Annotated in this window: 61 protein-coding genes, 1 pseudogene and 1 other annotated feature (1 of these 63 running past the window's edge); of the genes and pseudogenes, 16 read left to right on the top strand and 46 right to left on the bottom strand. The window is 38.0% G+C overall.

What is annotated here, in order from left to right:
* The 14 genes from AC1DTM_RS02785 to AC1DTM_RS02720 form a co-directional block, all read right to left on the bottom strand.
* Positions 1–15: the beginning of a hypothetical protein gene (locus AC1DTM_RS02785; protein WP_016106369.1), read on the bottom strand. Its footprint begins 432 nt before the window's first position; 15 of the gene's 447 nt are visible here — the first part of the coding sequence; the start codon lies at positions 13–15; its stop codon lies beyond the left edge, outside the window.
* A gap of 182 nt (positions 16–197) precedes the next feature.
* Complete coding sequence (locus AC1DTM_RS02780; protein ID WP_016106370.1) at positions 198–602, bottom strand: PH domain-containing protein; 405 nt, start codon at positions 600–602, stop codon at positions 198–200.
* Positions 603–680: 78 nt separating this feature from the next.
* Positions 681–1,172 carry a GNAT family N-acetyltransferase gene (locus AC1DTM_RS02775; RefSeq protein WP_088099569.1) on the bottom strand — a complete coding sequence of 164 codons (492 nt, stop codon included), beginning with the start codon at positions 1,170–1,172 and terminating at the stop codon, positions 681–683.
* Complete coding sequence (locus AC1DTM_RS02770; protein ID WP_016106372.1) at positions 1,169–1,717, bottom strand: GNAT family N-acetyltransferase; 549 nt, start codon at positions 1,715–1,717, stop codon at positions 1,169–1,171. The genes AC1DTM_RS02775 and AC1DTM_RS02770 overlap by 4 nt, the downstream gene beginning before the upstream one ends.
* A gap of 173 nt (positions 1,718–1,890) precedes the next feature.
* Positions 1,891–3,201 carry a UDP-N-acetylmuramate--L-alanine ligase gene (murC, locus tag AC1DTM_RS02765; protein ID WP_002112319.1) on the bottom strand — a complete coding sequence of 437 codons (1,311 nt, stop codon included), beginning with the start codon at positions 3,199–3,201 and terminating at the stop codon, positions 1,891–1,893.
* 251 nt (positions 3,202–3,452) lie between these two features.
* On the bottom strand, positions 3,453–4,571 hold the full coding sequence (locus AC1DTM_RS02760) for a nicotinate phosphoribosyltransferase (protein WP_002112321.1): 1,119 nt from the start codon (positions 4,569–4,571) through the stop codon (positions 3,453–3,455).
* Between the two features lie 61 nt (positions 4,572–4,632).
* Positions 4,633–8,433 carry a DNA translocase FtsK gene (locus tag AC1DTM_RS02755; protein WP_477000034.1) on the bottom strand — a complete coding sequence of 1,267 codons (3,801 nt, stop codon included), beginning with the start codon at positions 8,431–8,433 and terminating at the stop codon, positions 4,633–4,635.
* A 157-nt stretch (positions 8,434–8,590) separates the two neighbouring features.
* Positions 8,591–9,547, bottom strand: a complete 957-nt coding sequence (locus tag AC1DTM_RS02750) for an N-acetylmuramoyl-L-alanine amidase (RefSeq protein WP_016106374.1) — start codon at positions 9,545–9,547, stop codon at positions 8,591–8,593.
* Between the two features lie 41 nt (positions 9,548–9,588).
* The gene (locus AC1DTM_RS02745) at positions 9,589–9,933 is read right to left on the bottom strand and encodes a hypothetical protein (protein ID WP_016106375.1); all 345 of its coding nucleotides are present in this window, start codon (positions 9,931–9,933) and stop codon (positions 9,589–9,591) included.
* Between the two features lie 143 nt (positions 9,934–10,076).
* Complete coding sequence (gene ytpR, locus AC1DTM_RS02740) at positions 10,077–10,691, bottom strand: YtpR family tRNA-binding protein (protein WP_002112328.1); 615 nt, start codon at positions 10,689–10,691, stop codon at positions 10,077–10,079.
* On the bottom strand, positions 10,688–11,500 hold the full coding sequence (locus AC1DTM_RS02735) for a DUF1444 domain-containing protein (RefSeq protein ID WP_088099571.1): 813 nt from the start codon (positions 11,498–11,500) through the stop codon (positions 10,688–10,690). Before AC1DTM_RS02735 ends, ytpR begins: the two co-directional genes overlap by 4 nt.
* A gap of 79 nt (positions 11,501–11,579) precedes the next feature.
* Entirely contained in the window at positions 11,580–11,894 is a 315-nt protein-coding gene (locus AC1DTM_RS02730; RefSeq protein ID WP_002015619.1) for a thioredoxin family protein, read from the bottom strand.
* A gap of 84 nt (positions 11,895–11,978) precedes the next feature.
* On the bottom strand, positions 11,979–12,488 hold the full coding sequence (locus tag AC1DTM_RS02725; protein WP_016106377.1) for a DUF84 family protein: 510 nt from the start codon (positions 12,486–12,488) through the stop codon (positions 11,979–11,981).
* 437 nt (positions 12,489–12,925) lie between these two features.
* Entirely contained in the window at positions 12,926–13,999 is a 1,074-nt protein-coding gene (locus AC1DTM_RS02720; RefSeq protein WP_002123132.1) for a M42 family metallopeptidase, read from the bottom strand.
* A 148-nt stretch (positions 14,000–14,147) separates the two neighbouring features.
* Here AC1DTM_RS02720 and AC1DTM_RS02715 point away from each other — a divergent pair, with 148 nt between their 5' ends.
* Positions 14,148–14,459: a PepSY domain-containing protein gene (locus AC1DTM_RS02715; RefSeq protein ID WP_002112333.1), complete on the top strand. Its 312-nt coding sequence runs from the start codon at positions 14,148–14,150 to the stop codon at positions 14,457–14,459.
* Positions 14,460–14,484: 25 nt separating this feature from the next.
* Here AC1DTM_RS02715 and AC1DTM_RS02710 read toward each other — a convergent pair whose 3' ends face one another.
* The gene (locus AC1DTM_RS02710; RefSeq protein ID WP_477000033.1) at positions 14,485–15,339 is read right to left on the bottom strand and encodes a YtnP family quorum-quenching lactonase; all 855 of its coding nucleotides are present in this window, start codon (positions 15,337–15,339) and stop codon (positions 14,485–14,487) included.
* 71 nt (positions 15,340–15,410) lie between these two features.
* The gene (gene trmB / locus AC1DTM_RS02705; protein ID WP_016106380.1) at positions 15,411–16,064 is read right to left on the bottom strand and encodes a tRNA (guanosine(46)-N7)-methyltransferase TrmB; all 654 of its coding nucleotides are present in this window, start codon (positions 16,062–16,064) and stop codon (positions 15,411–15,413) included.
* A gap of 232 nt (positions 16,065–16,296) precedes the next feature.
* Here trmB and AC1DTM_RS02700 point away from each other — a divergent pair, with 232 nt between their 5' ends.
* A complete protein-coding gene (locus AC1DTM_RS02700; protein ID WP_002160191.1) occupies positions 16,297–16,575 on the top strand; it encodes a YtzH-like family protein in 279 nt (92 codons plus the stop codon).
* A 3-nt stretch (positions 16,576–16,578) separates the two neighbouring features.
* Here the strand turns inward: AC1DTM_RS02700 and AC1DTM_RS02695 are convergent, their stop codons facing one another.
* From AC1DTM_RS02695 to pepV, 4 genes are all read right to left on the bottom strand, one after another.
* The gene (locus AC1DTM_RS02695) at positions 16,579–17,376 is read right to left on the bottom strand and encodes a phosphotransferase family protein (RefSeq protein WP_088099572.1); all 798 of its coding nucleotides are present in this window, start codon (positions 17,374–17,376) and stop codon (positions 16,579–16,581) included.
* Between the two features lie 245 nt (positions 17,377–17,621).
* A complete protein-coding gene (gene pulA, locus AC1DTM_RS02690) occupies positions 17,622–19,763 on the bottom strand; it encodes a type I pullulanase (RefSeq protein WP_088099573.1) in 2,142 nt (713 codons plus the stop codon).
* Positions 19,764–19,900: 137 nt separating this feature from the next.
* On the bottom strand, positions 19,901–20,446 hold the full coding sequence (thpR, locus tag AC1DTM_RS02685; protein ID WP_016106382.1) for an RNA 2',3'-cyclic phosphodiesterase: 546 nt from the start codon (positions 20,444–20,446) through the stop codon (positions 19,901–19,903).
* Between the two features lie 103 nt (positions 20,447–20,549).
* The gene (gene pepV / locus AC1DTM_RS02680) at positions 20,550–21,956 is read right to left on the bottom strand and encodes a dipeptidase PepV (protein WP_016106383.1); all 1,407 of its coding nucleotides are present in this window, start codon (positions 21,954–21,956) and stop codon (positions 20,550–20,552) included.
* Positions 21,957–22,313: 357 nt separating this feature from the next.
* Between pepV and AC1DTM_RS02675 the strand changes: the two genes are divergently transcribed.
* Positions 22,314–22,535, top strand: coding sequence for a DeoR family transcriptional regulator (locus AC1DTM_RS02675; RefSeq protein ID WP_000805512.1), 222 nt, complete (start codon positions 22,314–22,316; stop codon positions 22,533–22,535).
* Between the two features lie 82 nt (positions 22,536–22,617).
* Here the strand turns inward: AC1DTM_RS02675 and AC1DTM_RS02670 are convergent, their stop codons facing one another.
* Together AC1DTM_RS02670 and AC1DTM_RS02665 are read right to left on the bottom strand one after the other, a co-directional pair.
* Positions 22,618–23,346 carry a pseudouridine synthase gene (locus tag AC1DTM_RS02670; protein ID WP_016106384.1) on the bottom strand — a complete coding sequence of 243 codons (729 nt, stop codon included), beginning with the start codon at positions 23,344–23,346 and terminating at the stop codon, positions 22,618–22,620.
* 41 nt (positions 23,347–23,387) lie between these two features.
* Positions 23,388–25,040 (bottom strand): putative polysaccharide biosynthesis protein, encoded by a 1,653-nt coding sequence (locus AC1DTM_RS02665; protein WP_002112344.1) that lies wholly within the window; start codon positions 25,038–25,040, stop codon positions 23,388–23,390.
* 282 nt (positions 25,041–25,322) lie between these two features.
* Here AC1DTM_RS02665 and AC1DTM_RS02660 point away from each other — a divergent pair, with 282 nt between their 5' ends.
* Together AC1DTM_RS02660 and AC1DTM_RS02655 are read left to right on the top strand one after the other, a co-directional pair.
* Positions 25,323–26,594 carry a BaiN/RdsA family NAD(P)/FAD-dependent oxidoreductase gene (locus tag AC1DTM_RS02660; protein WP_002112345.1) on the top strand — a complete coding sequence of 424 codons (1,272 nt, stop codon included), beginning with the start codon at positions 25,323–25,325 and terminating at the stop codon, positions 26,592–26,594.
* Between the two features lie 195 nt (positions 26,595–26,789).
* Positions 26,790–28,232 carry an MDR family MFS transporter gene (locus tag AC1DTM_RS02655; RefSeq protein WP_016106385.1) on the top strand — a complete coding sequence of 481 codons (1,443 nt, stop codon included), beginning with the start codon at positions 26,790–26,792 and terminating at the stop codon, positions 28,230–28,232.
* 40 nt (positions 28,233–28,272) lie between these two features.
* Here the strand turns inward: AC1DTM_RS02655 and AC1DTM_RS02650 are convergent, their stop codons facing one another.
* Positions 28,273–28,596 carry an ArsR/SmtB family transcription factor gene (locus AC1DTM_RS02650; protein ID WP_002015665.1) on the bottom strand — a complete coding sequence of 108 codons (324 nt, stop codon included), beginning with the start codon at positions 28,594–28,596 and terminating at the stop codon, positions 28,273–28,275.
* On the bottom strand, positions 28,597–29,025 hold the full coding sequence (locus AC1DTM_RS02645; RefSeq protein WP_002160182.1) for an SRPBCC family protein: 429 nt from the start codon (positions 29,023–29,025) through the stop codon (positions 28,597–28,599).
* A 423-nt stretch (positions 29,026–29,448) separates the two neighbouring features.
* On the opposite strand from AC1DTM_RS02645, the gene AC1DTM_RS02640 reads away from it, so the two are divergent.
* A complete protein-coding gene (locus AC1DTM_RS02640; RefSeq protein ID WP_002160181.1) occupies positions 29,449–29,676 on the top strand; it encodes a DUF3973 domain-containing protein in 228 nt (75 codons plus the stop codon).
* Positions 29,677–29,709: 33 nt separating this feature from the next.
* On the opposite strand, the gene AC1DTM_RS02635 is transcribed toward AC1DTM_RS02640, so the two are convergent.
* Together AC1DTM_RS02635 and AC1DTM_RS02630 are read right to left on the bottom strand one after the other, a co-directional pair.
* A complete protein-coding gene (locus AC1DTM_RS02635) occupies positions 29,710–29,892 on the bottom strand; it encodes a sporulation protein Cse60 (RefSeq protein WP_002160180.1) in 183 nt (60 codons plus the stop codon).
* Between the two features lies 1 nt (position 29,893).
* Positions 29,894–30,130, bottom strand: coding sequence for a DUF2553 family protein (locus AC1DTM_RS02630; RefSeq protein WP_002089059.1), 237 nt, complete (start codon positions 30,128–30,130; stop codon positions 29,894–29,896).
* A gap of 266 nt (positions 30,131–30,396) precedes the next feature.
* Between AC1DTM_RS02630 and AC1DTM_RS02625 the strand changes: the two genes are divergently transcribed.
* Positions 30,397–30,891 (top strand): CarD family transcriptional regulator, encoded by a 495-nt coding sequence (locus AC1DTM_RS02625; protein WP_087947353.1) that lies wholly within the window; start codon positions 30,397–30,399, stop codon positions 30,889–30,891.
* Between the two features lie 73 nt (positions 30,892–30,964).
* On the opposite strand, the gene AC1DTM_RS02620 is transcribed toward AC1DTM_RS02625, so the two are convergent.
* The 7 genes from AC1DTM_RS02620 to AC1DTM_RS02590 all read right to left on the bottom strand — a co-directional run bounded on the left by AC1DTM_RS02620 (position 30,965) and on the right by AC1DTM_RS02590 (position 35,648).
* Entirely contained in the window at positions 30,965–31,750 is a 786-nt protein-coding gene (locus AC1DTM_RS02620; RefSeq protein WP_016106386.1) for a glucose 1-dehydrogenase, read from the bottom strand.
* 13 nt (positions 31,751–31,763) lie between these two features.
* The gene (glcU, locus tag AC1DTM_RS02615; RefSeq protein ID WP_002199106.1) at positions 31,764–32,621 is read right to left on the bottom strand and encodes a glucose uptake protein GlcU; all 858 of its coding nucleotides are present in this window, start codon (positions 32,619–32,621) and stop codon (positions 31,764–31,766) included.
* A 33-nt stretch (positions 32,622–32,654) separates the two neighbouring features.
* The gene (locus tag AC1DTM_RS02610) at positions 32,655–33,077 is read right to left on the bottom strand and encodes a DUF3888 domain-containing protein (RefSeq protein ID WP_088099575.1); all 423 of its coding nucleotides are present in this window, start codon (positions 33,075–33,077) and stop codon (positions 32,655–32,657) included.
* Between the two features lie 99 nt (positions 33,078–33,176).
* On the bottom strand, positions 33,177–33,410 hold the full coding sequence (gene moaD, locus AC1DTM_RS02605) for a molybdopterin converting factor subunit 1 (protein ID WP_088099576.1): 234 nt from the start codon (positions 33,408–33,410) through the stop codon (positions 33,177–33,179).
* A 2-nt stretch (positions 33,411–33,412) separates the two neighbouring features.
* Positions 33,413–33,877 (bottom strand): molybdopterin synthase catalytic subunit MoaE, encoded by a 465-nt coding sequence (gene moaE, locus AC1DTM_RS02600; protein ID WP_002112357.1) that lies wholly within the window; start codon positions 33,875–33,877, stop codon positions 33,413–33,415.
* Positions 33,874–34,395: a molybdopterin-guanine dinucleotide biosynthesis protein B gene (gene mobB, locus AC1DTM_RS02595; protein WP_016106389.1), complete on the bottom strand. Its 522-nt coding sequence runs from the start codon at positions 34,393–34,395 to the stop codon at positions 33,874–33,876. The genes moaE and mobB overlap by 4 nt, the downstream gene beginning before the upstream one ends.
* Positions 34,359–35,648, bottom strand: a complete 1,290-nt coding sequence (locus tag AC1DTM_RS02590; protein WP_016106390.1) for a molybdopterin molybdotransferase MoeA — start codon at positions 35,646–35,648, stop codon at positions 34,359–34,361. The genes mobB and AC1DTM_RS02590 overlap by 37 nt, the downstream gene beginning before the upstream one ends.
* Positions 35,649–35,731: 83 nt before the next feature.
* On the opposite strand from AC1DTM_RS02590, the gene moaC reads away from it, so the two are divergent.
* Positions 35,732–36,217, top strand: a complete 486-nt coding sequence (moaC, locus tag AC1DTM_RS02585; RefSeq protein ID WP_002112363.1) for a cyclic pyranopterin monophosphate synthase MoaC — start codon at positions 35,732–35,734, stop codon at positions 36,215–36,217.
* Between the two features lie 42 nt (positions 36,218–36,259).
* On the opposite strand, the gene AC1DTM_RS02580 is transcribed toward moaC, so the two are convergent.
* The 6 genes and pseudogenes from AC1DTM_RS02580 to AC1DTM_RS02555 all read right to left on the bottom strand — a co-directional run bounded on the left by AC1DTM_RS02580 (position 36,260) and on the right by AC1DTM_RS02555 (position 42,027).
* Positions 36,260–37,273 (bottom strand): molybdopterin-synthase adenylyltransferase MoeB, encoded by a 1,014-nt coding sequence (locus AC1DTM_RS02580; protein ID WP_088099580.1) that lies wholly within the window; start codon positions 37,271–37,273, stop codon positions 36,260–36,262.
* Between the two features lie 16 nt (positions 37,274–37,289).
* On the bottom strand, positions 37,290–38,303 hold the full coding sequence (moaA, locus tag AC1DTM_RS02575; RefSeq protein ID WP_088099581.1) for a GTP 3',8-cyclase MoaA: 1,014 nt from the start codon (positions 38,301–38,303) through the stop codon (positions 37,290–37,292).
* Between the two features lie 261 nt (positions 38,304–38,564).
* A pseudogene (locus AC1DTM_RS02570) lies at positions 38,565–40,956 on the bottom strand (BclA C-terminal domain-containing protein).
* A 119-nt stretch (positions 40,957–41,075) separates the two neighbouring features.
* Positions 41,076–41,399 carry a hypothetical protein gene (locus AC1DTM_RS02565; RefSeq protein ID WP_016106393.1) on the bottom strand — a complete coding sequence of 108 codons (324 nt, stop codon included), beginning with the start codon at positions 41,397–41,399 and terminating at the stop codon, positions 41,076–41,078.
* A gap of 20 nt (positions 41,400–41,419) precedes the next feature.
* Entirely contained in the window at positions 41,420–41,644 is a 225-nt protein-coding gene (locus AC1DTM_RS02560) for a spore germination protein (protein WP_016106394.1), read from the bottom strand.
* Between the two features lie 77 nt (positions 41,645–41,721).
* Positions 41,722–42,027: a rhodanese-like domain-containing protein gene (locus AC1DTM_RS02555; protein WP_002123173.1), complete on the bottom strand. Its 306-nt coding sequence runs from the start codon at positions 42,025–42,027 to the stop codon at positions 41,722–41,724.
* Positions 42,028–42,226: 199 nt separating this feature from the next.
* Here AC1DTM_RS02555 and AC1DTM_RS02550 point away from each other — a divergent pair, with 199 nt between their 5' ends.
* Complete coding sequence (locus AC1DTM_RS02550; RefSeq protein WP_016106395.1) at positions 42,227–42,409, top strand: hypothetical protein; 183 nt, start codon at positions 42,227–42,229, stop codon at positions 42,407–42,409.
* Between the two features lie 49 nt (positions 42,410–42,458).
* Here the strand turns inward: AC1DTM_RS02550 and AC1DTM_RS02545 are convergent, their stop codons facing one another.
* Positions 42,459–43,583 (bottom strand): homoserine O-acetyltransferase family protein, encoded by a 1,125-nt coding sequence (locus AC1DTM_RS02545; protein ID WP_002160170.1) that lies wholly within the window; start codon positions 43,581–43,583, stop codon positions 42,459–42,461.
* A gap of 152 nt (positions 43,584–43,735) precedes the next feature.
* On the opposite strand from AC1DTM_RS02545, the gene AC1DTM_RS02540 reads away from it, so the two are divergent.
* From AC1DTM_RS02540 to AC1DTM_RS02510, 7 genes are all read left to right on the top strand, one after another.
* Positions 43,736–45,940 (top strand): spore germination protein, encoded by a 2,205-nt coding sequence (locus AC1DTM_RS02540; protein ID WP_088099582.1) that lies wholly within the window; start codon positions 43,736–43,738, stop codon positions 45,938–45,940.
* Positions 45,941–45,956: 16 nt separating this feature from the next.
* Positions 45,957–47,051 (top strand): spore germination protein, encoded by a 1,095-nt coding sequence (locus AC1DTM_RS02535; RefSeq protein ID WP_016106398.1) that lies wholly within the window; start codon positions 45,957–45,959, stop codon positions 47,049–47,051.
* The gene (locus tag AC1DTM_RS02530) at positions 47,027–48,106 is read left to right on the top strand and encodes a Ger(x)C family spore germination protein (protein WP_477000032.1); all 1,080 of its coding nucleotides are present in this window, start codon (positions 47,027–47,029) and stop codon (positions 48,104–48,106) included. The genes AC1DTM_RS02535 and AC1DTM_RS02530 overlap by 25 nt, the downstream gene beginning before the upstream one ends.
* 92 nt (positions 48,107–48,198) lie before the next feature.
* Complete coding sequence (locus AC1DTM_RS02525) at positions 48,199–48,384, top strand: hypothetical protein (protein WP_016106400.1); 186 nt, start codon at positions 48,199–48,201, stop codon at positions 48,382–48,384.
* A 97-nt stretch (positions 48,385–48,481) separates the two neighbouring features.
* A complete protein-coding gene (locus AC1DTM_RS02520) occupies positions 48,482–48,904 on the top strand; it encodes a pyrophosphohydrolase domain-containing protein (RefSeq protein ID WP_016106401.1) in 423 nt (140 codons plus the stop codon).
* A gap of 22 nt (positions 48,905–48,926) precedes the next feature.
* The gene (locus AC1DTM_RS02515) at positions 48,927–49,640 is read left to right on the top strand and encodes a hypothetical protein (RefSeq protein WP_477000031.1); all 714 of its coding nucleotides are present in this window, start codon (positions 48,927–48,929) and stop codon (positions 49,638–49,640) included.
* 516 nt (positions 49,641–50,156) lie between these two features.
* Positions 50,157–50,585 carry a GNAT family N-acetyltransferase gene (locus AC1DTM_RS02510; RefSeq protein ID WP_016106404.1) on the top strand — a complete coding sequence of 143 codons (429 nt, stop codon included), beginning with the start codon at positions 50,157–50,159 and terminating at the stop codon, positions 50,583–50,585.
* Positions 50,586–50,612: 27 nt separating this feature from the next.
* On the opposite strand, the gene leuS is transcribed toward AC1DTM_RS02510, so the two are convergent.
* The 6 genes from leuS to AC1DTM_RS02480 all read right to left on the bottom strand — a co-directional run bounded on the left by leuS (position 50,613) and on the right by AC1DTM_RS02480 (position 57,522).
* Positions 50,613–53,021 (bottom strand): leucine--tRNA ligase, encoded by a 2,409-nt coding sequence (gene leuS, locus AC1DTM_RS02505; protein WP_016106405.1) that lies wholly within the window; start codon positions 53,019–53,021, stop codon positions 50,613–50,615.
* A gap of 65 nt (positions 53,022–53,086) precedes the next feature.
* Positions 53,087–53,305: a binding site (T-box leader), on the bottom strand.
* Positions 53,306–53,503: 198 nt separating this feature from the next.
* Positions 53,504–54,697: an MDR family MFS transporter gene (locus AC1DTM_RS02500; RefSeq protein ID WP_016106406.1), complete on the bottom strand. Its 1,194-nt coding sequence runs from the start codon at positions 54,695–54,697 to the stop codon at positions 53,504–53,506.
* 190 nt (positions 54,698–54,887) lie between these two features.
* The gene (locus AC1DTM_RS02495; protein ID WP_477000030.1) at positions 54,888–56,111 is read right to left on the bottom strand and encodes a cation:proton antiporter; all 1,224 of its coding nucleotides are present in this window, start codon (positions 56,109–56,111) and stop codon (positions 54,888–54,890) included.
* Positions 56,112–56,114: 3 nt separating this feature from the next.
* Positions 56,115–56,612, bottom strand: a complete 498-nt coding sequence (locus AC1DTM_RS02490; protein WP_016106408.1) for a cation:proton antiporter regulatory subunit — start codon at positions 56,610–56,612, stop codon at positions 56,115–56,117.
* A gap of 41 nt (positions 56,613–56,653) precedes the next feature.
* A complete protein-coding gene (locus AC1DTM_RS02485) occupies positions 56,654–57,220 on the bottom strand; it encodes a tyrosine-type recombinase/integrase (protein ID WP_002160158.1) in 567 nt (188 codons plus the stop codon).
* Between the two features lie 113 nt (positions 57,221–57,333).
* Positions 57,334–57,522, bottom strand: a complete 189-nt coding sequence (locus tag AC1DTM_RS02480; protein ID WP_002123196.1) for a hypothetical protein — start codon at positions 57,520–57,522, stop codon at positions 57,334–57,336.
* Positions 57,523–57,671: the final 149 nt, after the last annotated feature.

Raw genomic sequence — 57,671 nt, 5'->3', positions numbered from 1 at the left:
ATAAATTTTTTTCATTTCTAATCCCCCTACTTTATATGGAGCTACTTTTCTCGCTTTTTGTTTGCCGAAAATGAAAATAAAATAAAAGCGTCACTGCGATAGTACCTATTAATATTGGGACATATAAGGGTAGATCCCATTTAATATATACTCTAGTGCAACCAAAAAGCACAAACAAAACAAAAGTTTTACATATTTCATTTCTTACCTACCATTTCTATTTTCACATATGGATTTTCCTTCTCGATAAGCGCCAAAAATTCATCCGGATTTTGCGGCATCGCAATCATATGTACTTTATATGCATTCGTTGTAATCTCAAATGATTTTCCAACTTGACGAACAACCCTTATATCTTTTAATACAACGTCGTCATTTAAAATTCCGTATTTTAAAATACCATTTTCCACTTTATGTTTTTTAATGAACATTTCCCAAACGAGAGGGACATTTACAATAAAACATAATCCCATCCCAATTAGAGCTGAAGCCCAATCCCCTTTTCTTGTAAAGAACATAACTATTGGATATACCACCATAAAAGCTAACGTTATACTAACGAAAATTATTCCTAACTTACTTCTCTGAATTGGAAAGTTCATACCCACACCCCCCTTAACCAAATTATACCATGTTTTCCATTTTAGTTCATGAAAAAAGGCCATTTATGAATGACCTTTTTAAACAGTATACCTATAAAATTTCTTATCTACCTCTAGCACCGGAAAACTTTTTGGCAACTCTTCTATACTCACACTTTGGAAACCATTCTTCTCATAAAAGCGATGCGCCGCTAGAAATTTTACTGTTGTTCCTAAATAAATGTCTTCCAAATTCTTTTCCTTCGCCCAAGAAATTGCTGTTTGAAGTAGCATACTTGATGCACCCCATTCTTTTCCGCGGAACTCTTTCTTCACGAACATTTTTCTTAACGCTACTTGATGCTTCCCAATATCTAATAAAGCTACCGTTCCAGCTACTTTACCATCATAAGTTGCTACCCAAAAGTTTCCGCTGTCTCTTTGATAGAACGTTTCTATTTCTAGTAAGTCCGGCTGCTCTTCTTTCGTAATTGGGACATTGTATTCTTTTTGCTGAATATGAACAATGAGATCTACTACTTCATCTTGAAACTTACTTTCATATGGAATGATACAAATCTTCTCATTCATCGAATTTCTTTCCATTCTGAAGCTAGTAAACTATAAACAGCAATATCCTGAAAATGGTCATACAACCATTCTTCATCTCTTAAAATTCCATCTAACTTAAAGCCTAAGCGTTCTGGGATCGCACGGCTTTTCACATTTTCAACACCGCAACGGATTTCAATTTTATTCAGCTTTAAATTTTCAAATGCATATTGAAGTACAGCCTTCACACTACGTGTCATAACACCTTTTCCACCAGCATCTTCTGCAAGATAATATCCAAGACTCGTAGCTTTCTTACCCCAGCTCACTGGATGAATACCTACCATCCCAACGAGCTTTCCTTTGTAGCGGATACCACTTTCAAAACCGTCTCCCTCTGCAAATTTCTTTAACCACATCGGAAAAATATCATCATAAGCAGCAGCAGATTTCGTCCCATCCACCCAAGGAAGCCATCTTCTTAAATGATTACGGTTTTGATCTAATAATTGATATAATTCCTCTTTATGATGTTTTTCTAATAGTTGTAATTCGATTTCATCATCTACTCGGAGTGTGAACATGTTTTTTAGCCCCTTTTCATTTTTCTTATTATTCTAACATTTAAAACTAAAGAAATGCACCATAATATATCAACGTTTTTTGAAATATATCGGCTTATCGACTAGATTCGACAACGCTGTACACCCACAACAGCACAAAAAAGACGCACAGCCATAGCTATGCGTCTTTCTTCTTACTTCTCTGCAACTTGAACTTCTTTTACGTAAGCTGCTTCGAATTTTTGGATGTCACCTGCGCCCATGAAAATAAGAACGCCGTTTTTATGTTTCTTTAATACCTCTGTTGTTGTATCTGTAATTAGCTCTGCGCCATCGATACGTTTTTGCAGATCTTCAATTGTTAATTCACCTTTGTTTTCACGTGCTGATCCGAAAATATCACATAAGTATACTTGGTCAGCTTTACTTAGGCTTTCTGCGAACTCATCTAAAAATTTCTCTGTACGTGAGAATGTATGTGGCTGGAATACAGCGACAACTTCACGCTCTGGATGTTTTTGACGAGCTGCTTCAATCGTTGCATTAATTTCTGTCGGATGGTGTGCATAGTCATCAATGATAACTTGCTCTCCCATCGGTTTTTCATTAAAGCGACGTTTAACACCTTCAAATGTCGTTAGTTGATGTTTAACCGCTTCTACATCAACGTCTTCGTAATGGCAAAGCGCGATAACTGCTAATGCATTTAATACGCTGTGATCGCCGTATCCTGTAATTTTGAACGTGTCATAATACGTATTACGAACGAATACATCGAATATAGTACCATCAGTTCTCTTTTGAATGTTACGTGCTTGGAAATCATTATCTTCTCCAAATCCATAGAAAATAACAGGTACTTTCGCTTGAATTTTTTGAAGTTCTTCATCATCACCACATGCAATAATACCTTTTTTCACTTGCAATGCCATCTCTTGGAATGCATTAAATACATCATTGATGTCTGAAAAATAATCTGGATGATCGAAATCAATATTTGTCATAATTGCATAGTCTGGATAGTAAGACAAGAAATGACGACGATACTCACAAGCTTCAAATACAAAATACTTACTATTTTCTACCCCATGCCCAGTTCCATCTCCAATAAGGTAAGATGTTGGGTGTGCGCCTTGCATTACATGGGCTAACAAACCTGTAGTTGATGTTTTTCCATGTGCACCAGTTACTGCAACACTTGTGTACTGATTCATAAGGTCACCTAAGAAGTGATGATAACGATGTACTGGGATATTTAATTCTTTTGCTGCTACGATTTCTTCATGCGTATCAGGAAATGCGTTTCCCGCGATAATCACTTGTCCTTCTTTAATATTATTTTTATCAAAAGGAAGGATGGAAATACCACGCTTTTCCAATGCTATTTGTGTAAAGAAACGCTTTTCATAATCAGACCCTTGAACAGTATGCTTCATGTCATGAAGAATTTGTGCTAATGAACTCATTCCTGTTCCTTTAATTCCTACAAAATGGTAAACTGTCATCTTAAAGAACCTCCAACATTTCGAACTAATACAACGGCCTATCTATAAGACAGTATATGAATCTTTTCTTATTTTGGTAATCATCATACATTTCTGATGCAGTGAATTTCTTTTTATATTCACTTATCAGTGATAAACTCGTACGTACTTCTTTTATGTCCATAACACATTTATTATAGCAAAAAACAAGCTGCTATACTATGATAACAGAAAAACTGATAGGGTCAATCACCTATCAGTTTTTCTCGCTTTTACATATCTTCTTTTGTTTCTAATTGAACACGCTCTAGACGTGAATTTGGACGGTATTTACGACCAGCTTTTGCTTCTGGTTTTCCATTTAATTCTACGTTATCACCAGTAAAACCAATATTCATTTTTAATAAGCTACTTCCTACTCCGTATATATCGACAGGAACATTTTGAGCTTCAAATTCACGAATACGCTTCTCATCAAACCCACCAGTTACAACGATATCTACATGTTGGAACCCTTCCTCATCAAGAGCCTTACGAAGTGCAAATACAAGTGATGGATTTACACCACGCGGATCGAATGTTCCAAGTACTTCTGGGTGACGAATGAAGTATTGATCAATCATTGTACGAGACGTATCGACACGTACACCTTTTAATGTTGATCCAAATTCACGCGCTACGCGAAGTGCATCTGTAATGACATCATTGTTATAATCAATTAGTACGACTAATTCATCTTCTGGGAATTTTTTATGATATGCCTTTGCTGCTTCAACAACATCACCATTAAACATTTGAATTAAAGCGTGAGGCATCGTCCCCATACCACTTCTGCCCCACCATTCATTCATTGCATGCGTCGCTTGTGCGCTCATACCTCCGATGTATGCCGCATAACCGTCACCAGCTTGTTGCGTATAATGATCATCACGATCTCCCATGAAAATAACCGGTTTTTCTTTATCTACACTACGTGCAGCTTGGACAACGTTATATACGTTTGTCGCAACTGATGTACGACGAGCTAAAATCCCATCAATTACACCTTCTAAAAAGCCGAAGTATTCATAAGGACCATGAATTGTTAAAACTGTTTCAAACGGACTAATATTATCGCCATCCTTTAAAGAATGAATTTCTAATTCCTCAGGATTTTTGGCGAATGTTTGTAGCAATGCGATTACCTCATCTGCTCCGCAAAGAACTGAATGTTCTTTTTGGAAAAACTGCATTGTTACAACACTTTTCGGGCGAAATTCTTCAATGATTTCTCTAGTTTTTAAAAAGTAAACGGCAGAGAACCAGCCTTCTCCAACACGTTCATCAAATTTAAATGTTTTATTTGTTAGTCGATTTATTTCACCTTTTAATTTTAATTCAATTTCTTTCATGTCGCTTTACTCCCTACTTTACTATCCAACATTTTCTCTTAGTATACAGCAAAACCGTTTCCTATACATTCGTTTCCTGCATAGCGGCAAATTCATCCTCGGAAATAAGGACATCTCTCGGTTTCGTTCCTCTTGCTTCAGAAATAATCCCTTGCGATTCCATCTCTTCAATTAGACGTGCCGCGCGATTATAACCAATGCGGAATTTTCTCTGTACAGAAGATGTGGACGCTCCCCCTTGCTCTACAACAAATTGACATGCATCAAAAAATAGTTCATCTTCAGACTCACTCTGCTCTGATTTTGCTAATAAATCCTCTTGCTTAAATAAGTAGTTTGGCTTCATTTGCTTTTTCACATGATCAACGGTTCTTTCAATCTCATCATCTGATACGTATACACCTTGTACACGAACTGGTTTAGATGTGCCGTTTCCTAAAAATAGCATATCACCACGGCCAAGTAATTTCTCCGCGCCCCCAATATCGATAATCGTACGCGAATCAACTTGAGATGATACCGTAAACGAAATACGCGTTGGAATGTTTGATTTAATTAAACCTGTAATAACGTCTACAGATGGACGCTGCGTCGCAACTAATAAGTGAATACCACAAGCACGAGCTTTTTGTGCAATACGACAAATCGCTTCCTCAACATCACCAGGAGCAACCATCATTAAGTCCGCTAACTCGTCAATGACAATTACAATATAAGGTAATGTCTCACCTGGGATTTCTCTCCCACTTACAATCGTATTGTAACGAGTCAAATCACGAGCACCAGCATGAGCAAACAATTCATAACGACGTTCCATCTCTTCAACCGCCCACTTTAACGCGGCTGTAGCTGCTTTTACGTCAGTAATAACAGGTGCTACAAGATGTGGAACAGAATTGTATGGTGCCAGCTCAACCATCTTCGGATCAATTAGTATCAACTTCACTTCATGCGGCTTCGCTTTATATAAAATGCTCGTTAAAATCGCGTTAATGCACACACTTTTCCCTGAACCAGTTGCACCCGCAATAAGTCCATGTGGCATTTTTCGAATATCCGTTACAATTGGATCACCTGAAATATCAAGCCCCAGCGCAACTGTAAGCGGTGATTCACTCTTTGTAAATACAGGACTTCTTAAAATTTCACGAAGGAATACTGGCTTACTTTCCTTATTCGGAACTTCAATTCCAATTGCACTCTTCCCTGGAATTGGTGCTTCAATTCGAATATCTTTCGCAGCTAAACTTAACTTAATATCATCACTTAAATTTGTAATTTTATTTACTTTCACACCTGGGTCTGGTTGTACTTCAAAACGAGTTACCGCCGGCCCTTGTGACACATTAATAACATGTGCTCCAACATGGAAATTATTAAATGTCGTATTTAATAATTCTTCCTGTTCTTCTAGCCACTCCGTATTATCTAATGCTGCCTGCTGTGGAATCGACAACAACGTTAATGGCGGAAATTCATACTTCGGCGGCGTTTGTAGTACGTTGCGCATATCGTTCTCTTTTTGATTTACAACATATGCTTTCTCTTGTACTTGTTCAGCCACCACTACTTGTTGCATCGGTTTTTCTTCTACTTGTGGTTCCACTACCACTTGCTGCATTGGCTTTTCTTCCACTTGAGCTTCTACTACCACTTGCTGCATTGGTTTTTCTTCCACTTGAGCTTCTACTACCACTTGCTGCATCGGTTTTTCTTCCACTTGAGCTTCTACTACCACTTGCTGCATTGGTTTTTCTTCCACTTGAGCTTCTACTACCACTTGCTGCATCGGTTTTTCTTCCRCTTGGGYTTCTACTACCACTTGCTGCATCGGTTTTTCTTCTACTTGGGTTTCTACCACTACTTGCTGCATTGGTTTTTCCGTTACTCGTTCACCCACAGTAGATTGCGTTACGTTCGTTCGTACCGCATGTCTTTCCATTAACTTCTTTCTGTCTTGTTTTAACATGACAACGTTAAATGGAACATGACGCTTTTTCTCACGTTTCGGCTCTTCTTTTTGTGCAGCAGGCTGTTCTTCAACAACTTGTTTCTTTTCTTCAGCTTCTTCAATTAAAACATTCGCAAAGCTTTGAACATCTTTCTTCGTTTGCTCATCTGCTTCTGAAACTGGTACGAATACTTCACTTTCTTCCATGAACTCAATTGTTTCTTGCTGAGAAATCACTGGTTGCTCTTCAACTGCTATATTTTCTAACGACCCTGTATTCATCGTTTCTTCAATTACTTCTTCTTGCGGTGTTTCCTCTAATGCGAATTCCGTAACTGATTCTATTTCCTTAGATTCCTCTAATTCCACAGCTTCTTCTGCTTCCTCAGATTCTTCTAACTCCGCAACTTCTTCTGCTTCCTCAGATTCTTCTAATTCCACAACTTCTTCTGCTTCCTCAGACCCCTCTAATTCCACAACTTCTTCTGCTTCCTCAGACCCCTCTAATTCCACAACTTCTTCTGCTTCCTTAGGTTCTTCTAATTCCGCAACTTCTTCCGCTTCCTTAGRTTCTTCTAACTCCRCARCTTCTTCYGCTTCYTTAGATTCYTCTAAYTCCGCARCTTCTTCYGCTTCTTTAGATTCCTCTAATTCCRCAACTTCTTCTRCTTCCTCAGATTCTTCTAACTCCGCAACTTCTTCTGCTTCCTTAGATTCTTCTAATTCCACAACTTCTTCTGCTTCCTTAGATTCTTCTAACTCCGCAGCTTCTTCTGCTTCCTTAGATTCTTCTAACTCCGCAGCTTCTTCTAATTCCACTTCTTCTGCTTCCTTAGATTCTTCTTCAAAAGCATCTGGTATTTCTATAGTAATTGTTTCTTCAAGTTTTTCATCTGCTTTTACAATGACTACATCTTCTAAGGTTTCTTCTTCGACTTGATTTGCTGCAACTTCAGCAACAGTTTCTTCTATTTCTGTATTACATTCATTTTCTTCTGTTAATATCGAATACACATGCTCTACTTTAGAATCTATTGACTCTTCTTGTAAAGTTTCTTCGTTATCTTCTGTAGATGATAACTTCACTACATCTTGCTCCTGCTTCAAGGCTTGTACAATTGTAGCCTCTTCTTCCACATGCTGTCCTACTGTTTTATGAAGCAAATCATCACTTAGGCTTTCTTCTAATGAAGGGGCTTGACGTTCAACTTCGTAACCGTTTTTCTCTAACCATGTATCCACAACCGATTTTTCTTCTACTTTATTACTTCGTTCGTTCACTCCATTCTTAACAGATGAACTTCCTTGTAGAACTCCCGAAAAGTCAGATAATGTATATCCCTTTTTCTCTAACCATGCGTCAACAACAGCTTTTCCTTCAACAGATATTTCAAGATCTTCTCTTTCCTTTTCTTCCTCCTGCACAACCTTCGTTTCTACTGAAGGACGGTTATATCCATAAATCGGAGAAATCATTTCTGTTGGACGAAATGGTCTACGGTTACTTTCTTGCGACGGTACGAATGCTTTTTTTACGACAGGCTCTGGTTCCGGTTCATATTGCAATTCCGGTTCTTCATATGTAGGGGCTTCTGTTTCCACATACGATCGTCTACTTCTTTCCACTTTTATTCCTCTTTGAGTAGGCTGTTCTTCATATGTTCCTCTTTGAATAGTTTGTTCTTCAAAGTTAGGCAGTTCTCTTACATCCTCCTCATCGAAGCCATTATCTGGTATTAATGGAAAACGACATTTCCCTGCATTCCGATTTGCCATTTGTGCTTCTCTTGCTTCAGTGTAGTGGTTTACACGAGGAATTTTCGGCTGACTTGCAATTTGCTTTGGTACTTCTTTATTCATCGCTGTTTTTTCTTCCTCTTTGTTAAACAGCTTTTTCATCCAATCTAACATGCTTACCACTCTTTCTACTAAATAGTAACAACCTTTATTGTATCAGCATTCGGCAAAAAGTGCAGGTAAAATTAAGCATCTTAACTTTATCCATAATATTCTAATTTACGAGTGTTTTGTATATAGAAAAAAGCAGCCTTCCATATAAGACTGCAATTTAAGCTTTATTTTTCCGATATTCATCTACACTATCCGTCACGCTTTGTAATAAAACATTTACATACTGTGGGTCAGATAATTTTTTGTCTTCTTCTGGGTTTGACATAAATCCGAGTTCTAATAGTACTCCGGGTACTTTCGACCAATTAAATCCAGAAAGATCATCTCGAAATTTAATTCCATTTACTTTCACCTGATGATTTCCCCTCATTTTGTTTACAATTGTTTGAGAGACTTGAAAACTTTCAGCATAGATTTCTTTCGTATATTGATTTCCTTCCGCTGGCGTCAATACAGCGAACCCACTTTGGTTTGGATTTTCAGAACCATCCGCGTGAAGACGTAAAAATAAATTCGCCTTATGATCATTCGCGAATGCCGCTCGTTCCTTATTACTTATATCAACCTCATGTAACGTTCTTGTCATCAATACTTGTATACCTTTTGCTTCCAGTTTTTCTTTCAATATAAAAGCCATCTCTAATACAAGAACTGATTCCCTCTTTTTCGTTACAACTCCCGTTGTTCCGTCTGTTACTTTATATTTTTGCGTAGTTGCTCCTGGACCAATTGGCTCTAAATTTAAATTCGCTTTTTGTTGATGCCCCGGATCAATAACGACGAGAAACTTCTCTTGTTTCTCATTACTCTCTACTTTTTGTTCATTATTTTGTACGGGCTGTTCAGTCGTCTGTGCCGGCGGGATTTCCTCTGTCTTTTCTTTGGCCGACACTTCCTCCTGCTTAAGTTCAACTTGTTCATTCGTTTGAATTGCTTGCGGTTCTTCTTTCTTTTCTTGTTCTTCTTGCTGCTTTTCTACCGGTGCGTCTTCTTTTTTATCGCTGTTTTTTTCTTGTACAGAAGATGTTGTTTCTTTTTTCGGTTGTTCTTGTGAACAACCTCCCATATATATTCCAATGACTGCAATAGCGCACATTATTTTTATATGCTTCATTTTTCTCTCCTATCACTTTGCACCGGGCTCAAAGCATTTTCTTATAGTATTTTTATAATATCATCCATATTTCCAATATAAATCGGTTGCCACGTTTCCGTACCGCGCTCAGCTGTATAAACAGGGTAAGTATCTTCAGCTACATTAACGAAAACAGGATCTCCCATATCCGTTTCATATCCGATGACAATCCATCCTTCTTGCCATTTTCCACTTTCATTGCTTATTAATGAATTTTTATGTTTATCATATCGGTAACCGATTTGTCCTTTTTCTAATTCATCTTCGCTAAATAAATATATTTCATAGGAACCTAACTCGATATCTTGCTGTTTTGAAGTTTCAATTCGTTTCAGAAGTTCTACAATTTTTGGTTGTTGTTTCATACGTCTATCCCCTTCTTTTTTCTAAATTTTACCTAATCTATTTTTAAAATACAATATAGATTTTGAGAGGAAACGTTACAATGCTAGGAATTCCGCACAAAAAAAATAGCCTCACGTATGCGAGGCTACTTTTCTAATATCAATTAAAATTTAAACTCTTGTCCAACTTCAAAGCTATCTTCTAATACAAGAATACCTTTTTCTTCTGGAGCATCTGGAAGCTCTAATTCACGTGCAGAGCAAATCATTCCAGAAGAAGGAACACCGCGAAGTTCAGCTGGTTTAATTAACATACCACTTGGCATTACAGCACCGATTTTTGCAACAACAACTTTTTGTCCTGCATCAACGTTTGGTGCACCACATACGATTTGTAATGTTTCTGTACCGATTTCTACTGTACAGATGTTTAATTTATCAGCATTTGGATGCTTCTCTTTTTCAGCTACATAGCCTACAACAAATTTCGGCGTAAAGTCAGCTTCTACTTTTTCTTCAAAGCCGTTCTTTGCTAAAATGTCGTTAATTTTTTCAACAAACTCTTTCGTTAATGTAACGTTTCCGTTGTCTGTTACTTCTACATAAGAAGACGCATTAAAGATGTTGAATCCTCCTGTTACGTTGCTTTCACGATCATAAACGCGAGCAACATCTCCTTTGCGGTCAAATGTACGGTTTTCTAAAGTAATATCTTGTAAGGTAACAATTAAAGTGTCACCAATTCCTTCAAGGTTGTAAAAAACGTTCACTTCGTTCATCCTTTCTCTTTTCCATCTGTCTTCTTCCGATTCTTCGCTAAAATAAAGATTGGTTCGAAGTCCCCATCTTCATATACGAATGAAAGTGATGTAATCGGAACATGCCCTTCGGCAAAAAATTTCATTGTCATTTGTGCAATAATATCATAACCGATTTCGTTGACGATATCAGCAATAATTAATACATCTTGGTGAGGAACTGCAACAACCATATCACCAGAGATCTTTTCACGCATCGAGTGTAGTAACGATTCGTTTAAAATACGACTCGCATCGTATCCATCATTTGTGTTTAAAAAGTAGAATGTATTGCCTGCTACTGTGTCCTGCTTAAATTCATAGCCTAATGAGCGAGCATTAAATAATGCCATTTCACGTACTTGTTCCTCTGTAAGCTCTAATTTTTGCAATAAGCGCTCATCAATTAATCGATACGTTTTATTAGAATCTAGCGCATAGTAAATACGTGTTTCCGCCGTATGGTCCGTCATAAGAAACAGATTTCCTTCTTCTGATTGTTTCGGGAAAGAAGTAGAGCGAATAACAGGTAAAATTTTCGCCGTGCTATTTTCTTCTTTATGCATTGCAATTAGCGCTTCTTGTACGTAATAAGCGACCTCTTCAATCGCTTTTTCTTTGTTCACTTCCCATTTTGCCACTACTCCTGGAAGTGATACGTTAATACCTTTTTTCGAGTCTATTTGTTCAATACGAAGAACTTCTTTCTCACTATCATAATGAAAGTCCCATTCTGGTCGAGATAATTTCTTCATTAACTCGTCTTTCATCTTTTTACTTGTCATTTTCATCTCTTTTTCCTCCCTTCCAAAAAAATAACCTCCCCCGCGAAGGTAGAGGTTGTTTTTACAATTCAATTGGCTAATTGTCTTATTTTAAACCTTCAATAAACTCTTCGATTTGCTCTTGTGTTTTACGATCTTTATTTACATAGCGTCCAGTTTCTTCACCTTTATTGTACGCTACAAAGCTTGGAATGCCAAATACGTCTACTTTCACGCATAGATCAATAAACTCATCACGATCTACATAGTAAAATGAGAAATCACTATACTTCTCTTCTACTTCTGGCATAAATGGATCAACGAAACGGCAATCTGGGCACCATTCTGCTGAGAACATGAAGACTACATTCTCTTCATTTTTTAATTCTTGGAATTGTTCCATGCTTTCTAATGATTTCATCTATATTTCCTCCTCTAACGAGTGCACTTTTTTCACACTATAATCTTTTCTTTATACTACCATACATCGCGCATGGTGCAAGGTTTATGCTTGCTTTTCATCATACTTATATTGCCCAACAAGTAACTTAACAACGTGTACAAATAATTCCGTTCGGTCGACATAATCATCTGTAAAAATACCGATAGCACCTTCGTGACTACGAATATCTTTTCGCTCTACAAACTCTTCCATCACTTCACTTAGCTCTTTTCCTTCTTCAAGCGGTGCTAAAAAATCGTCTGGTAACTTAATACGTGCCCCGCCTGCTACAAATGTTTTACCGTCAATCGTCGCTAAAGCACCCCARTTACACATAAATAACCCATGCTCCGTTTTCATAACGCCRCCTTCTAGCCCAATGCCGATATGAGCTTCACCTTCCTGTAACGCTCTCTTCGCCCTATTTACTGCTCCTTGCATCGTCTCTTCATCTGAGAAAGGCTGGTTTGCCACTCCTGACGTAACAGAAAGAGATGTAATTTCAGCATCTTTCCAAACCTTCTCCACAGCCCCAACTTTCGTTTTATTCTTCGATCCAACTACTACCTTCATTTCACTCACCTCTATATAAATTCATTATTCTATCCTAATACTAGCCTCGAACACCAAATCGGTCTTCATGACTGAGGCTTATACGTAGTGCAACTGACCGCACACACGCATCGCTGGGTCATCTCTCCCATCAAAAAAAGAAAGTAGCTTTCCACAATATTTTCAGCTCCGAACACAAAAACAGTCTCCCGCTTTCTTCCTATCCGGGGTTTAAATGCATCGCTCGACCACCAATTAAGCACTAACCGCTACCACGCATCGCTGGGCCATCTCTCCTACCTAAAAAAAGAAAAGGTTTTCCCAAAACAGCCTTCCCCTCTTTTCCTATCCGCGGTCTTAATACATCATTCGACCACCAATTAAGCACTGACCGCCACCACTCATCGCTAGGCCATCTCTCCTACCTAAAAAAAGAAAGGCTCTTCAGCCCTTCCTTTCTACGCGTTATTCTTAATTGTCTCTAACGTCGTTTTGTCCGTCGCTCTCACAAGCTTCGTAATTAATTCCTTCGCTGCCGCATAATCATCAACATGTAAAATAGAAGCATGTGTATGAATGTAACGTGCACAAACACCAATTACTGCTGATGGGATACCAGAGTTACTTGTATGTACACGGCCCGCATCTGTACCACCTTGTGAAATAAAGTATTGGTACGGAATGTTATGTGTTTCTGCTGTATCCAAAATAAATTCGCGCATTCCTCTATGTGTTACCATTGTGCGGTCATAAATACGAAGAAGCGCTCCTTTTCCTAATTGACCGAACTGCGTCTTATCACCAGATGCATCATTTGCTGGACTTGCATCAAGCGCATAGAAAATATCTGGTTGAATCATATTTGCAGCAGTTTGTGCTCCGCGAAGACCTACTTCTTCTTGTACAGTCGCACCAGAGTATAATGTGTTTGGTAATGTTTCATCTTTTAATTCTTTTAGCAATTCGATAGCAAGGCCACATCCATAGCGGTTGTCCCAAGCTTTCGCCATAATTTTCTTCTCATTTGCCATCGGCGTGAATGGACAGATTGGCACGATTTGTTGCCCTGGCTTTATGCCAATTTCAATCGCATCTTCATAACTATCTGCACCTATATCAATTAACATATTTTTTATATCCATCGGTTTTGCACGTTGCGCATCACTTAATAAATGAGGCGGAATAGAACCAACAACCCCAATAACAGGACCATTCTTCGTCATAACTTGTACACGCTGAGCTAATAGTACTTGGCTCCACCAGCCACCTAACGTTTGAAAACGAAGCATCCCATTTTTCGTAATTTGCGTAACCATGAAACCTACTTCATCCATATGACCTGCTACAAGAACGCGCGGGCCAGTTTCGTCCCCTTTTTTCAGACCAAATACGCTACCTAAACCGTCTTGCACAATTTCATCAGCATATTTGCTTAATTCTTGCTTCATAAAACGGCGTACATCATGTTCAAAACCTGATGCACCTTGTAATTCTGTTAACGTACGAAATAATTGTAATGTCTCTTTATTCACGAAGTCCCCTTCTTTCAAACCTTAGTAGAATACCTCTTTTATTGTAACGAAATTTTCGAAATGTTTCTAGTTTCTTCTTTTTTAGTTGCATTTGCATTATAATTATTATTGGTACACTATTTTTATTTTACAGAATTGAGGTGAATATATGAGCTGGAAAGGTTTAGTCACAGGTCTTGGCGTTGGGTTCGCAGCTGGTTATTTCGTTGCAAACAAAGTACAAGAACAATCCCATATTTCTTCAGAAAAAGCATTGAAAATGGTGAAACAAGCATTAAGTCATAAAGGTGAAATTACTGGCTCTTGGGTACATATGGTTCCAGAGACATTTGAAAAATATGATGTCGCGTACGAAGTTTATCGCGGCGGTCTTACAACGATGTTAGATGAAATACAAGAACGATTTGAATTTTTAGTTGATGCTAAAACAGGCACTGTCTTAGAAGTTATAGCAGCATAAAAAAAGCTAGTAATTACTAGCTTTTTTAAGCTTCTACAATCGTTTTTCTCTCTATCTTTTCCACTATATGCCCTTCTTCATTCCACTTTACTGCACGGTAATATGCATCATGATAAAAAGTAAACCACGCCTCTTTTTCAGCACCATACTTCATCCACTTTTGTTTATGTTCAATCGATGTCATCGGATAATCATCGTATGCCATTATCCATAATACATTTTGATGTGCATGCGTCGGTAAAATATCCGCTAAATGAAGCATCGTTTCACCTTGACTTTCAAGAATGACAACGGCATGTCCATCACTATGACCACCTGTATGCGCCATTTTTATTTCATCCGTAATTTCTATTTCTTGCCTGAATGTAACAATCTTATCAACGATTGGCTCCCAATTTTCCTTCCAATATGTATTACGCGATCTAACATTGGGATTTTTCATTTCATTCCATTCAGTCTCACTTACATAAATCGTTGCGTTCGGAAACGCCGGAACAAGGTGGTTTCCCTCCCATTTTGTTAAACCAGATGCATGGTCAAAATGAAGATGTGTCATTAAGACGTAATGAATATCTTCAGTACGCAGTCCCAGTTTTTCTAAAGATTCCTTAACTGATGATTCTTCTGTTACACCTTGATTCCGCTTCATTTTCTCATTCAATTTACCATTCCCTATCCCTGCATCAATAAGCATGTTTCCTTCTTTCGTTTGCAAGAGTAACGGATCTGTTCGTAAATAAATATGATTTGTATCATTATGTTTATATTTGCGTGACCAAAGTACTTTTGGCACAACTCCAAACATCGCGCCTCCATCTAAATGTGTATTCCCACMTTTTAGCCACGTCACTTTTATATTTCCAATTTGTAACTGTTCCATATCCAATCCCCCTTTTTTTATTTAATTTTAACATAATATTCCGATTATTTTTCGTATAAAAAACCTATGCATTACTGCATAGGCTCCGTACGATATTTTGCTTCAACTCGGTAAATACGATGACCTTTACTAGAGAATTTCTCTTCGTATTCTGTCATAATGTTTCCTTCATAATCACTATTATGAAGATCTAGGCTAAGGTAAGTTAATAACATACCATACTCAGCCATACTCATAAGAGAATATTCAAATAAGCTTTGGTTATCAGTTTTGAAATGAATTTCTCCACCATCTACTAACACTTCTTCATAATTGCGTAAAAATGCTTTATACGTTAAACGACGCTTCGTATGACGATTCTTCGGCCATGGATCTGAGAAGTTTAAATAAACGCGGTCAATTTCACCTTTCGCAAAGAAAACTGTTAAATCTTCAGCATCTTTATTAATTAACTTTAAGTTCGGTACTTCTTCTTCAATTAATTTATCAAGTGCATCTACAACAACACTTGTGAATTTTTCAATTCCAATATAGTTTATATGTGGATTTGCTTTTGCCATATCATACATAAAGCGGCCACGTCCTGTACCTACTTCAATATGAATTGGCTGTTCATTTCCAAATACTTCTTTCCAGTTACCAGCGCGCTCCTCTGGGTTCCCAATTACGATATGTGAATACTCATTAATTCGATCCATTGCATAAGGCTTATGTCTTAAACGCATAGATGTCTCCCTCTCTTTACAAAACTATTTTAAAGGAAAAATTCCTTCTTTCTGTTTTAATCAATCTATCAAACAAAAAACCAAGTACGTACGAGCACTCGGTCCGTTTCTTTCAAGTATAAGATGTACCATTTTGATAAAAACTACATAAAGCATTAAACATTCCATGACGAAACAGCTTTTTCTCTTACATTTCTAGGGAGAGAAAAACACTCGAAAGGATGATCCGTTCATGCCAATTAATCAACAGCATCAATTAGAAGTGTTAAAAGATATTTTAATCAATCATCAAAGTGATTGCTGCGGGACAGTTTCTGAATGCGAGCAATTAGAGCGCCTCATTCAATCGTTACTCGCAAACGATAGTATAAGTAGTGACACTAAAGCAATGCTAAACGATGTATATTCTTATAGTCAATCGGGTAAATCTTCCTCTAATTTGGACAACCATATTTCCAATAATCAAGAACAACTTACTCAGTGGATTGCTGGAATGGACAATTTTTCTTAAGTATTATTCTGAAGCAAGTAGTTGCTGTAAATATTGATGCCAATATTTCGCTTCTGCTTGCTGCTTTTTTGTTGTGTGCCATTGAATAGATAAAATCGTTTGTGCTATCACATACCATCTCATACGCCTAAGCAACGATTCATCTAGTTCAACCTCATAATATCCGAGCCACTCACTCCATTCATGGCGCGGAACATACCAATATAATAACATACCAATATCCAGAGCTGGATCAGCAATAACAGCTCCATCCCAATCAATTAAAAACAATTCATCTTCATCCGACAATATCCAATTGTTATGGTTTACATCACAATGGCATACAACGAATTCATTGTACTCAATATCTTTTAATGACCCAGTTAAATATTGAAGACCTTGCTGAATTGTTTCATCAACCCTTATATCTCCTCTTAAAACGAGCTGTAATTGTTGTAATAACTCTTGCCCATGAAGCGGCTGCTTCCCTAGCCTTTGAATCATCTGCACAAGTGCTTTAGAGGAGTGTATTTTCTTCAAAAGTTTCGCAACACGTTCTAGTTTCATATCCTCTGGCTCTAACTTCTGTCCCGGAAGCCATTTTTGAGCAGAAATTACATCACCGTTCGTTACCCTTCTTGTCCAAAGTAATTTTGGAACAATTCCTTCTGCTGACAATACCGCTAAAAAGGGCGATGTATTCCGCTTTAAAAATAACTTTTGTTGTCCGTTTTGCGCAATATATGCATCGCCCGTTACTCCACCAGCCGGTATAAGACTCCACTCTTTTCCTAATAATTGTTCCAACCATTCCATATTCATTACCCGTTAACAAATCCTTATCTTTTATAGTTATGAAAAGAAAAACCGCAACATTTCTACACATGTTGTGGATTCATATATTTTACTGTATTTGAATGAAAAAACTTGGCATAAGCCGAAAACAGGATAAATCACCTGTTCTTCTAGTTTATTTTACAAAATCACTCATAGAATGACAACTTATCAAAATCGTCACCTTTGTCAATTCTACATTTATTACATTCTCATCGTCAAGTAGCGATTTGTCACATTATCGTCAATATATACGTGCTAATTGGAGCCAATTGAAGTTCCTTTCCTCTAAATGAAGAAATTGGCTCTATTTTTGCTTGCTTTTCGTTTACTAACACATGCCACGTTTCTTCTTTTGGAAGCTGCACCGTTTTAGCTTCCAAACCGCTATTGAATAGCACAACAATCTCTTTCCACGGCCCAAATAATTCTACATGTTGCAGGTGGTATGCAAGTGCTTCTTTTGATGTTTGCAAAAAAGTCATATGCTTTTTTATAAGGTCAGCGCTTTTTAATCGGAATGCCCCATGCTCCTTCCGAATCGCAATTAAACCTTTTATATAGTTAACTGTCTCCATCTCTTTTTCTTTTTGATCCCAATCTAATTGATTAATTTCATCATTTGCATTATAACTATTTTCATTTCCTTGCTTCGTACGATAAAACTCTTGCCCCGCATGTAAGAAAGGAATACCTTGTGAAAGAATAACCATTGCAGTCGCTAAGCGATGACGCCTTTTCAAAATTTCTTCTGATTCTGGATTACTTTGCACTAGTTTATCCCACATCGTCATATTGTCATGACATTCTACATAGTTGATGCTTTGTACTGGCTCTAGGAACAATCCTGTTTCTTTCATACTTAAAAGGCTACCAGCTACTACATACTGCAAATGATTACAGTCTACATGCCCACCAAATGCAAAGCCACGTTTATTTATATTAAAAGTACTTCCTTTTACTCCATCACGAAATTGATCATTAAACTGTGCGATATATGGCATTTTATTCGCATTATTTAACGTCGCTTTCTCTTCAAGAGGAAGCGGTGTTTGTAAATCCCATCCTTCACCTAATAACAGCGCATCCTGCTTTATTTTTCGCACTTCTTTTTCTAACGTATTCATCGTTTCAACATCTGAAATCCCCATTAAATCAAATCGGAATCCATCAACATTGTATTCAGTAAGCCAATATAAAACAGATTCTATAATAAATTTCCTCATCATTTTCCGTTCAGATGCTATATCATTTCCAACTCCCGTCCCATTAGAAGGCATACCATCTTCCCCATGACGAAAATAATATCCCGGGACAAGCTTCTCAAATGATGATAATTCTCTTTCATAAACATGATTATATACAACATCTATAATCACTCGAATGCCGTGATCATGAAATGTTTCAATTAGTTGTTTACACTCTACTATCCTGTTATACGGATCAGAAAGGTTTGTAACATAAAATCCTGTTGGTATATTGTAATATAATGGATTATATCCCCAATTATATGCGGAAGCAGGATTCACTTCATCTATACCACCAAAACAATGTAAAGGTAATAGTTCAACATGTGTAACGCCTAAATCTTTTATATGAGCCAATCCTGTTAATGTCCCATTTCGTCCCGTTGTCTCTTCTTCCATCAATCCTTTATATGTTCCCTTTTTATTCACTCCACTGTTTGGATGAATAGTAGCGTCACGAATATGCAGTTCATACAATATGGCATCTGTCATTGACTGTAATGGTGATAATTCCTCTCGTTTTGTTACATTCGTCTTTTCCAAATCGATAACAACGCCGTATTTCCCATTTACAGTCACTGACTTTGCGTAAGGATCAACCGCTTCGTTCCATATTAAATTAATACAAACAAGGAATGTATATCTTGCTCCATCATGATCACCTTGTAATGTATGAATCCACACTCCGTTTTCTTCTCTGTACATTTCATAATCAATATATTCTTTATCATTTTTATAAATCCGTACTTTCGCAAGCCTTGCGGTCGGAGCCCATACTTTAAATATTGTTTCTTCTTTTTTATACACAGCACCTAAGTCGGTACCTTCGTAATAATATTTTTCATCGAAAACTACTGTTCGAATCACAGCGCCTATTTGTAAATCTGTTTCTTCATTCCGTTCATCCCGTACTGTATAATACTTCCCCACATCTAGCGGCTCTTCTATAAAACATTCATACTTCGTTGCATCTGGAAGAGCAATAGTATGAACAATCGGTAACTCTTTCACATTGCTTCCTTCTTGTAAACGAAATGTCCGGCTTGTTCCATACGCATGCGGGAGCAAAATTGTAATTTTATTCATTTCATCTAAATAGGCATCAAATGGACGTTTTACTTTCAACATAAAAAATCACCATCATTCTTAAAGTTAAAATGAAACGAGCTGCACATGATAAGGCTTTTCTTATCAGCGAAGCTCTATACAGTAACATATTATTCCCTATAGTATATTCACCTGTATAAAAAACGTTTTCACACATTCTATTTTTGTAATTTTATTTCGGCAACTAGTCTATACTTTGGCGTTTCCTTAACGTGAGATTCATACAAAGTAATCGTATCTGCTCGAAATGATGTTACGGGTAAATCTTTTACATTTGTCAGATCAAATACTTTTTCTCCTACCCATTTACGAGCAACAGTAATATGTGGATGATAAGGACGTGTCTCTAGAGAAAAACCATTTTCTTCACAAATTGTATGCACTTGTTTTTGCAACTGAACCAAATCATTATTCCCACTTACCTTGGCCCAAAAAATACGCGGCTCTTCTTCTAGGCCAAACGTTGAAAATTCTTGTAACGTGAACGATAGTTCTTTTGTTTCTGTAAGTATTTGTAATCCATTCTTTATTCCTTCTAATTGTTCCTCTGTCGCACTTCCTAAAAATGAAAGTGTAATATGATAGTCTTCTTCATGTACCCACGAGCGAAATGGTAATTCATCCTTCATTTCCTCTTTATAATTAGAGAGCACTTCTTTTATATGACGTGGTAAAGTTACTGCGACAAAATAATGCGGCACCATCTACATCGTCTCCTTTATGTTATTGTTGCTTTTCTTGCTTATATCATTCAGCTAAAAAGAATCCGCCCTCTAAAGTAGAGAGCGGTCATTATTTACATATCTTTTATTTCGCTAATTCATGAATTGCTTGCGCATAAATCGCTGTTGCTTTTAATAAATCTTCAATTTCAATGTACTCGTCTTTTTGATGCGCAAGTTCTTCTTTTCCTGGGAATAACGGGCCAAATGCAACGCCAGCTTTCAATGAACGAGCATAAGTACCACCGCCAATTGCTAACAATTCAGCTTTTTCACCCGTTTGTTCTTCATATACGCGTTGCAAAGTACGAATTAACGTATGATCTTTGTCAACGTGATGCGGGCGAGAGTTAGAATAATCCGCTACTTCAAATCCATGAGTACCAACATATTTTTTTAACTTTGCAATCGTTTCTTCAAAGTTAGTCGTAACTGGATAGCGTACATTTAATCCTAAATTACCACCGTTTTCTTGCGAGTAAGACAGGCGACCAACATTCACTGTTAACGGGCCGCTAATATCGTCTTTATAAGAAATACCTGCTTTTTCTCCAATAATATCACCTGTAAATGTTTCTGTTACAAACGATGCAAAGGAAGCCCCTTTTCCATCAAGAGAAACTTTCGTTAAGCAGTTTGCCAATAATAAACCTGCATTTTCTCCCTTTTCTGGAGTAGATCCGTGAGCTGAAATCCCTTTGATTTGCAACGTCACCGTATTTCCTTCTACAATTGCTTTACCTATTTTTTTAGCAGTTTGTAAATACTCTTCATATGCTACTGTAAGTGCATTTACATTTTCTCCTGTAATAACTGCTTCTGCAAAATCAGGAACCATATTTAAACGACGACCTGACTCAAATGAAATAAGCTTAAATGTGCCTTCTTTCTCTTCGCTACCATTTTGCACAACTTGTATGTCAGAAATTCCTTTTTCCGCATTAATAATTGGAAAATCTGCATCCGGCGCAAAACCGATTGTTGGCATTTCTTCATTTTTAAAATAATGATCTACACACTTCCAATTGCTTTCCTCATCTGTTCCTAAAATCATACGAACACGTTTTGAAAGAGGTAAGCCTAATTCTTTAACGATTTTCATCGCATAATAAGCTGCCATCGTCGGCCCTTTATCATCAATTGCACCGCGTGCAAAAATCTTCCCGTCACGAATATCCGCACTATACGCAGGAGTTGTCCAGCCATCTCCTTCTGGTACAACATCAACGTGACAAAGAATACCTACTAATTCTTCTCCTTGTCCCATTTCAAGATGACCTGCATATCCTTCTAAATTTTTAGAAGCGAAACCTTCTGCTTCTCCTTTATGTAACATGAAAGATAAAGCTTTTTCTACACCTTCACCAAATGGTGCGCCCTCTTTCGCAGATTCTTCTTCCCATACACTTTTAATTTGCAAAAATTGTTGTGTATCAAGAATTAAATCATCTTTTCGTTTTGTAACTTCTTCTGTCCAATTAATCGTTGACATCACGCATCCATCCTTCACTATATTGTCTCTTTCATCATAGCAAACGAAAATCTCTTATGCCATACATGAAAACCTAATAACGAACAATTTTAACATTTCAGATATTTCTTATTAGTTTTTCTTTTATTTTCTCAAAAAAATTTGCAGGAATTTGGCGTTTTACGTAGAAATTTATGAGTTAGTTGACTGACCAAATATACAATGTCAACTTCCAATATTTTTCTATATGAATCTTTGTTAAACTTTTGTAAAATTTAAGTAGATTAAAGCATGAATTTTATCATGTAGAGTACAATGGTAGTAACGACCTTCTTTCCTGAATGGGGTCAAAAAAACTGGTAGAGGAGTGGTTTTCTCTTGAAACCTACAACTACTCGTATGCTAACACGCATTAAATCAATTTATATGTACATCAATGAAAACGGTACGGTAACAACGAAAGACCTTGTAGATGAGTTCGGGATCACACCGCGAACGATACAACGTGATCTAAATGTGTTGCAGTTTAATGAACTCGTGTATAGCCCTTGCCGCGGCAAGTGGACAACGACAGGAAAGAAAGTGAGAATGACCTCATAACAAAAAATAATTGTATGTAAATAAATACATACCCCTTTCTAACTCATTAGAAAGGGGTCTTTTCTATGCTCTGAAATTGGTGTTACTTTTCGTTATCTACTTGATATGTTTTTAACATTTCTACTTCTTCATCTGTTAATTCACGATATTGCCCAAGTTCTAACTCTTCATCTAGCACTAAAGGTCCCATCTCTGTTCTCTTTAAATACACTACTTTTTTACCTACTGCTTCAAACATACGCTTCACTTGATGGAATTTTCCTTCTGTAATCACGAGCTCAATTTCAGAAATATCATCACTCTTTAAAATTGTAAGTTCGCCTGGCTTCGTTTCATAGCCATCTTCTAAAATAACACCTTTAGCGAATTCTTTTACATCCTCTTCCGTTACAACTCCTGAAACGTGTGCATAGTATTTTTTCGGCACATGCTTTTTCGGAGATAATAGTTGATGCGTTAACTTCCCATCATTTGTGATTAATAAGAAACCTTCTGTATCAATATCGAGCCTTCCAACAGGGAATGGATCGAAAATCGCATCTTCTAATTCTAATAAATCTATTACTGTTTCGTGGTTATCATCTTCTGTCGCTGAAATAACACCTTGTGGTTTATGCATCATTAAATAAACAAACTCTTTATATTCCACAACTTCACCGTGAATCATAACCTCTTGCTCTTCTATATTCACATGAAACTTCGCATCTTTCACTGGCGTTCCATCAATTTTCACAACGCCGTCTTTCAGTAATTTCTTTACTTCTTTTCTACTTCCGTGTCCCATATTCGCTAATAATTTATCTAATCTCATGTTCTTCACCTTCTTTATTTATCATAGAAAAGGGGACGTATTTACGCCCCTTTTGATTTCAACTTTATTTTGAATCTACTACCAAGTTTACGCTGGATTTTCTCTAAAGCTTCTCCGCCAAATACTCTTTCTAGTACTCCTGTGCGAATCGCTAACAATCCGTAAACAAGACCACCAATACCTGCACAAATCGCAACTGTAATAAGAGCACCAATACGGCCATCAGGCGAAATCATGAAGGATAGAAGCCATTGTGATAGTTTTACAGCAATAACCATTACAAGTGTTAATACTGCAATTTGGAATGTTCTCTTATATACAACACCAAATGAATAGTGTGCGTGTTTTTTGATTTGTCTATTCGTATACCATACGGAAGCTAAGAAACCGACTGCAGTAGCTAAAATCGCCCCAACTGTACCGAAATAACGAATAAAGATTACGTTACATACAAATTTCAAAATAACACCCATCACAAGCGCAATAACCGCATGTTTCTGCTTGTTAATCCCTTGCAAGATAGCTGCTGTTACTGTGAATAAAGCGAATAACAATGCAACTGGTGCATACCACATTAATACTTGTCCACCTAGTGGATCTGAATCGTAGAAAGCAGTGTAAATTGGATATGCAAGTGTAGAAATACCGATAACTGCTGGCAATGTTAAAAACATATTCGCCTGGAATGTTTGTGTAATTTGTAATTTTAAATAACGGTATTGCTTTTCAGTAAACGATTTTGTAATCGCTGGTACGAGCGTTAAACTAAACGCTGTTGCAAGTGATACTGGAATCATAATTAATTTATGCGTCCACATCGTGAAAATACCAAGCGCTCGCTCTGCGATATCCCCTTGACCAATCGCCTGCATAATAGAGTTAAATGTCAATGTATCAATTTGTTGGTATAAAGGAATTGTTAATCCAATTACAACGTAAGGAATTGCATATGCAAACAACTCTTTAAACAATTGAGCGGTACTTACCGTTGATTCTGGTACAGTTTGCTCAATTAAATATTGATCCAAATATTTTTTACGTTTTAACCAGTACCAAATTAATACGCCAAGTGCTCCAACTGCTGAAACGAATGCAGCGAATGTCGCAACACCAACTGCCGTTGCTACTGTACCGCCAAGCACTTTAATAACGATGAAACTACCCGCTAATAAAAAGACGATACGAATAATTTGCTCAATAATTTGTGAAACCGTAGTCGGTCCCATCGATTGGTGGCCTTGGAAATAACCACGAATCAAACTTGCTGCCGGCACAACAATAAGCGCAAAACTTACGAGGCGAATAATCGTCGTAACTTCTTCTATCTTATTTTGTAAACTTTGTTTACCAAGCATTGCTTCTGCAAATAATGGTGCGGTCATGTACAGTACTAAGAAGGAAAGAACTCCTGTTACTATCATCATAACCATTCCCGAGCGGAACATTCTCCGGCTCGTTTTATAATCTCCGAGTGCATTATATTTGGAAACAAACTTCGAAACAGCAAGCGGCACCCCTGCCGTTGCGATACTTAAAAATATCGTATATGGAATGTATCCATATGTATAGAGCGTTCCGCCTTCTGTGCCTACTAATGCATGAAACGGAAAGACGTAAATCATGCCTAAGAACTTTACTAAAAATGTCCCTAACGTCACAATAAGCGTTCCGCGCAGAAATTTTGAATCGGACATACAAAAATCCTCCTACATCTACATAAAGTGAAACTATAATCAGTGGGAGACTCTCCTCCTACTAACCATTCGAGCATTTACAGGCCGCTTTAACTCCCCTTTACTTCTCTTAAATCTTAAGGTAGTAGTCTTATTGCCCATAAATAGCAGGATAATGCTGAACTCTAACTTTTGTATTGTACCACAATTCTCCTCTTAAGCAGTACTTCACTCTATTTTTCTTTTAAGGGAAAACATGCTATTCTTTTAGGCAGGAAATGTAGAAAATGAGGTCGATATATTATGCATTATGATGTTATTGTCATCGGCGGCGGTCCTTCAGGGCTAATGGCTGCAATCGGTGCTGCTGAAGAAGGCGCAAGCGTCTTACTTCTTGATAAAGGAAATAAACTAGGACGTAAACTTGCGATTTCTGGTGGTGGTCGTTGTAACGTAACGAACCGTCTACCACTTGATGAAATCGTTAAACATATACCTGGAAATGGTCGCTTCTTATACAGTGCTTTTTCTATTTTCAGTAATGAAGATATTATTACATTCTTCGAAAATCTCGGTGTAAAACTGAAAGAAGAGGATCATGGCCGCATGTTCCCAGTATCAAATAAAGCGCAATCTGTTGTAGATGCACTGTTAACACGATTAAAAGACTTAGGTGTAAAAATACGTACGAACACACCTGTTGAAACGATTGAATATGAAAATGGTCAAACGAAGGCTGTTATTCTACAAACAGGCGAAGTGTTAGAAACGAATCACGTCGTTATCGCTGTTGGCGGAAAATCTGTTCCTCAAACTGGTTCTACTGGAGACGGATACGCTTGGGCTGAAAAAGCTGGGCATACAATTACAGAACTTTTCCCAACAGAAGTACCAATCCTTTCAAACGAACCGTTTATTCGTGACCGCACATTACAAGGTCTTGCTTTACGAGATGTAAACTTAAGTGTATTAAACCCGAAAGGAAAAGTTATCATTTCTCATAAAATGGACATGCTCTTCACTCACTTCGGCCTATCTGGTCCTGCTGCTCTTCGCTGTAGCCAATTCGTTGTGAAAGCGATGAAAAAGTTTAAAACGAACACAGTGCACATGAGTATCGATGCATTGCCAGAAGAAAATAGTGAGCAACTGTTCCAGCGCATGCTGAAACAAATGAAAGAAGATCCGAAAAAAGGAATTAAAAACGTTTTAAAAGGCTATGTTCCTGAACGTTACTTCCTATTCTTATTAGAAAAAAATGAAATTGACGGTAGCGAACAAGCTGGACAAGTTTCTCATGAGAAGATTCGCGCACTTGTGAAAGACTTTAAAGAATTTACCGTCCATGTAAATGGTACGCAGTCAATTGAAAAAGCATTCGTTACTGGCGGAGGGGTATCCGTTAAAGAAATTAACCCGAAAGAAATGGCTTCGAAATTCACGAATGGTTTATACTTCTGCGGAGAAGTTCTTGATATTCACGGTTATACTGGCGGCTATAACATTACATCTGCCCTTGTTACTGGTCGAATTGCCGGAACAACAGCAGGACAAAATGCGAAAATGCAATACTAAAAAAAGAAACAGGGACTCCTGTTTCTTTTTTTATAGGCGCATGAAATTATATCGGCGATACTTTAAATATATCGACCGTTTCTTCAAAAATATCCCTTCCTCCTAACTTCCCATTGCTTTTTTGTTGCTTTATATACCTTAGTACCTTTATATTTTATATTGTTGAATATTCGAAAAAGGGTAAGGGGAAAACAAATGAGAAAAAAAGTCATGATGTCTTTAATGCTAATGACGTTTCTTTCTGCGGTAGAAGGAACGATTGTTAGTACAGCGATCCCTCGTATAACGAGTGATTTGTCAGGCGTCGAACTTGTTAGTTGGGTATATGCAATCTATATGCTTGCAACAGCTGTTTCGACTCCAATATACGGAAAGCTAGCTGATTTATTCGGCCGTAAAAAAGTTCTGCTCATCGGAGCAACAATCTTCTTAATCGGTTCTGCACTTTGCGGAGTCGTTACATCAATGGAACAATTAATCTTCTTCCGTGCTCTTCAAGGTATAGGGGCTGGTGCTGTTATGCCGATCACAATGACGATTATTGGAGACCTATATAGCGAAGCGAAAGACCGCGCGAAAGCACAAGGCTGGATGAGTGCCGTTTGGGGTGTATCTGGTGTTATTGGGCCGTTAGTAGGTGGATTTTTAGTTGATTCTCTTTCTTGGCGCTATATTTTCTTCTTAAACGTTCCTTTTGGAATTATCGCTTGCTTAATGTTTGCCACTTCTTATAAGGAATCTGTTAAGTCCGCCGCTAAGCAACATATCGACTATCTTGGTGCGACAGTTTTCTCATTAAGTACAATCGCTCTGCTATACGCATTATTAACAGGTAGCAGTAAGCAAAACTGGGGAGACATTTCAATTATCGGCCTATTAATCTTTGCCGCTGTTTCATTCATTATTTTCTTATACATCGAGAAAAAATCTCCGGAACCATTAATTCCGCTAGCACTTTTCTCTAACCGTACATTATCTACAATAAACATACTAACACTTATTGCTGGCGCAATGATTATTAGTATTACAGTGTATCTTCCAATTTGGAGCCAAGGTGTTTTAGGAAAAAATGCGACAGAGGCTGGACTCATTTTAATGCCGATTCCTGTTATGTGGACATTCGGTGCGATGTTCTCCGGTAACTTAGTTGGCAAGTTACAAACGAAACAAATTATTTTACTTGGAGCTAGCATTTTATCCGTTGCTACTTTCTTATTATTTACATTATCAACAGATTCACCATCATTCCTTATTTATGTTGCAGTCGGATTATTCGGCTTAGGAATGGGGCTTGTTACACCAATTTACATGGTAACAATTCAAGCAGCTGTACCGGCTCATACGCGCGGAACGGCAGTTGGTTTAAACACATTTATTAATACATTTAGTCAAACACTAGGAGCTGCAATCTTCGGAACGATCTTCAATACGATGATTCATGCACGTGGCATTAAAAACCTTGATCTTGTTTCTTCTGGCGGACATGGAGGAGCTACAGCAAACGTAGTAACCGAGTCACAATCCGCATTAGCATCAAGTGTACACGTCATTTATACGAGCACTTTCGTATTAGCGGTATTCACATTAATTATCGCTTGGATCCTATTAAAGCCAGCTAAACAAACAAGTGAACAATAAAAAGAGGATGACCATTTCGGTCATCCTCTTTGCATAAAATCTACTCTTCATTCTCCACAATATGTTTAAGCACGGACAATTTATTATCCCAAAATCGTTCATAATACGAGAGCCACTGCTGTAATTCCTCTAATGGTTCTGGATGCAAACGGTATATCTTTTCTCTCCCGCTCTTTCTCCCACTCACTAAATTCGCTTCTGAAAGAATATGAAGATGCTTTACAACTGCAGTACGGCTCATCGGAAAATGATCCGTTATTTTTGAAATTGGTAACTCTTTATCACTTAATAACCGCAACACTTCTCGGCGGGTTGGATCAGCAATTGCTTGAAATACGTCATATTTCGCTGCTGACGAGGACATTTAACCTTCGACAACCTTTTTCAGTTTTTCATTTACAATCGCTACCCAGCCACCATTCATTCTATCGCGAATAATAGAGCTCTTCGCATTTGCTTTCGGAAGAATTTCATCAGGATGTTTCCAGCCGCCGTGAATTAACGTGAATTCTGTTTTATCTCCTAAGTCTTTCAAAATGAATGAAACAATCCAACCATCTGTATCCCATGAGAAAGATAAATGATTTGGTTCATCAATCTCTAACACCTTACATGGTGATGGTCCAAAAGGTGATTGCACATGAAACTCATGTCCTACCTCTAATTCGAAATCATTTGGCATAAACCATGACGCAATTCCTTCTGCAGTTGATACTACATTCCATACTTTTTGAATAGGCGCGTCAAAAACGATTGTTTGTTTAATATCATTTAATGTATTTTGTTGTTCCATTTTATATCTCCTTTATTCGGCATCAAAATATGACACCTTTTGGTTTCACATTAACAATATAACACCTTTTGGTTTCATGTCAAGAAAGGCTCTTTTTCACTGTTGAGAAATTCTCAACATTTTTTCAACAGGACAAACACCCTCTCAGCATTCCTTCATAATATACTCACAAAGGCAATGAAAAATAGAAAATTCCCTCAATATGAAACTCTATCACTCCTATTGAGAGAAGCGCCTAACTTATCTCATCTGTACTTCGTCTCTCCTCCTTCCCTCGGGGACAATACGCGAGATATGTAAAACTAGAAGGAGTATGCCCGCCATTTGGGTAGGTAGTTATTTCTCTTCTCCTCAACATTTCCTTAGGAGCGAAATGACTACCGACCCACTTTTTTTAACAAAAATAAAAAGGAGATGAAAGCTATGTTCTATTGCATTAACTGTTCTGAAATTCACCATGAAAAACATCCAAATGATAAAGTATTCAAAAATGGTTTTTATATTGATCCATTTTTAGGTGATCGTTATCACCTCGGTATGTGCACTGATGCTCAGGAGCATGAAACAGGAGAAGTTTTTTTAACGAAAAAGAAAATCGGCGCAACACAATCTATTATGAATATTTTACCGACACATGTTGTCCCAACATAAAGCATAAAAAAGAGCTGGCTCCCCAGCTCTTTTTTATGCTTTATAAACAATCATCGCTGAAAAACAATAAATTTGATTTTCATCATCGTTAATTGAAACACCAACTTGATACTTTATATCTACAAAATTTCCATCATCAATTTTTTTCAAAAATACATTTACAGATTCTTCTAAGTCTTTTTCATGACTTTCATCAAACACTTTCACACGAATCATGTTAACACCATCCTAGATCGCAGCCCTCCGCCGCTTGTTTATTGCCACGGTGCGTATCTATGATGCGATAAAACTTTCCATCTTCATATATATATCCGTCTTCTAACACATATTGTTTATCTTCAGTATAGACATAAAACTTACCTATCATAAACTTACTCGTATATAATTCCAAATAATCTTGCCTAAATTTAGCTACAACTTTATTTGTAATATCAATTCTAATTGTGCGCCCCACCTTCTCTCCCTCCCTTGCAAAGAACGGATTTAGGTATATTGTATTAGCGATTTTATATTTTATGCTTAAAAATAAGTGGATATGCCTTCTTTCTGCGCCTGTACTATTTTTCTAAAAAAATCCCCCCTATTTATTCAACGTTATAAGAGCAAAAAAACAAATTAAAAAACGACTTTTATATATTGACTACAGCATATCAGATGTGATATTATATAAAATTTGACATTTTTATCCTAGTATGTTATCATTAAAAGTGGTTACCACATATGGAGGTGGATGATTTGTTTCAAATTGGTGATAAAATCGTTTATCCAATGCACGGTGCAGGAATCATCGAAGCAATTGAAGAGAAAGAAATATTAGGCACTACGCGTCAATATTGTGTTATACGCATCATTAGTAAAGATATGCAAGTAATGCTTCCGATGAATCAACTACAAAAATCAGGTATACGTTATATCGTCGATAAAGGTACGTTAGATGGTATACTTCTTGAATTTCATCATGGGGAATCAGACCCATCACTCTCTTGGAAACAAAGATATACAATGAATATGGAAAAAATGAAGAACGGCAATCTTCAAGATAGTGCAGAAGTTGTTCGTGATTTACTTCGTCGCAATAAAGAAAGAGCATTAAATGCGAGCGAAAAACAAATGCTAGATAATGCGCGTAAAATGGTTATTAGTGAAGTTGCGCTCGTACAGAATGTTTCAGAACATCAAGCAACAGAATTTCTTCAAGATACAATCAATCATTAATTTTAAAAATAGCCGACCGCTATTTTTTTTTGCAAAAAAGGACAAAGAGATAAAACTCTTTGTCCTTTTCATATTACCCACGCCCAGCTTGGAATGATGGGTATAAAGTCATTCCACCATCTGCAAATAACGTAATTCCAGTTACGTAACTCGCCTCTGATGAAGCGAGCCAAGTTGCTACTGCTGCGATTTCTTCAGGTTTTCCAATGTAGCCCATCGGAATCATACTTTCTACGTCAGCACGCTGCTTTGGATCAGCAAACTTTTCAGCATTAATTGGCGTATTAATTGCACCTGGTCCAATATTATTTACTCGAATACCTTTCGGTGCATATTCTAACGCTAACGTTTCTGTCATAAGTTTAATACCGCCCTTACTTGCCGCATAGTGCACGAATAATGGCCACGGAATTTTCTCATGAACACTAGACATATTAATGACAGATCCTTTAATATCATTTTCCACAAAATATTTAATCGCTTCACGGCTCCCTAAAAAAGCACCCGTTAAATTTGTATTGATTACTTTATTCCAATCCTCTAACGGCATTTCGTGCGATGGGACTGCGTTTTCTATCCCTGCATTATTAATCATAACGTCGAGCGTACCAAATTCTTTCACAGCAGATTGAATGAGATTCACAACATCCGATTCAATCGTGACATCCCCTTTTACAGCAATCGCTTCTCCGCCTAATTTTTTAATTTCTTCTAACACATCATTTGCTTCTGACTCTCGTGAGCGATAATTAATAACAACTTTCGCCTTCTCCTTAGCAAATCGTACCCCCATCGCTCTTCCGAGACCCGTTGCTGACCCTGTAATAACGACAACTTTCCCTTCTAAATCGCTATACATTTCAATACCTCCTTTAACTTTTTGCAATACCTAGCATAATTCCGGCTGCGATAATAAAAACGATACCAACGACAATCCCTATTAATTGACGCTTCGTTTTTCTTTCACCTAATATAAGAATCCCGCCAAGCGTCGAAATAATAATGCCCATTTGTGAAAGTGAAAAACTTGTTGCAACTCCGACGCGCGGCTGCGAAATGAATAAAAACATATTTCCAGCTGCCCAAATTAATCCTGGAATAATATTTCGTATCGCATATTTATTAAATGGATGATGTTTAAACGTAAGTAAAATGCCTCCTAACACCATACCGACTGCTTGCGGTAATAAAGCAGACCAACCATCTACGTTAAATAACCTAATAACTACTACATAAACTAAATAACCGACCGTTGAAATTAATAAAATAATAATTCCTTTTTTGAAATTCCCTGCTTGCTCTGCATTCTTTTCTTCTTTACTTTGAAGTGATGTTAAAACAACCCCGATAATAATACAAACGAGCGCCAAAACTCCAAGGACAACTGATATTGTCGTCGACCATTCATGAAATACAATAACGCCAAATAAAGTCGTCGCAACTAATTGAAGTCCCGTTGAAATTGGCATCGTTCTGGAAACACCCATTAAATCAATACTTTTCAGTTGATTCGCCTGACCAAGCGCCCAAAATAAACCTGACACAATTCCAACTCCAATAACGGTAGGCGTTAATACTGGCTTCACAAAAATATAAACAACAATCGCAAAAATAAGCGCACCGAACGTTGTACCGAGCGTTTGACTATACGGTCCCCCGCCCAGTTTCACGTTAAATAGCACAATGCTTCCCCAAAATATAGCTGGTAAAATCGCTAAAAGTATATCCATCGCTCATTACCTTTCTTTACTAAATGTCATCAGTTACTGCTCTACACCATTAGAGTGTGCCTTCATTTTTTCCTTCGCACGTGCGCAAACCTTTTCTGCAATCGCACCAGAAACATTTTTTTCTCGCTCTACTTTTTTTATTTTTATTTGATCCAAATAATCTTCTAAAGTGAGTGTAATACGATCGTTCGGCGGATTATGTGCCCCTTGAAATGTAAGAAATTGTATCGTAACTGCAAATTTAGGAATAAACTCATCTTTCTTCCCTATGCGCTTTATGTTTGTAACGGATTCACATTCATGTTGATCTTCTGTCACTTGCCTTATAACCGAGTAATATCGATTCAGTAACGCACTTTCTAAAAGCTGTTCCGTCGATTCTTTTGCCAAAGAATTGCTTGGAGAAAAGAAAAAAACAGAACATATCATTGAAATCATTACACATATCTTTTTCATAACTTCCTCCTTTTCCTATAAGATAGTGTTCTCAAAACTTCCATAAAAAAACGACTTTACCTATTTAGGAAAGTCGTTTTTTATAGCACAAATCCAATATTAACCACCACTCACTGGTGGTATTAGTGCAACTACATCACCAGATTGTATCGTATCATCTTCATTTGCATACTCTTCATTAATCGCAACCATAATTGGCGCTGACACTGGTACATTATATTCTTTCGCAACAATATCTTTTAACTCTGCAACCGTAATATTTTCTCTCTCTATTTGTAATTCACTCGTTCCTGCTTCTTCTTGCAAGTTCGCAAATAACAATACTCGAATCATATTTATAACTCCTTCCCAGGCTCTCCTGCTGGATATGGTGTTTTTTCTAATTGATCACCAATCCATGAGTCACCATCTTCCCAAAACTCCTTTTTCCAAATCGGAACAATTTGCTTAATACGCTCCATAATATATTCATTCGCTTCATAAGCCTCTTTGCGATGAGGCGTTGACACAGCAACAACAACCGCTATATCAGAAATTTGCAGCGTGCCGATGCGATGCGTAATCGCAACATGTGTACCGGGCCACTTCTCCTTCACTTCTGACCCAATTTTCTGTAGCATCTTTTCTGCCATCGTCTTATAAGCTACATACTCTAAGTATAGTGTACGACGCCCTTTCGTAAACTCCCTAACTGTTCCGATAAATGTTGTGACAGCACCACATTCACGGCGAACTACTTTCTTTGCCACCTCTTCAATCGAGATTTCTGTATCAATTACTTCATAATACGTATTTATCATTTTGCACCCCTAACCGTTTGTAAAAACCAGTCTATATACAATTTTTCTTCTGTTATATGAAATACTTTATATTCTTCTCGTACATTTGACGGAGCATCATACCACATAATAACCGCCGCTATATTTTCTACTTTATGTAAAAGTTCAGCGTCTTCCGCAGAACGAAGTAACACTATTTTTGGATATTCCTCAGCTTTATAGCCCTCTATTAAAATCGTATCCACTTCAAAAAATTCGTACAAGCGGATAATTTCTTGCAAGGACCATTCATCTCGCAAAGAGGACAGAGATAGTAATCCAGCGCCTTCTACACTACTTACTACAGCACCAGCTTTTCGGTGTCTTTCACTATCTTTTTGTGCTACTTCAGGAAAGCCCCCGTGACCATGATGTTTAATTGTAGCAACCTTCATTTCTCTTTCAGCTAATGCATGTACCATTTTCTCTACAAGTGTTGTTTTCCCGCTATTTTGATACCCTACTATTTGTAAGATTGAAGAGGCTTTGCCCACGGCCAATCACTTCCCTCAGAGCATTCTAACAATAATACAGATACTTTCATTCCTGCTTCAAACCCTCTCGTTCCTCCAGGCAGCACAATAAAAGCATTTGCATCCGCAAGTGAAGAGACCGCACTCGATTTATCTAAACCAACTGGCGCCGCTTGTAGTGCCCCATTAACAATGCTCGCTTTCGCTCTTACAAAACGAGTAAACGGATTTGGTTTCGGAAAATCTTTTTGCAAAATAGCATCAGCTCTATATGCGTGAGGATCCTTCGCATGCAAATACGTTTTTATAATTGGATGCACTAATAATTCGAAACCTACATAACAAGCTGACGGATTACCTGATAAACCGAAGAGTAGCTTTCCATCAACTTCAGCTACTGTCGTTACACTCCCCGGCCTCATCGCTATTTTATTAAAGAGTACATTCGCCTGTAACCTTTCATAAATAGCTGGTAAATAGTCGTAATCCCCTACTGAAACACCGCCCGTTGTAATTAAAATATCAACCTCATCCATCGCTGATTTAACGGCTGTAAAACATGTGTCTAACTCATCGGCAAGTTGTCCATAGTAACGAACTTTTCCGCCAGCTTTCATAATTTGAGCGGCAATCATATAAGAGTTACTATTTCTAATTTTCCCTGGCTCTAACGCCTCATGCACTTCTAATAATTCGCTGCCTGTCGTTACAATACCGACAACCGGCTGTTTTACAACTTTCACAGTGCTATATCCAAACGTCGCTAATAATGCGGCAACACCCGGATTAATTACAACACCTTTCTTAACAAGGACTTGATTTTGTTTTATATCTTCTCCTTTAAATGACACATTGTCACCGTTTTGGAAAGGACGTTTTAACTTCATATATGTACTTTCGTTCCTCTCGAATCCTTCCGTCAGTTCTAGCATTACGACTGCATTGCAATCTTCTGGAATAGCTGCTCCTGTCATAATACGAACCGCCTGAAAAGCCCCTACTTCTTCTGTAAAAACAGATCCTGCTCCGATTTCTCCTATTACTTCAAATTCAACCGGCTGCTCTTGACTCGCTTCCTTCGTATCTTCTGCTCGAATTGCGAAACCATCGTAAGGAGAACGATCAAAGTGAGGAACGTCGTGATCTGAGACAACATCCTCTCCAAGAATCCTCCCGTAACTTTCTGTAATAGAAACTTCTTCTACTTCACCATGCTTAGCGTATTTCATAACCCGCTCTACTGCCTCAGCAACTTGAATCGGGATTCGTTTTTCTACCATTGTTTCTCACCTCATATTTGCAAAATATCTAATCTCGATTACACTTTATATATTAAATCGCAATTACTTCAAGGAGGAATTCCATGTCTTCATTCACACATTTCAACGACCAAGGACGCGCTAAAATGGTTGATATAAGTGATAAAAAAATAACCGTTCGAACAGCAATAGCATGCTCTAGCATTCTCGTTACGAAAGAGATTTTTGATAAAATCTCTCACAATGAAATTGGTAAAGGTGACGTATTAGCCGTCGCACAAATCGCAGGTATTATGGCTGCAAAACGTACTTCTGATATTATCCCAATGTGCCATCCTTTATTATTAAAAGGTGTTGACGTCTCTTTCGATTGGAAACAGTCAGAAGAACAATATCGACTACTTATTGAAGTAAAAGTTAAAACAGAAGGTAGTACCGGCGTTGAGATGGAAGCTTTAACAGCCGCTTCCGCTACCGCTCTTACTGTATATGACATGTGTAAAGCCGTTGATAAGGGTATGATTATTGGCGAAACGTACTTACTTGAAAAAACGGGCGGAAAAAATGGAGATTATATTAGAAATTCTTAATCCTACCTTTTCCATTTGAACCTAAAGGATCTCCCTTTAGGTTCAACCTATATATCTTGTATATAGTCGTTTCGCAACATTCATATCATTCGTACCATGAATAAACGCCCTACCATCTGTAAATAAAACAAAACGATATTCTTCCACTGGAAATGATAATAAATATGGCGTTGCTTTTACATCCACACTTTTTTGTAAGCGCTTTTTAATTTCTTCTAAATTAAAACCCTGACGCACACCTGGACGGATTTGAACTGTATTTCGCCCACATAATACTTCTGTTTTCGTTTGTGCTTCAAATGTTAAACTCGGATATGTACGTAACTTTCCACAAGATAAACATGTATCCTTTTTCTGCCTATTCACTTTAAATGCCATCTGTTGATTATTCCAAAGATCAAATGATAGCATCGTTTCACGAAGTGCCTCAAAATCTTCTACTAATATTTTCAGGGCTTCCGTTATTTGATGTGCAACTACTAATTGCACTGCTGGCTGTATAATACCGGCCGTATCACATGTCGCTCCGCTCGCCGGATGTTCCATTAAACATCGAAAACACGGCGTTTTTCCTGGCAAGATTGTATAAGTTACTCCGTAACTTCCAACACACCCTCCGTATATCCACGGAACGTTATACATCTGGGATATATCATTAATAAGAAGGCGCGTTTCAAAATTATCCGTCGCATCTAATATTAAATCTACACCTTTAATTAACTCTTCCATTTCTTGCACTGTTACATCAGTCACAACCGGTACAATTTCTACTTCGGAATTAATTGCCTTTAAATGTTCTGCTGCTGCTATCGCTTTCGGCTTATAATGCTTTGCATCTTCTTCTGTATATAATTGTTGCCTTTGTAAATTACTCCATTCTACATAATCACGATCAGCAATTGTTATTTTTCCAACACCTGCTCTAACAATCGCTTCTGCATTCGCTGCTCCGAGCGCACCAGCACCGATGACGAGCACGTGCTTCTCTCTTATTTTCCGCTGCCCTTCTTCCCCAACACCAGAAAATAACATTTGTCTTGAATATCGCTCTTGCATACGACATCCCCCTTTCTTATCCTCCTATATAAGACATTTCAATTTTCGGACGATTTTTCGCGCTTTCTTCTGTCCGTTCATCTGAATATCTATCTTTTCTATTCCCCCATATACCTTGTATAACATTTAACAAATCATCATCTGAAAGATTTTCTCTAAGAAGTTTCCTTAAATCCATTCCTTCTGTCGCAAACAGGCAAGTATAAAACTTTCCATCTGCTGAAATTCTTGCTCTCGTACAAGAAGAACAAAATGACTCAGAAACAGAGGTAATAAAACCAACCTCTACATTTGTTCCAACGTATCGATACCGCTTCGCAACCTCCCCAAAATAATGAGCTTCAGCTGGCTCAATTGGATACACCCCATGAATCATATCAATTAATTCTCGTTTCATAATAACTTGATCAAAATTCCATCCATTCGTACTGCCAACATCCATAAACTCAATAAATCTAAGTGAAATTCCTTGTTCTTTAAAATACGCAGCAACCGGAAGTACTTGATGATCGTTCATCCCTTTTTTCACAACCATATTTACCTTCACTTCAAGGCCTGCTTCTTTCGCTGCCATAATTCCTTTTAACACTGGCTTCGTATTCATATTCCGGCCATTAATTGCGCGGAACACATTATCATCTATCGCATCCAAACTAACATTTACTCGGTGTAACCCAGCTTCTTTTAACGCCTTCGCTTGCTTCGTTAAATGAATCGCATTTGTCGTTAATCCTATATCTACTAAACCGTCAATTTTCACGAGACGTTCGATAAGTTTTGTTAAATCCTTACGGAGCAATGGCTCACCGCCAGTAAGTCTAATTTTCCGTACACCGATGCTAACAAATACTTTTGCTAATCGCTCGATTTCATCAAATGTCAGTAAAAACTCCTCTTTCAAAAAAGCATAATCAGGACCAAACACTTCCGCTGGCATACAATACGTACACCGTAAATTACAACGATCAATGACAGAGATGCGCAAATCTTGAAGTGGACGTCCGAAAAAATCTTTAACCTTCTCCTGCATCGCCACTCTCCCTTTCTGCCAAATTTATATCTATCTTCATTCTATTATAATATATTTTTGAACCGCGATGTTTTTGCTCAAGTGAATAAAGTGAAACTTTAATCAGTGGGATTTTGTCTATCCCCCATTGATTATTAGCCCGTACCAATCGTACTTTTACGGCCGACTCCCACCTACCAAATTTTGAAGTGGAAGCCTTACTGCCCGCAAATAGCGGTATAAAAAACCTTGAAACATAAAAGTTCCAAGGTTTTCTGCTTATTAACTTAATCTAATAATAGTTAGAGTAGCCCCTGGCGTTGTCGTAGATAATGTAGCTACTGCAAGTAACCCAAATAATTGTAAACTAATAGCAGATCCGGCGGCTAAATTGCTAATAATTGTTGCATTAAATGAGCCTGTAGCCACTGCCGGTGAATTTATTGTTCCTGCTAGCGGACTTCCATTTACAGTTATACGCGAACTTACAAGTAAAGCTGCCGTTATATTAATTGTATAGGCTATATAATAATTACCTGCATTTGTAACGGTAAACACAGTATTCCCACCACTAACTGTTATTCCCGGTCCAATATTTTGATTGTTCGGTAATGGTATATTCGTACCGCCTAACAACACGGAAATAGCACTTCCTGAAGTATTATTTGCAAAGGAATACGTTGCAGTTGTACTAACTCCTGTGGTTCCTGTCGCTCCAGTCGCGCCTGTTGGACCCGCTGGACCTTGTAGGCCTTGGATTCCTTGCGAACCCGTTGCTCCCGTGGCCCCTGTCGGACCTTGTGAACCTGTTTCTCCCGTTGGACCTTGTGAGCCTTGAATTCCTTGGGGACCTGTCGCTCCGGTTGCTCCCGTTGGACCTTGTGGGCCTTGAATTCCTTGGGGACCTGTCGCTCCAGTTGCTCCCGTTGGACCTTGGACTCCTTGTGGGCCTTGTGCTCCTGTGGCCCCGGTTGGGCCTTGTGGGCCTTGCAAGCCTTGCACACCTTGTGGACCCGTTGGACCTATTTCTCCTTGCACTCCTTGGATTCCGGTTGGACCTTGTGGGCCGGTCGGACCTTGAACACCTTGTGGACCTTGGATTCCCTGTGGGCCTTGTGCTCCGGTTGCTCCCGTTGCTCCTTGAATTCCTTGGGGACCTTGTGGGCCTTGAATTCCTTGGGGACCTGTTGCACCTTGGATTCCTTGTGGGCCTTGAATTCCTTGGGGACCTTGATCTCCTGTCGCTCCCGTTATACCTTGGATTCCTTGTGGACCTTGAACACCTTGTGGACCCGTTGGACCTATTTCTCCTTGCACTCCTTGAATTCCTTGTGGGCCCTGTAAGCCCGTCACTCCGGTTGCTCCCGTTGCTCCTGTCGTTCCTGCCACTCCAGTTGAGCCTGTCGAACCGGTTGCTCCTGTCGGTCCAGGTGGTCCACCGGATGGACCTGTCACTCCCGCCGGACCTGATGGCCCCGTTGGACCAGTCGGCCCTGCTGGTCCTCCTGATGGACCGGTTACCCCTGTTGGACCGATTACTCCCGTTGGGCCTGTAGTTCCTTCCCCTGTTGCACCGGCTGGCCCCGGTATCCCTTGTATTCCTTGCGGGCCCTGAAGTCCTTCTGGACCTTCTGGGCCTGTTGGTCCCATATCACCCATCGGTCCTTGTATTCCTTGAACTCCTTGTGCTCCCGTTGCTCCTGATGGACCTGGTACTCCTTGTATTCCTTGTGGACCTTGATCACCAGTTGCCCCCGTTGCACCTTGAGGTCCTATAGCCCCCTGTATACCCTGTGGACCTTGATCACCAGTTGCTCCCGTTATCCCTTGAATCCCCTGAACACCTTGGATTCCTTGTTCACCCGTTACTCCCGTCGGACCAGGAATACCTTGAATACCCTGCGGACCTTCTGGGCCTGTTGGGCCAAGCGTCCCTTGGATTCCTTGAATTCCTTGTAAGCCCTGCGCACCTGTTTCTCCTGTACTTCCACTCGGTCCACCTCCAGGACCTGTTGCTCCAGTCGCACCGGTTGGACCAGGAGGTCCTCCTGATGGACCGGTTACCCCTGTTGAACCTGTTATTCCTGTCGGGCCTGTAACCCCTTGACCAGTTGCTCCTGTTGTCCCCGTACTTCCACTCGGTCCTTGTGGCCCTTGTATCCCTTGGGCTCCTTGGATTCCCTGAGAACCAGTTACTCCCGGTACCCCTTGCACTCCTTGGATTCCTTGAGGTCCCTCAGGTCCAGTAGCTCCAATCGGACCTTGTAATCCCTGTATTCCCTGTATACCTTGTGCTCCTGTCGCTCCGGTTGGACCAATCGGACCTTGGATCCCTTGCACTCCCTGCACACCTGTTGCTCCCGTATCCCCTACTGGCCCCCTCAATCCCCCCAGGCCCTTGTTGTCCTTCTGGTCCTGTTACACCCATTTGTCCAGCTGGTCCTTGAATTCCTTGCACACCTTGTGCTCCTGTCGGCCCCATCTCCCCCATTGGACCTTGAATTCCTCTTGGTCCTTGAGGGCCAGTCGGACCTTGTGGACCTGTTGGACCTGTAATCCCTATACCTGTAGATCCAGTTGGAACTGGGGGGAAAGTAGGTCCAATAAGTTCTGGTGGAATTCTAAAATTAGAGTTTAACGAATGTTGTTTTCCTTTATTATCACGCTCTTTCACACTTTCACCACCTACAGACCATCTTTTTCACACTAAATAAACCGCTTCTTTTTAATCTATTTACAAAAATAATCTCCAAGACTATTTTTATTTCAAATAATAAAAACTCCCCTAATTTCTTAGGGGAGTCCAGCTGTTGAATCCATATCATCTGTATTAGGGACACTTTGTACTATATTTGATACATTTGCACCTTGACCCGTATTTGCTCCTGTTAGATTACTAGCAGGAGTACCTCGTGTATATGTTGTCGTCACAGAATCTCCCGGCTGTAAACAAAGCTTCGTCTCCGTTCCTATTACTGTAACAACATCAATCCAAGTGCAACCCGTTGAACCACTATACGATTTCGAAGCAGTAAACGATGTATCACTCAAATTATCACCGGTAAATATATTCCCAGTATTATTAACAATAATAAACTCTTTTATATGCGCAGGCATACTTACACTCTACCTTTCCTTTACGAACCTAATGTACGTGTACTCGTCGCTAATGGCGGTAAAAATACTGATGTTCTAATCACCGCTTCTGGCTGCCGCTTCCCATTTAAAAAAATAGCCGCACTTGACCCTCCAGCACCCGCATATATTTTCGCTACAGCTAAAGGTGAGATATCATAACAGTCGCCAACATTAACAGCTCCTGTATTATTTATAATTTTTACTTTACGCATGTTAATCCCCATTTACCTATCCCCCTTTTATACACTGTATGCAAAAGAAAAAAACTTGAAACAAACACGTTTCAAGTTTTTACAGCTACTTATTTAGTTTCACCTTCATATTGAAGCATACCGCCAACCATGTTCACCGTTTTAAATCCTTGCTCATTTAAATAATGGCATACATTTTCACTACGCATTCCCGAACGGCAAATAAAGATATATTCATTCTCTTTCTCAAAGAAATCTACTTTATTTGGAATATCGCCCATTTTAATATGTACAGCTTCCGGAATTTTCCCTGCCGCTACTTCTTCATCTTCCCTTACGTCTACTAAAAATAACGTTTCTCCATTTTCTAAACGCTCTTGCACTTCTTCTGTAGTAATTGTGTTAACTTCTGTCATATGTCGTTCCTCCTTATATACAATAAAACCTTTAGTTTCTTCTTCAAACAACTATTTCTAATCAATTTTAGCATGCGAAAGAAAGAACGCAAAGAATGGAACATTTATTTCTCAATTTCCCCGCAAAACTTATTCTTTACAAACATAACTAGCGCATTGTATCCTCAATATACTTGTTTTATGAAAGGAGCCAGTTAAAATGACACTTTTTCTTTTCATTACGGGCATCATTTTCTTAATCGCTGCAATTATTGCTCTTAGTATGAAAAATAATAAAAAGATAAAATCGCCACAAGAAATGTCATTCTTATTTCTATTACTTAGTATAGCTTTCTTCGGTTTATCAATCGCTACATATATTTTCCGTCTGCAAATCATGTAAAAAAAGGTGCCTATTCCAAACAATGCACCTTTTCCACATCATCTATTTCCTACACAAAACTAGATACCTTCCGATTTAAAAACTCGTAAACTTTCTTTTCAAATAAATGAACATCTAACGCTCCTGCCATATGCCCATTTATACTTTCTATCTCATATACTTCTGCATACTTCCCTTGCTTTTGCAAAATTTCTACCATTTTATAATTGTAACGAGGCGGCTGAAGTAAATCTTGTTTACATGGAATCATGAGTACATTCGCTTCAATCTTAGAAAGAGCCTCTTCTAAGGAAGAAAATCCATGTGCAATATCATGTAATAAGACCGCTTTTGTAGTGTACATCCATGAATTTGCATCTACTAAATCTATACTTTTACATGTCACTTTATTTATTTCTTTCTCAAATGATGTTAATGCAGAAAATTGCTGATAAGGTGCCATTTCTATACTGTTCCGCGGGAATGCCGTTTCATAAAAATGTTCATCAAATGCGTTCATAAACATCATTTTATTCGCCAAATGAAGCCCCTTCGTTGGTTGTTCCTCTCCGTACTTTCCACCTTTCCAATTTGGATCAAGCTGAATTGCTTCGATCGCATTTTGCGCTACATTTCCCGACGTTATAATTGGGTTTTGCGGATTCGTAATAACTCCAATCATTCGTTCTACCATATGAGGATAGTGGACAGCCCATTGCTGCGCAATCATCCCACCTGCCGACGGTCCCATTACAGCATGTAATCTAGCAATCCCCATATCTTTTATTAACTCATATTGCATACGTGCTACATCTAAAAATGTGAAAACTGGAAAATCCATCGCATACTCAAAACCAGTCATCGGATTTATCGATTTCGGTCCCGTTGTAATCACATATGGGTTCTTCACTTGGACATTACAAAGATTATCAGTACATATAATGAAATATTTATTTGTATCAATTGCTTTCCCAGGTCCAATTAATCCATCCCACCAACCAGCCCCCTCATCATGCTCTGTATATTTTCCAGCCGCATGACTTGTTGCACTAAAATAGTGACAAACCAAAATCGCATTTGATCTTTCTCTATTCAAAGCACCATACGTCTCATACCCCATTTGAACAGGAACTTCCCTACCACTTTCAAACACAAACTCTTTTAAAACAAACTTCTCCTTTTTTACAATTTGCACAGACTCGCCTTCTTCCCGTCGTTTTATGAACTGCTTACTAAAGGATTTTTTCTATGCAAACCAATCTCCTCCTTCTTTTCATAAATAAATGAATAATATACAAAATTAGCCACAAAATAGCACTATATTACACAATCAAAGAGGGCATACATATGATTTGGAATTGGTTACGTAAGAAAAAAAATTCAAATACAAAAGAGACAGATGATTCGAAACAACAGTCTGATGATCAAAAGGAACATAACAAAAATAAGAATGACGAGCCAAAAAGTACGGAACAAACTGATGATTCTTCTCAAAATACGCAACAAAACTCTAAACAAGAGGATTCTTCTCAAAACAAACAGCAACATTCTAAGCAAGAAGATAATTCTCAAAACAAGCAGCAAAGTTCTAAACAAGAGGATAATTCTCAAAACAAACAGCAAAATTCTAAACAAGAGGATAATTCTCAAAGCAAACAGCAACATTCTAAGCAAGAAGATAATTCTCAAAACAAGCAGCAAAGTTCTAAACAAGAGGATTCTTCTCAAAACAAACAGCAACATTCTAAACAAGAGGATAATTCTCAAAGCAAACAACAAAATTCTAAACAAGAGAATAATTCTCAAAACAAACAACAAAGTTCTAAACAGGAGGATAATTCTCAAAACAAACAGCAAAATTCTAAGCAAGAGGATTCTTCTCAAAACAAGCAGCAAAGTTCTAAACAACAGGGTAATTCTCAAGACAAACAGCAAAGCTCTAAACAAGAGGATTCTTCTCAAAACAAGCAGCAAAACTCTAAGCAAGAGGATTCTTCTCAAGACAAACAGCAAAGTTCTAAACAAGAGGATTCTTCTCAAAACAAACAACAAAGCTCTGGAAGTAACAGCATTTATGACTTTAGCAAGCCAGCAAATGACCATATTCATTCTCTGCAAGAGTTAATAGAGAAGCTAAAACAGTCTAGTGATTTTATTAATTACCATACATCTGACGAAGAAACGATGCCTTATTGGATTTCTTACTACCGTCCTTCACTTGATGGAGAAAAGCTTCAAAAGTATTTAATGCCTACACTTTTAGAACGCTCTTGTTCTTCTCTTGAGGAGCTAAAAGAACATATGCCAATGAGCGGTATTACAATTACGAACGACTTACAAAAAATTGAGGACATGGTTTTAAAAGGACATGCAATTATTCAATTGAACCAGCAAGATCAAAAGTGTATGCTTGCAAACATTGCAATTGATACTTACCGGGCACCAAGCCCTCCATTAAATGAATCAACAGTTATCGGCCCACAAGAAGGTTTTGTAGAAGCTATTGATACAAATATTAATTTAGTCCGTAAACGCCTTCCAGTATTAGAACTGCAAACAAAAGAAATGATAATTGGCTCCTTTTCGAAAACAAAGGTTGTAATAATGTATTTAGACAACCTTGCAGAAAAGGATAATGTGGATTTTCTCGAAGAATCATTGCGAGCTCTTGAATACGATCAAATTAATGATAGTGCTTATCTTCAAGAGTTAATGGGCGAAAAATCAATTTTCCCATTATATATCAATACAGAACGAACTGATAGAGTGACAAAGGCACTTATTGATGGCAAAATTGCAATTTTTGTTGACGGTTCACCAAACGTTCTACTAACTCCTGTATCATATTTCGATTTCTTTATTTCACCAGAAGATTATAACGTCTCTTGGCTGTACGCTACATTTTCAAGGATTTTACGACTTATCGCGGTTCTTTTCTCAATTTGTGCAGCCCCATTATATGTTGCCGTTTTAAATTATCATTACGAACTCATTCCAAGCGATTTGCTTGAAACATTGATTTTATCAAGAGCACAAGTACCATTCCCACCTTTAATCGAAGCACTCTTTTTGGAATTAGTTATTGATTTATTAAGAGAAGCTGGGGCTAGATTACCGATGAAAGTAGGACAAACACTCGGTATTGTAGGTGGTATCGTAATTGGACAAGCATCTGTTCAAGCTGGGTTAACGAGTAACATTTTATTAATTATCGTTGCCTTATCTGCACTTGCTTCCTTTATTACACCTATTTATAAAATGGGTAACGCCGTTCGTTTACTGCGTTTCCCATTTCTCGCATTTGCAGAAATAGGTGGTCTATTCGGTATCTCTCTTGGGTTTATCTTTTTATTTACCCACCTTTTTAGACTAACTTCTTTACGTAAACCGTACGCACTTTTTTATCCAACTAGACAACAATCAATGAAAGATTCATGGATTCGTTTTCCATTAACGATGATTGATACAAGAGATGTACAAGCGAGACCACAGCATGTTAAGAAATCAGCAAACGGAATTTCAACAAAACATACATCTGATTTTGATGATTAAGAAATGAGGTGCATCGATGAGTAAAATTAAAGCAGAACACCAAATATCACCTATCTTCGTCTTTTTCTTAATTCACGGTGCACAATTTGGTGCTGGTGTTCTCGGATTTGCCCGCATTATTGCGAAAGCAGCTGGATACGATGGCTGGATAAGTGTCCTTCTCACAGGAATCATCATTCATATTCTCCTATGGATGATGTATTTCTTGTTAAAAGAAACAAACGGAAATTTAATTGATTTACAAAGACAAACATTTGGAAAATGGCTAGGAAACGGCATTAACCTCATTTTTATAGCGTATTTTTTAACCGTTAGTATTTCCGTTGTACGAACATATGTAGAAATTATTCAAGTATGGATGTTTCCTTCTGCTTCGATTTGGATGCTAACAACTTTTCTATGCTTAGTCGGTTACTATATTATCTCATCTGGTTTTCGTGTTATTACTGGTATCTGTGTCATTTCTATCGGCGGGACACTCGGATATCTTTTCCTTAGCCTTTTTATCTTAAAATACACTCACTGGTCTAATTTACTCCCTGTATTTTCACATTCATTTTCAGACATTTTAAAAGCAGCTCAATTATCAATCTATACTATGAGCGGATTTGAAATTTTTCTTATGATTTATCCATTTGTAAAAGAGTCTAAGAAATCTCATAAATTTGCACAATACGGTGCGCTATTCTCTAATCTTTTATATTTATTTAGCACCCTCTTAGCTTTTACCTTCTTTAGCGAAAAACAATTATCCAAAACAATTTGGGCCCAGCTCTCTATGACTCAAGTTGTCCAACTTCCTTTCATAGAACGGCTAGAGTACATTGCAATCTCAGCTTATACTCTCGTTATTGTTACGAGCTTCATTCTTCCTTTATGGGCAGCAACAAGAGGAACACACGAAATATTTCGTGTAAAACAAAGAGGTGTTTTAATTGCTTTTATGCTTATTACCCTCATTGTTTCACAACTTTTAACAAACAGACATGATATTAATGACTTTATTAGTAATGCGTCAAGAATTAGTTTTTGGCTTATATACATATACATCCCAATTCTATTTATTATTGTGTGGGTGAAAAGAAAATGGAAAAAATCAAAAGAAAATTAATGCTTCTTTCTTGTATCAGCATCCTTAGTCTAACTGGTTGCTTACAAAAAAATATTATCGATGATGTCAATCTCATTCAAGGGACTGTTTTTGATACAGCAAAAGATAATAAAGTAAAAGTCACATTCGTTTGTCCTATACAGAAAAAAGGTAATAAAGTTCAAGTCTTTGAAGGAGTAGGAAACGCAGTAAAACAAGTAAAAGCGGATACATCTTTGGAATCCTCTCAACCGTTTGCAAGTGGACAAATGCGTTTTGCTTTATTTACTACAAAAATCGCAAAAAAAGGATTATCAACTTCCTTTGACACGTTAATTCGTGATGTGAATATCGGGAACTCTATGTATGTCGGTTTATTAGAGGGAACAGGGCTAGACTTACTAAAAGGTAAATATACAACATCATCTAACGTTGCAATTTATATAAAGAAAATGTTAGACCATAATATGAAAACGGGTCCTTTACCTACTGACAATCTACATTTAGGAGCCTATCGATATTATCGTGAAGGTCAAGATTCTTATTTACCAATACTCAAAAAAGATAAAGATAAAATAAGAATTACTGGTATCGGACTTTTAAAAAGAGATAAATATGTTGGGAAAATTAACTATCACGATATGTTCGCCTTTAAAGGTTTATTGGAAAAACATCGCTTAGATTCACATGAATTTAAAGCAAACTCAGGATACACAATCATTAATAATATTCGATCCGTCCCAACTTACCAAGTAAGTATTAAAGATGGTAAACCATYATTTTTCATACACGTCAAACTAGAAGCACGTATTCAAGAACTATCTAAACAGTTCAACTTAGAAAATAAAAAGAACACAAAAAAAATAGAAAAATCAGTTGAAAAACAATTAGGTGCAACGGCTAACAAATTAATTAAACAGTTTAAATCTTTGAATGTGGATCCACTCGGTCTCGGCGCAAGGTATAAAGAACATTACCGTCCATTCAAATTAGAAGAGTGGCGAAGAATGTATAAAGATGTTCCTATTAAGGTGAAATACACTGTCAATATTACAAATTCTGGTGTAATTGAATAAGTTAATGATTGAACTCCCCTCTCTGGCATGGTACAACGGAGAGGGGAGTTTTTATTTTTAAATAGAGAAAAGGGATATTTACGGGGGAGCTTATGTCTAAAAAATTAGTAAAACCTATTTTAAATGGTATTTTATTTCTCGGCGTCTTTTTATTTGCTCATACATACTTAAAAAATGTTTCTTTTACACGTTATTTATTTGTCGTTATACCGATGCTACTCATCGGAATATTTAGTATCGATCTTATTTTATCCATTTTAATTAAGAAAGAAGAATAACGAGCTAACATCTTATTTCTATAAGATGTTCTTTTTATTAAACAATCACCTTATGTTACAATAAACTTCGGCACAAAGTGAGAAAGGATGAAACAACATGACAAACGAAAAAGGTTTAGATAAAGGGTACGAACTTGTTGCGAAAATGCACGAAGTATTCGGACATCCTGTGACAAACACTCCAACAAAACTAACAGAAGAGCGTGCAAAAATTCGTGCTAGCTTTATGCAAGAAGAGTTAGAAGAATTTCTAGAAGCAACAACTGTTGAAGATCAATATGATGCACTTATTGACCTTATTTACTTTGCATTCGGAACGTTTGCAGAAATGGGCGTACGTCCAGATAAAGGATTCGAAATTGTAAACAATGCTAACATGGCAAAACTATTCCCTGATGGAAAGCCTCGATTCCGCGAGGGAGATGGAAAAATTATGAAACCAGAAGGATGGCAAGCACCGGAACCACAACTTCGTGCGGAAATCGAACGTCAGCGCCAAGAAGCTGAAAAAAACTGCTAGGATCTCCTAGCAGTTTTTTTCTATGTCTTTTTTCACCGATATATTTTTCACACAATTCATTAATGACCCACGTGCCCCGCGTGTCCTGCCGCTCCTGCAATACCAGCTGCTCCTGCTCCAACTCCACCTGTCCAAGGCTGTTGTTGTTGCTGATATTATTGGTATTGTTGTTGCTGCTGACCTTGGTGGTGATGTTGACCATGGTGGTGCTGTTGACCATGGTGGTGCTGTTGACCGTGGTGACCATGATGATGACTTTGATGAGTTTGATAAAGGACAGCCTGCGGATGAACTTGGTGATGGCCTTGGTGATGTACTTGTTGCTGATGGTGGCCTTGGTGATGATGTTGACCGTGGTGATGATGTTGACCGTGGTGATGATGTTGACCGTGGTGACCATGATGAGTTTGATGAGTTTGATAAAGAACAGCCTGCGGATGAATTTGGTGGTGGCCTTGGTGATGTACTTGTTGTTGATGACCATGGTGCTGTTGATGGCCATAATGTTGATGATGGCCATGATGCTGTTGATGACCGTGATGCTGTTGATGGCCATGATGTTGATGTTGACCGTGGTGCATATGATGACCGTGATGCTGTTGATGGCCGTGATGCTCATGGTGCACATGATGACCATGAACACCTTGAGGAACGCCGCCGACTCCACCAGCTACAACACCGACGCCAGTTACAGGAAATCCTGTTTGTACGCCTCCCACAACAGATGGAAATGTAGTTGGCATACCTACAGGTACTCCTCCTTGTGTACCTCCTACGAAAGAAGGGAATGTAGTTGGTACACCTACTGGAATTCCAGTTTGTGCGCCAGCCACTGATGTCGGGAATCCTCCTGTTAATGTTGGCATTCCAGTTTGCATGCCAGCCACTGATGTCGGGAATCCTCCTGTTAGTGTTGGCATCCCAGTTTGCATGCCAGCCACTGACGTCGGAAATCCTCCAGCTTCTCCTCCCATCCAACTTGGGATTCCGCCATATCCGTGTTGACCATCTCCTCCCATAAACATCATTTGTCCATAACTATCCGATCCACCTCCGAAGAAGCCATGTGGTGCATTATTGTCCATCCCTTTCATTCCTTTCACCTCTTCTGCTCAATTTAACCTACCTTTTTTATCATATTTCCTATAGAAGAATAGGTGTTTGTCTATATGGGAATTCCGCACCTTTTTCTTCGTTCTCCATTCATGATAAACTAAATTAACTGATTATTTTATCAAAGGAGGCGTTTTCGTTGGAGAGCGTAGCAAAAGCTTCAATTGATGATTTAGATTCAATCTTACATATAGATGTCGCTGTAATCGGAGACGATAGTAGACGAAATTATATTAAACGTGCTATTGATGAAGGAAACTGCATAATTGCAAAAGAGGACAATTCCATTTCTGGTTTTCTAACATACGATACAAATTTCTTTGGTTATACTTTCCTCTCATTAATAATTGTTTCGCCAACGAAAAGAAGACAAGGTCATGCAAGCTCATTAATCTCATATATGTTAAATAATTCTCCTACTCAAAAAATATTTTCTTCAACGAACGAATCGAATACAAATATGCAAAAAGTTTTTAAAGCGAATGGATTTATGCGTAGTGGAATAATCGAAAACTTAGATGAAGGTGATCCAGAGATTATTTTTCACATAAAAAAGCTCAGAGCATAAACGCTCTGAGCTTTTATTAATAATTAATTAGTTTGCAACAACGTTAACAAGTTTGCCAGGAACGACAATTACTTTACGAACTGCTTTTCCTTCGATTTGTTCTTTAATTGCTTCAAGTGCAAGTTGTTCCATTTCTTCTTTTGATGCGTCTTTACTCATTGTTAATTTTGCGCGAACTTTGCCCATAATTTGAACAACGATTTCAACTTCATCTTCTACAAGTTTAGACTCATCAAATGTTGGCCAGCTTGCATATGTGATTGTTTCATTGTATCCAAGCTTGCTCCAAAGTTCTTCCCCGATATGAGGTGCAACTGGTGCAATCATTTTTACGAAACCTTCTACATATTCTTTCGGAAGTGTCTCAGCTTTGTATGCATCGTTGATGAATACCATCATTTGAGAAATCGCTGTGTTGAAGCGAAGCTCTGCATAGTCTTCTGTTACTTTCTTCACTGTTTGGTGGTAAGCTTTTTCAAGCTCTTTATTTGGTGCATCAGTGATTTTCTCACTTAATTCACCGTTATCTTGAATGAATAGGCGCCATACGCGGTCTAGGAAACGACGAGCTCCGTCAAGACCATTTTCAGACCAAGCGATTGAAGCATCTAATGGTCCCATGAACATTTCGTATAGACGAAGTGTATCTGCACCGTGGCTTGCTACAATATCATCAGGATTTACAACGTTACCTTTTGATTTACTCATTTTCTCGTTGTTTTCACCTAAGATCATACCTTGGTTGAATAATTGTTGGAACGGTTCTTTCGTTGGAACTACACCGATATCATATAATACTTTATGCCAGAAACGAGCATATAGTAAGTGAAGTACAGCGTGCTCTGCTCCGCCGATATAAATATCAACCGGAAGCCATTGTTTTACTTTTTCAGGATCTACAAGTGCTTCGCTGTTGTTTGGATCGATGTAGCGTAGGTAGTACCAGCAGCTACCAGCCCATTGTGGCATTGTATTTGTTTCACGACGACCTTTTTTACCAGTTTCAGGATCAACAACATTTACCCACTCTTCAATATTTGCAAGTGGTGACTCACCTGTACCTGAAGGACGGATGTTCTCTGTTTTCGGAAGAACTAATGGTAATTCCTCTTCTTTCACAGCTGTCATTGTACCATCTTCCCAATGGATTACTGGAATTGGCTCACCCCAGTAACGTTGACGGCTAAATAACCAGTCACGTAGACGGTACGTTACTTTTTGATTTCCTGCGCTTGTTACTTCAAGCCACTCAATCATTTTTACGATTGCTTCTTCTTTATTTAAACCATCAAGGAATGCTGAGTTTATGTGCGCACCATCGCCTGTATATGCTTCTTTTGAAATGTCTCCGCCTTTTACAACTTCCTTCATTGGAAGATTGAACGTTGATGCGAATTCATAGTCACGCTCATCATGAGCTGGAACTGCCATTACAGCACCTGTTCCGTAAGTTGCAAGAACATAGTCTGCGATCCAGATTGGTAATTTCTCACCATTTACTGGGTTAACTGCGTAAGCACCAGTGAATACACCAGTTTTCTCTTTCGCAAGTTCTGTACGCTCTAGGTCACTCTTCATTTTCACAGAATCAATGTAAGCTTCTACAGCTTCTTTTTGCTCTGCTGTTGTAATGTCAGCAACAAGTGCATGCTCTGGAGCAAGTACACAGTAGCTTGCACCAAATAGTGTATCAGGACGCGTTGTGAAAACTGTAAATTTCTCATCTGTACCATCGATGTTGAAGTGTACTTCTGCACCTTCAGAACGACCGATCCAGTTACGCTGCATATCTTTTAAGCTTTCTGGCCAGTCAAGCTCATCTAGATCTTCTAATAGACGATCTCCGTAAGCTGTAATTTTTAACATCCACTGTCTCATCGGACGACGCTCAACTGGATGTCCACCACGCTCACTCTTACCGTCAATTATTTCTTCATTCGCAAGTACTGTACCAAGTGCTGGGCACCAGTTTACAGGTACTTCATCAACGTAAGCTAAACCTTTTTCAAATAGTTTTAGGAAGATCCATTGTGTCCACTTGTAGTAGGTTGGATCTGTTGTATTTACTTCACGATCCCAATCGTAAGAGAAACCTAATGCTTTAATTTGATTACGGAACGTATTAATATTAAGCTCTGTAAATTCTGCCGGGCTATTTCCAGTATCAAGTGCATATTGCTCTGCTGGAAGACCGAATGCATCCCATCCCATTGGATGAAGAACGTTATACCCTTGCATACGCTTCATACGAGATAAAATATCTGTCGCTGTATATCCTTCTGGATGCCCTACGTGTAAGCCTGCACCTGATGGATATGGGAACATATCTAGTGCATAAAATTTTGGTTTTTCTGTCTCATCTGGCGTACGGAATGTTTTATTCTCTTCCCAATGACCTTGCCACTTCTTCTCAATTTTTTGATGATTAAAGCTCATGAGATATCCTCCTTGAAATTCGATTTATTTTCACCGCCCAAAATACAAAAAACCTCTCATCCCTAGAAAGGGACGAGAGGTTATAGATTCCCGCGGTACCACCCTAAATTAATGTAATATATACATTCGCTTAGATCCGTAACGTGGATTAACGGCAATTGCTACTAATGATTTCACAACTGCAACTCAAAGGCGAGTTCATAACGAAACGTGGATTGACTTGCACCGACCGTCAACTCTCTAAACCAGCTTCTATTACTACTACTCCTTCTCACTGTTATTACAAATATGAGTTAATGTGAACTACCCGCCACTTAGTATCTCTTAAGAGCTTACTTGAAGCGAGGGCTTCTCGGTTAATCGTTACTCTTGCTAACTAACGAATTCGTCTTAGGACAGCCGAGCTAACTCCCTTGTTCCAAAGGATATTTTATTACTATTTATTTAAATATATTCTAAAACATGTTGCATGTTCCGTCAAACTAAACTGCAATTTTTTCTTCAACTGTTTCTTCTACTTTTACTCGTCTATCATAAATACTCGTTGCTATAAGCGCTACTACAAGCATTACCATGATCGCTATAAACAATACTTCCATATTGTATAAGTCAACAATCGCTCCGCCAACGACCGGTCCGAACATTTTCCCTACAGTCGCTGCGCTATTTACAACACCTTGATAAAATCCTAGCTTATCTTTCGGCGCAAGTATATTTGCAATGGTTGGAATTGCCGGCCATACGAATAATTCACCAATTGTCAATGTCACCATCGCAACGAGGAACATCGTAAATTGCTGCGCTTGACTTAAAACAATAAACGACGCCGCAAAAATGATAATTCCAATCATAATTTGCTGTTTTAAAGAGCGCTTCATCCAGCGAATTAGCATACTAACAAGCGGCTGCGCACAAACAATCATCGCCCCGTTTATTGTCCATAGTAAACTATAATGACGAAGGCTAATATTTAACTCTTGCATATACGTCGCAATTGCCCCTTGCCACTGTACGTATGTAACCCAGCATAAAGCATATGCTACACATACGATAAGAAGTGCTTTAAATCCAGGTGTAAGTGACCAACCTTTTTTCGTTTCGGCTTCTTTTTGTACCTCTTGCTCTTTTTTTGCTTCCATACCACGAAATCCAATAAACGCAATTAAGAAGAAAATAAAGTATAAAATAAAGTTCGCTAAGAAAATATAATCAAAACGATAAGACGCAACTAATCCACCGCACGCTGTTCCAATAGCAATACCAACATTTTGTCCAACATACATTGCATTGAACGCTCGTCTCCCGCCTTCTGGCCAAACCGTACCAACCATCGCATACATCGATGGAAACACCATTCCAGAACCGAATCCGATTAATGCTAGCCACACAACATATAACGGCCAACCATGGAAAAATACAAGACCTAAAATCGATACAAGTGTAATGACAATCCCTACTAAAATTGATTTATAACCGCCCCATTTATCAAATAAAACACCGCCGAGCAAGTTTCCGATTACACCAGTAAGCGAGTTGATCATTAATACCATTCCGGCTACTGATAAAGATTTCCCTAAACTATCATGTAAGTAAATTGTATTAAAAGGCCATAAAAAAGAAGCACCCGTGACATTAATAATCATCCCAGCTACTAATAGCCATACTTTCCTTGGCATAGTCTCCCCTCCTATTCTCTTTTTTTCGTTCATATATATAACAGTAAAATTGTAGTCGTTTTTAAATAGGAAGGCAACTGATTAATAGTTGATGAAATTCAGATAATAGCACAAAGACGATTAGAATGTATTCTAATCGTCTTTGTAAAATATTAATCTATAAACAATGGAATCGTTCCCTCGCGAAAGGTTATCCAACTTCCTTTTTACGTTTTGCACTTTCTTTAGCACTCCATTTAAATATTTTGTCTAGTAGAGAGTATATTCTCCCAGACTCCTTCGTTAATAATGGCCCTAACGACGCCAATATTAAAACATATAAGGCTGAGAATGGTTTAATCGTTGCCATTAAGCCACCCGCTATCCCGAAATTCGCGACAATAATGGAGAATTCCCCGCGTGATATAAGTGTTAAACCAATATTCGTAGAAGCCTTATGCGATAACCCGGCTTTACGCCCTGCAATCATTCCAGCTGTAAAATTACCGATAAGAGTAATGAAAACTGCTCCTAATGCCAACCATACTGCTCCTCCAAGCGAAAACGGATCTATACTTAAACCGAAGCTGAAGAAAAATATAGCTCCAAAGAAATCACGAAACGGGACGACGAGATGCTCGATTCGATCACTATGCTCTGTTTCTGAAAAGACGAGTCCTAATAATAATGCTCCAATCGCCTCAGCAACATGAATTGTTTCTGAAAATCCTGCTACAAAGAATAAAATAGCGAATATTACGATAATAAAAATTTCGTTTGAAGAAATATCTAATACTTTATTTAGGAACGGCGTAGCTTTTCTAGCGATTACAAAAAATAGTAACATATATCCTACTGCGATTAACACGGATGTAAGAGCACCTACAAATGACGTTGCACCTCCGAGTACTAATCCTGAAACGACTGATAAATATACAGCTAAAAAGATGTCATCAAACATAATGATTCCTAAAATTAGTTCTGTCTCTTTATTACCAGTTCTTCTTAAATCAACGATTACTTTCGCTACAATTGCACTCGATGAGATTGTAATGATTCCCGCAATAATTAATGTTTCGAGTAAGGGGAAGCCCATTATATATCCATAAAGTAAACCTAATATGAAATTAAGCGATATATGAACACTACCCCCAAAAGCAATCGACTTTCCTGATTTAATTAATTTTTTTATTGAGAATTCTAAGCCTAAGTAGAATAGGAGGAATATGACGCCAACACGGCCGAGGAAGGAAATAACTTCTCCGCTTTCAATAAACCTTAAATCGATAAGTCCTAAATCTGGGGCATGAGGCCCCACTAGCATACCGAGTATAATGAGAAACGGAATAATCGAAAACTTTAACTTTGCAGCGAGGATAGCTGCAAAAGCTACTAATACTAACGCAGTTCCAACTTCAAAAATTAAAGTATCCATCGATTACGAGTCACCTCCTGCTGAAAGTAACTCATTAATAATTTTTTTCACTTCATGTCTTTCGCCCGATAATACGAGCATATCGCCAGCTTCAATGATAGAATCTGGGCCTGGATTAAAGAATTTCTTCATATTCTTTTTCAAAATAGCAATGATTGTTACGTTATATGTTTTTCGAACGTGTAAGCTACCAATTGTTTTTTGTACCACTGGTGCGTTATTTTCTACTTTAAACCATTCAATTGATAATCCTTCAAAAGCCATCTCAATCGTGTCTAAAGCTTGTGGTCTATATACCATCCCGCCTAATATAGCCGCAATTTGTCTCGCCTCAGAATCGCGAAGAGAAATGCTTGAAATACTCTCATCATGATCCACATCGAAATGATACATTTCCCTTCGTCCATCATCGTGAATAACAATAACCATTTTTTCATTACCCTTTGTTATCACTTCAAATTTACATCCAATGCCCGGTAGTTCACTCTCTCTAATATTCATATTCCCGCCTCCTAAAATTTTTTAGTTACGGCTCTTCCCTTTTACAAATCTACATCAATCTCTGTTTTAAACTTTTCATCTTTTGATATCCCTAAATACTTTAACGTTTCTGACGGAGTCGCGTGATGAAAATGTTTTTGCAACAGTGCGATTGCTATGCCTCTTTTATATGCATGAAATCCAAATGTTTTTCTCATTGAGTTCGTTCCAATCTTACCAAGTATTCCGACCGCTTCAGCTGCACTATGGATAACACGATACGCTTGTTGGCGTGAGATTGAATTTGTTGTTTTATTAGATTGAAATACGTAGTTTTCTCTTTGAATATCAAAAGATTGTACGTACGCTAAAAGCGCCTCTTTTACTTTTGTATTTAAATAAATATCTTGTTTAAACTTTTCATCTTTCACAGGAAGAGAATAAAACTCTTTAACAGTTCCATCTTCATTTAATACATCTTCAAATTTAATACTCAGTAGTTCTGTAATTTTTAATCCAGTGTTAATCCCAATAACAAATAAAAGATAATCTCGCTGCGAGTGTTCTTTTAAATATTCTTTCATAGCCTGAATGTGCTCTATATTCTTTAATGCCTCTACAACTTCCATACATGTATTCTCCTCATCTTATGAACGGTAATTTTCTCATTATCCTGTCCATTTTACCTTATCATGCTATGAGATTTCCATGTATTATCCATTACCTTTTAATTTTTTTTACACTATACAATTGGAGCGATATACTTTAATACACCTAAAAATTCTGGATATTTATGATTTGGAAACTTACTATTGTAAAAATACGTTGCGGTTAGAAAAATAACGAGGGATAAAGATGAAAATAGTAAAACTTCTTTTGACCTTAGCGCTATGCCTATAACTTCAAATAAAGACCCATCTTCTTTCTGCAAGTTGGATTCCTCCTTTCTTTTCCGCTACTTTATACATTTAGTTTATGTTACTTAATTATATTGTATACTGCAATTAAGTAACATATCAATGATTTTGTTATTTTTTCTGAAAATAACAAAAAATACCGAGCACCCTCTGCTCGGTATTT

Source organism: Bacillus sp. P4_D3 (assembly GCF_056401855.1).
The sequence above is the reverse complement of the archived record's forward strand: the minus strand, read 5'-3'. Positions and strand labels throughout refer to the sequence as shown.

Coding starts and splice junctions, on each gene's coding strand:
- AC1DTM_RS02500 (WP_016106406.1), bottom strand. CDS start 54,697: ATGCCAAGGAAAGTATGGCTATTAGTAGCTGGGATGATTATTAATGTC.
- trmB (WP_016106380.1), bottom strand. CDS start 16,064: ATGCGTTTAAGACATAAGCCTTATGCAATGGATCGAATTAATGAGTAT.
- AC1DTM_RS02650 (WP_002015665.1), bottom strand. CDS start 28,596: ATGTCCTCGTCAGCAGCGAAATATGACGTATTTCAAGCAATTGCTGAT.
- AC1DTM_RS02620 (WP_016106386.1), bottom strand. CDS start 31,750: ATGTATAGCGATTTAGAAGGGAAAGTTGTCGTTATTACAGGGTCAGCA.
- AC1DTM_RS02625 (WP_087947353.1), top strand. CDS start 30,397: ATGGAGGTGGATGATTTGTTTCAAATTGGTGATAAAATCGTTTATCCA.
- AC1DTM_RS02555 (WP_002123173.1), bottom strand. CDS start 42,027: ATGACAGAAGTTAACACAATTACTACAGAAGAAGTGCAAGAGCGTTTA.
- ytpR (WP_002112328.1), bottom strand. CDS start 10,691: ATGAACGAAGTGAACGTTTTTTACAACCTTGAAGGAATTGGTGACACT.
- AC1DTM_RS02695 (WP_088099572.1), bottom strand. CDS start 17,376: ATGAATATGGAATGGTTGGAACAATTATTAGGAAAAGAGTGGAGTCTT.
- AC1DTM_RS02780 (WP_016106370.1), bottom strand. CDS start 602: ATGAACTTTCCAATTCAGAGAAGTAAGTTAGGAATAATTTTCGTTAGT.
- AC1DTM_RS02640 (WP_002160181.1), top strand. CDS start 29,449: ATGTTCTATTGCATTAACTGTTCTGAAATTCACCATGAAAAACATCCA.
- AC1DTM_RS02610 (WP_088099575.1), bottom strand. CDS start 33,077: ATGAAAAAGATATGTGTAATGATTTCAATGATATGTTCTGTTTTTTTC.
- AC1DTM_RS02580 (WP_088099580.1), bottom strand. CDS start 37,273: ATGCAAGAGCGATATTCAAGACAAATGTTATTTTCTGGTGTTGGGGAA.
- AC1DTM_RS02715 (WP_002112333.1), top strand. CDS start 14,148: ATGAGCTGGAAAGGTTTAGTCACAGGTCTTGGCGTTGGGTTCGCAGCT.
- AC1DTM_RS02495 (WP_477000030.1), bottom strand. CDS start 56,111: ATGGATACTTTAATTTTTGAAGTTGGAACTGCGTTAGTATTAGTAGCT.
- AC1DTM_RS02590 (WP_016106390.1), bottom strand. CDS start 35,648: ATGGTAGAAAAACGAATCCCGATTCAAGTTGCTGAGGCAGTAGAGCGG.
- murC (WP_002112319.1), bottom strand. CDS start 3,201: ATGACAGTTTACCATTTTGTAGGAATTAAAGGAACAGGAATGAGTTCA.
- AC1DTM_RS02525 (WP_016106400.1), top strand. CDS start 48,199: ATGTCTAAAAAATTAGTAAAACCTATTTTAAATGGTATTTTATTTCTC.
- AC1DTM_RS02565 (WP_016106393.1), bottom strand. CDS start 41,399: ATGCCTGCGCATATAAAAGAGTTTATTATTGTTAATAATACTGGGAAT.
- glcU (WP_002199106.1), bottom strand. CDS start 32,621: ATGGATATACTTTTAGCGATTTTACCAGCTATATTTTGGGGAAGCATT.
- AC1DTM_RS02515 (WP_477000031.1), top strand. CDS start 48,927: ATGTCTTTTTTCACCGATATATTTTTCACACAATTCATTAATGACCCA.
- AC1DTM_RS02775 (WP_088099569.1), bottom strand. CDS start 1,172: ATGAATGAGAAGATTTGTATCATTCCATATGAAAGTAAGTTTCAAGAT.
- AC1DTM_RS02730 (WP_002015619.1), bottom strand. CDS start 11,894: ATGAAATCATTAGAAAGCATGGAACAATTCCAAGAATTAAAAAATGAA.
- AC1DTM_RS02520 (WP_016106401.1), top strand. CDS start 48,482: ATGACAAACGAAAAAGGTTTAGATAAAGGGTACGAACTTGTTGCGAAA.
- AC1DTM_RS02550 (WP_016106395.1), top strand. CDS start 42,227: ATGACACTTTTTCTTTTCATTACGGGCATCATTTTCTTAATCGCTGCA.
- AC1DTM_RS02655 (WP_016106385.1), top strand. CDS start 26,790: ATGAGAAAAAAAGTCATGATGTCTTTAATGCTAATGACGTTTCTTTCT.
- AC1DTM_RS02670 (WP_016106384.1), bottom strand. CDS start 23,346: ATGAGATTAGATAAATTATTAGCGAATATGGGACACGGAAGTAGAAAA.
- AC1DTM_RS02540 (WP_088099582.1), top strand. CDS start 43,736: ATGATTTGGAATTGGTTACGTAAGAAAAAAAATTCAAATACAAAAGAG.
- AC1DTM_RS02490 (WP_016106408.1), bottom strand. CDS start 56,612: ATGAATATTAGAGAGAGTGAACTACCGGGCATTGGATGTAAATTTGAA.
- pulA (WP_088099573.1), bottom strand. CDS start 19,763: ATGTTGAAAGTAAAACGTCCATTTGATGCCTATTTAGATGAAATGAAT.
- moaC (WP_002112363.1), top strand. CDS start 35,732: ATGTCTTCATTCACACATTTCAACGACCAAGGACGCGCTAAAATGGTT.
- AC1DTM_RS02635 (WP_002160180.1), bottom strand. CDS start 29,892: ATGATTCGTGTGAAAGTGTTTGATGAAAGTCATGAAAAAGACTTAGAA.
- AC1DTM_RS02645 (WP_002160182.1), bottom strand. CDS start 29,025: ATGGAACAACAAAATACATTAAATGATATTAAACAAACAATCGTTTTT.
- moaD (WP_088099576.1), bottom strand. CDS start 33,410: ATGATTCGAGTATTGTTATTTGCGAACTTGCAAGAAGAAGCAGGAACG.
- thpR (WP_016106382.1), bottom strand. CDS start 20,446: ATGGTGCCGCATTATTTTGTCGCAGTAACTTTACCACGTCATATAAAA.
- AC1DTM_RS02745 (WP_016106375.1), bottom strand. CDS start 9,933: ATGAAACAACAACCAAAAATTGTAGAACTTCTGAAACGAATTGAAACT.
- leuS (WP_016106405.1), bottom strand. CDS start 53,021: ATGAGCTTTAATCATCAAAAAATTGAGAAGAAGTGGCAAGGTCATTGG.
- AC1DTM_RS02700 (WP_002160191.1), top strand. CDS start 16,297: ATGCCAATTAATCAACAGCATCAATTAGAAGTGTTAAAAGATATTTTA.
- AC1DTM_RS02665 (WP_002112344.1), bottom strand. CDS start 25,040: ATGTCCGATTCAAAATTTCTGCGCGGAACGCTTATTGTGACGTTAGGG.
- AC1DTM_RS02735 (WP_088099571.1), bottom strand. CDS start 11,500: ATGAAAATGACAAGTAAAAAGATGAAAGACGAGTTAATGAAGAAATTA.
- moaA (WP_088099581.1), bottom strand. CDS start 38,303: ATGCAGGAGAAGGTTAAAGATTTTTTCGGACGTCCACTTCAAGATTTG.
- AC1DTM_RS02660 (WP_002112345.1), top strand. CDS start 25,323: ATGCATTATGATGTTATTGTCATCGGCGGCGGTCCTTCAGGGCTAATG.
- moaE (WP_002112357.1), bottom strand. CDS start 33,877: ATGATAAATACGTATTATGAAGTAATTGATACAGAAATCTCGATTGAA.
- pepV (WP_016106383.1), bottom strand. CDS start 21,956: ATGTCAACGATTAATTGGACAGAAGAAGTTACAAAACGAAAAGATGAT.
- AC1DTM_RS02560 (WP_016106394.1), bottom strand. CDS start 41,644: ATGGGGATTAACATGCGTAAAGTAAAAATTATAAATAATACAGGAGCT.
- AC1DTM_RS02760 (WP_002112321.1), bottom strand. CDS start 4,571: ATGAAAGAAATTGAATTAAAATTAAAAGGTGAAATAAATCGACTAACA.
- AC1DTM_RS02485 (WP_002160158.1), bottom strand. CDS start 57,220: ATGGAAGTTGTAGAGGCATTAAAGAATATAGAGCACATTCAGGCTATG.
- AC1DTM_RS02770 (WP_016106372.1), bottom strand. CDS start 1,717: ATGTTCACACTCCGAGTAGATGATGAAATCGAATTACAACTATTAGAA.
- AC1DTM_RS02750 (WP_016106374.1), bottom strand. CDS start 9,547: ATGAAGCATATAAAAATAATGTGCGCTATTGCAGTCATTGGAATATAT.
- AC1DTM_RS02535 (WP_016106398.1), top strand. CDS start 45,957: ATGAGTAAAATTAAAGCAGAACACCAAATATCACCTATCTTCGTCTTT.